The organism is Devosia sp. MC521 (assembly GCF_014127105.1).
GTDB lineage: Bacteria > Pseudomonadota > Alphaproteobacteria > Rhizobiales > Devosiaceae > Devosia.
Map to the genome: position 1 here is coordinate 325001 of NZ_CP059902.1, position 55967 is coordinate 380967.

Here is a 55967-nt window from a genome sequence, read left to right on the forward strand (position 1 = left end):
CTCCCCGGAGGGGCGAGGTGAAGGTAGGCTGCGATTTCTGATACCCCCTCACCCTCAATCCCTCCCCGCAAGGGGGAGGGAGGCAAAGCGGTGTTTGTTGGGGGAGAGGTGCCTATAAGGCCCGGCTTTGCAAGCGGACCATCTCGCCTGATCGAAGAGGTCAGAGCCCTGCGCCAACGGCGGAGGTGGGAAGCGGCTTGGGTACAGCGTGGGGCAACGGAAATGCTCCGCGCAAAGTGTGCGCGGAGCTGAATTTTAGGCCTTTAGGGGCAGGCCCAGGGTGATCAGTTCCGACCGCAATTGGCCAGGGTCCTTGAAATGGATACCCTTCATGCCAAACTTGCGTGCGGCAACGATGTTGGGTTCGCTATCGTCGATGAAAACGCAGCTGTCTGGGGCGAGAGCATAACGATCACAGAAGGTGCGGTAGATGCGTGGATCGGGTTTGACCAGTCTTTCGAGCCCTGAGACGACAACGCCATCGAACTTTTCGAGGAACGGCCATTCACCCAAGCAGGTCATCCACTTCTCCCAAGAGAAGTTGGTAATGGCAAAGGTTGGGACGTCCTGTTCAATCAGTTCGTTGTGGATGTCGATAGTACCCTGAATGAAGGGACCAAAGGTCTCTTTCCAGCGCGTGTCAAAGGCTTGAATTTCGCGCCAGTATTTTGGAAAGCGAGTAACGAGCTTGGCAACGCCTTCAGAATATTTTTCGCCGGCGTCGAACTCCAAGTTCCAATCGCTGGTGCAGATCGTCTCGTGGAACCACTGCGCGTCTTCTTCAGTCTCAAAGAGCTTGCGGAACAGGTACATAGGGTTCCAGTCGACGAATACGCCGCCCAGATCGAATACGGGAATAATGTGGTCGTCCATGATCGCTTAGCTTTAAGGAATGGTCCCTGCTTCTGCCATGCAGTGTTGCATTGGGCAAGCAAGGCTATGGGGAGACGATCACACCCGTGGTGGTGCGGGGGATGTGATAGCTGGTGCGGTGCAGTTGCACCGTCTGATCGACAACGACAGCAAAGCTCGGGCTGTATTCATAGCTGGTTTCAGCGACGATGACCACACGGCCAAGAGCGAGATCCGTCATCTCTTGCGGTAGTTCTATTGTAAAACCCTCTGCGGGCACGATTTGGCCGTCGGTATACTGCTTAGACCATTTGACCACAGCCTCTCCGGCCGCTGACACTTCAACGCCGGCAATTGTCTGAACGACAGTTGTGCTGTCGTAGGGATGCATAATGCCACTGGCCGCCTGGAAATAGTCTTCCAAAGTCCCCTGAGAGAGCGTGCCATTGGTACGCGCTACAAGATCACCGAGAGCACTGGCCGCAGTTTGGACTTTGCGGTCCAAGATGATGAGCGTGCTGCCCTCGACTGAGCCCAGATAGAGAACGAGCATGATCGGCATCGCGAGCGCAAACTCAACAGCGGCAACGCCGTTCTCGTTCGATAAGGTTTTGGCGACGAGAGAGCGGAGTTTGGAGCGCGCGCGCATCAGAAGGGCTCGTTCATAAAGACGAACGTCGAGCCAATGAGGCGCGTCCCATCCGCTAGGTTAGCGATGCTCAAAGGGCCAAGGGGGATCGGAACGGGATAGCGGAAGTAGGCTTGTACCATGACAACGCTGGACGCCCCTCCTGGGGCCCAAGTTTCTGGTGTGGTCCAATCGCACTCGGCTGGGCAGGTGATGTCGACGGGTATTGTTGGAGCGGTGCTTTTAAAGGTCTGGATCGTATCGACGCGCAGATGCATGTCCTGACAATCGCCGAAGAGCCCATAAAGGCGGTCACATATCTGCTTTTTGTATTCGGCTGTGCCCTGTTTTTGCGCCTCTCCAATGCGTACATAGCGCGATGCGTCGATGACCGCGCTTTCAAGGACTTGGCTGGATATGAAGACCAGGGAGGTTTGTAAGATGGCAGCGATAAGCCCAAAAAACGGGATGGCCAACAGAGCAAACTCCACGGCGGTCGCGCCACGCGTGTCGCGGAGTGCGGCATAGAGAAGTTTGCGCCGTGAGCTGGCTCGCACCATTGAAGGGATGTCCTGAATTTGTCCCTGAGCAGGGTAGACTGCAGAACGCTAACGAGCCTTTCTGCATATTTGCGCAAATTTGATGAAAACGAGACCGTTCAATTGGCCGCTGATTGGACCAATTGCGCGGAGGCCAGTGCCTGTCCGGAGAAATTGGCATCGTCGCCCATCATGACGACAGGTTGACACACCGGGGCGCAGGACAGGCTGGTCCGATTGAGCCCCTGATAAACTGTCATCACCCCAGCCTGCAATTGCGTGACCTCTACAAGCGTGTCCGCAATCGGTTCGCCCATGGCGTCTAGGATGATGAGATTGGTTTGGCCGTAGCTTTTACCGGTGAGAACCAAAGTTTGAGGATCTTGGATCGTCACGTCTGCAACGCCGGGGTTGCCAACGATGACCGTCGCGGCTGGTGCATTGATGCGCAGAACGCGCGCCATATTTGCTTGTACAGTAATGGGTGAGCCGTCTTGGGCCATAATGGGGAATGGAATGCTCACGGCAATGATAAGCAGAGTAGTTGCGAGTGTGCGGGGCATTCCACCAAATCCTGAAGTTACTGTGGTCAGAGTGAATCTGGGCGAGAATGGTAAATACAAGGCAAATTTATGGGAAAATTTATAGTGAGGAAGCGGGCTGTCGAATAGATCGCGTTCTTATTGGGAATTCTGTCCCGTAAAAATTGTTCTGATTTTATCGCCTTGTGTGCGGTGTTGGTGAAAAACACGGCGATTGTGTTAACCAGAAAAACACCAAGACTACATGAGTACATTCGTAAGTTGTTGCTACCTAATGAGGATTAACTCTCCTTCAACTTGGCATGGGTAGTTTGTAGTCATGTTCAACCTGTGCTCGTCCCGTTGTGGAGAGCACGCCATGATCGCCGATGAGGAGCTTGGGTATGAAGATTTTTGCACGTTTTGCTAAGGACGAGTCCGGCGCAACCGCTATTGAATACGGCCTGATTGCGGCGCTTGTGGCCGTAGGGATCATTGCCGGTGCTTCTTTGCTTGGAAACAACCTAGGTTCGCTGTTTAATAATATCGGCGGCCGTCTTGGAAACGTTCAGGTGCCAGGATAAGCGCTAGAACAGATATAGTTTAAGGGGGGGGTTCGCCTCCCTTTTTCTTTTTGTCGGGGCAAGTTCTAATTGTCTTACTTTGGAATTTTCTATTTTCCAGCCTTGATGTTTTTTGCCGCTATTTCGGATCTGTTCACGATGCGGATCCCGAATTGGCTGGTGTTGGCCGTAGGGCTTGCGTTCTTCCCCGCTGCGATCATTGCCCAAATGCCCTGGGAGGCGATTGGCATTCATGTGCTGTGCGCCTTTGCGGTCTTGGTCGTGGCCTTTGGTCTCTTTGCCCTCAACGTAATTGGTGGTGGTGATGCCAAGTTTGCAGCCGCAACTGTACTGTGGTTGGGCGCCGGGCAAGTGCTGCCATATCTCGTCTACGCTAGTGTATTTGGTGGCATCCTAACTATCCTCATTTTGTTCTTAAGATCACTCCCTCTCGAGGTGTGGATCACTCGGTATGAATGGCTGAGTCGATTGCATAACCGGAAGAACGGGGTGCCTTATGGCATTGCATTGGCAATTGCCGCAGTTTTTGTTTACCCCGAAACTTTGATCTACAATCTCCTGGTTCAAAGCTGAAATTGATCAATATCTTTCTGGACTTGGCATAGTTGAAGCGTGTTCGTTTGGGTGCGATATAGAGGTGCGATTTTGAAGTATCTCAGATTGTTAACCTTAGTAATCAAGGCCTGATTAACCAAGTTTTGACCCTTTTATTTCATGGTCTACAAAGGAAGCTGGCCTTAGCCCGCTGAGCCTTTGGGGGGGTCATGAGACCGGCGCGAATCATTCTCATTGCTGTCGCGTTGATTGCCGGTGGCCTCGCCGCCATCTTGGTTACCCGCGGCGGCAGCACACCTGAGCCGTCTGCGCCGCAGGCAGTTGCCACTCAAATTGTTCCTGAAGCGAAGGTGCAGGTGCTTGTCGCAAGCCGTGGGATCGGCGTGGGTGAACGCCTGCTCGCCGAGAGCACCCAATGGCAGGATTGGCCTGAACAGGCGCTGCGGCCCGAGTTTGTGACCGTGACAGCCATGCCAGAGGCACAGACGGAACTCATCGGTGCAATCGCGCGGTTTGAACTCTTCCCGGGTGAGCCAATTCGTGAAGCCAAACTGGTACGATCCGATAGCGGATATTTGTCGGCTGTGCTGGCACCAGGAAAGCGCGGCGTTTCGGTGGCGGTCTCTCCAGTGTCGAGCGCTGGCGGCTTTGTCGTACCGAATGATCATGTCGACGTTGTGCTCACCACCCCGACCGACCTTGGGCAACAGTCAGAACTGATCCTTTCCGATGTTCGCGTTTTGGCTATTGGCACGCGCCTCGGCGAGATGGGGCAGTCTGGGGGCAGTGAGGACCCCAATAACACCACCCCGCCCACGACCTTCGTGTCAGACACGATTGCCACCTTAGAGCTGGACCCGGGACAGGCGGAAACGCTGATTAATTCCTCGACCCGTGGCCAGTTAAGCCTGACGCTCAGATCGGTCGCTGACTTTAATCGGTCCGATGAGCAACGCTTTGGATCCAACCAGCCTGTTCGTCTGATCCGCTACGGGCGCGAACAGAACGTTGTAACCAGTGCGGGGCAAGTGTCGCCCGTCCCTGCTGAAACCGCTTATGACTCCGCCAGCCTGCCAGAGGTTCAAACTGGTCCCGCCGCTCCGCAAGTTTTGCCGCAGTGAGAGTTCGAGAGTGATGAAAACGGCCAACACAAATCGATCATTGTCCGGTAGAGCGGCGACACTGGCCTTCGGGCTGGGTGTCGCGATGTTGTCGGCAACGGGTCTGTCGCCTGTTCAAGCGCAATCACAGGCGCAAATCGCCATTCAACCCAGCGCCTATGGGGCCGTCCGCCCCTTGAGCATCGAACGTAACAAATCTCTGATCGTCGACTTGCCCGCGGGTGTCGCGGAGGTGGTGGTCTCGCAGCCCGAGATCGCTGCCGCGATTATGCGCACCAGAACCAGAGCCATCGTGCAGGGCATGTCTTCGGGCAAGACCAACATCTTCTTCCTTGATGACGCTGGACGGACCATCCAGGTGCTCGATATTGCGATCAACGAGGCGGAGTCGGCGGTTGGAGCTGCGCTTCAAACCGCGCTGGCGCGTGTCTTGCCAAACTCCAACATTCGCGTGGAATCCGTTCCGGGTCTCGATGGGTCCAGCCGGGTCGTCCTGACGGGCAACGTCCGCTCGGGTGAAGATCGTGAACGGGCCACCGCTGTTGCCACTCAATTCGCTGGATCTGCGGATAACGTCGCCAATATCTTGGACGTGGCGGGAGCCCAGCAGGTGATGCTGCAGGTCACCGTTTCCGAAGTGAAGCGCGATGTGGCCAAGCAATTCGGCATAAACTTTGGTGCTGCCTTCAATGTTGGAACGGCCAACCTCCTGCAATTCGCAACTACTCTGGTGGATAGTGAAAGCCCATATGGCTTGAATGCAAGGTTCTCTGACAATGGTAATTCGGTCTTAGGCGTTATCCGGGCGCTTGAGGATAAGGGGGCGCTCAGGGTTCTGGCGCAGCCGACACTGACAGCCATTTCAGGCGAAGAAGCCAAGTTCCTCGCTGGTGGCGAACTTCCGTATTACTCCTATGATCCCGCAGAGGGTGGCGACGGCGGCGAAGGCAACAGATTGCAGCGGACCGTCGTATTTAAGCCTTATGGTGTCGAGCTCTCGTTCGAGCCTGTGGTGAAATCGAATGGGGTGATCGGGCTCAAGGTCGATACTTCGGTGTCTGAACCGCAAGCGGATTTCTCGCTCACCAAGCGGCAAGCCTCCACCTCGGTTGAGCTGCCGAGCGGCATGACGCTCGCCATCGGCGGCCTTCTGCAAGAGAGCACCAGCCAGAACATCAAACAGTTCCCGCTCTTGGGTGATATTCCTATCCTCGGCGCGCTGTTCCGGTCCCGCGAGTTCCAGACGCAACAGACCGAATTGGTGATCTTGGTTACCCCTTACCTCGTCAACGCGGCTCCCGCAGGCACTCTTGCGGTGCCGACCGACAAGTTCGCCATGAGCGGCGATGCAGAGGCGATCTTCCTCGGGCGTATTGAACATCAATACGGGGTCGGATCGACGGGTGAGTTCCGAGGCGGTTTCAGCGGCAATGTTGGCTTCGTTCTCGATTGAGTTGGATTGAGGAGCAGTGCGTATGAGTTTCCTGACGCCGGATAAAGCAAAGACTGAAGAGGTGGCGGCAGAGATCGCAACTGGCGCTCGGCTCGTGCCGCGCATCACTGCCCAGGCATTTTGCGAGAACACGCAGACAGCACAGCTTGTCGAAGCCGTTCTACAAGATCGACGCATGTCTAAAGTCGCGCTGACCACGCACAACGGTGGCGTTGAAGGGGCGATAGAGACTTACAAGTCGAACCCGACGCCAAACTTGATCATTGTGGAATCGACACTCACACCTGGCGCGATCGTTGCGGCATTGGGGCGCCTGTCTGAGGTGTGTGACGCGGCAACACGAGTCATCGTACTCGGGCATGTCAATGACGTGCTCTTGTATCGTGAGCTGATCCGCAACGGCATTTCGGAATATGTGGTTCTGCCGGCTAGCCCTCAGGAACTGGTCGCGGCTATTACCGACATCTATGTCGCAGAGGGCGCGGCGCCTATCGGGCGAACGATTGGCTTTGTTTCCGCCAAGGGCGGGGCCGGGAGTTCAACTGTCGCGCATAACGTCGCTTGGGCAATCGCCTCCTCGCTCCGTCAGGATTGCCTCGTTATCGATATGGATTTGCCGTTTGGCACGGCAGGGCTGAACTTCAACCAAGATCCGCCCCATGGTTTGGGTGATGCAATGTTGGCCAGCCAAAAGGTCGATCAAACCATGCTTGATCGCCTGATGAGCAAGGCGGCTAACCACATCAGCCTGCTCGCTGCTCCGGCATCGCTTGATCAGACGTGGGATTTTGGCGAACGCGACTTCGAGCAGGTCATCGAGATCTGCCAGAAATCGGTACCCGTGATCATCTTGGATATTCCGCATGTGTGGAATAGCTGGACACGGCAGACATTGGCTTCGGTTGATGAAGTTGTGGTCGTGGCCGAGCCCGATCTGGCCAATTTGCGCAACGCTAAGAATTTGTCTGATGCGATCAAGATCATGCGCCCAACAGAGGCAGCACCCAAGTTGGTGATGAACAAAGTTGGCATACCGAAGCGTCCGGAGATCAATCCGAACGAGTTCGCGACGTCGGTGGAATGTTCGCTGATCGGGCAGATCGGCTTTGATGCACATCTGTTTGGTACAGCGGCGAACAATGGCCAGATGATCGCTGAAGTACAAGCATCCAACAAGATTAACGACATCTACCGTAGCATTGGCTTTCAGGTGACTGGTCGCGCAGTGGGGCAGGCAGGGGGGAAGGGCGGGTCACTGCTCAACCTATCCACCCTGTTCAAAAAGCGCGCCTAAGTCAGGCTTCGGCGTTAGGAAGTATGAGATATGTTTGGCAAGCGAACGACATTTGGCGGCAATACGCCCGGAGTTTCTGAGCTCCCGCGTCCAATCGCCAGCCCGCCACCGGGAGCGGTGTCGTCCCCTGCGCAACGCCGCCAGCCTGACGCAGACAGCTCTGCCAGTCGTGCGAAGAGTACGGACGACGTTCTCGACGTCAAAGCACAGGCTGAAAACCCGCGAGCCAAGGAATATTTCTCGACCAAGTCAGCGATCTTTAATGCGCTGATTGACTCGATTGACCTGAGCCAGTTGGCGACGATGGAGAGCCAGTCGGCGCGCGAGGAAATTCGCGACATCGTCTCCGAAATCATTGCGCTGAAATCCATCGCGATGTCGATTGCCGAGCAGGAAGATCTGCTTGAAGACATTTGCAACGACGTGCTGGGTTACGGCCCGCTCGAGCCGCTGCTCGCACGCGATGACATTGCCGATATCATGGTGAACGGCTCGCAGCGCTGTTACATCGAAGTCGGCGGCAAGGTCCGGCTGACAAACGTGCGCTTCCGCGATGATGCGCATTTGATGAATGTCTGCCAGCGTATCGTGTCGCAGGTCGGTCGCCGTGTCGATGAAGGCTCGCCAATTTGCGACGCGCGCTTGCCTGACGGGTCGCGTGTGAACGTTATCGCGCCGCCTCTTGCCATTGACGGCGCAGCGCTGACCATTCGTAAATTTAAAAAGGACAAGCTCACCCTTCAGCAGCTGGTCAAATACGGCTCTATTTCCTCTGAGGGCGCGGAAGTGCTGCGTATTCTGGGCCGCGTGCGTGCCAATATTTTGATCTCAGGCGGCACGGGTTCGGGCAAGACCACACTGCTCAACTGTTTGACAGCCTTCATCGAAAAAGATGAGCGGGTGATTACCTGCGAAGACTCGGCCGAATTGCAACTGCAGCAACCACACGTTGTCCGCCTTGAAACGCGTCCTCCGAACTTGGAGGGGGAAGGCGAGATCACCATGCGTGATCTTATCAAGAATTGTCTGCGTATGCGCCCTGAACGCATCATCGTGGGCGAAGTGCGTGGTCCGGAGTCCTTCGATCTCCTGCAGGCGATGAACACGGGCCACGATGGCTCTATGGGCACTCTGCACGCCAACTCGCCGAGAGAGGCGCTTTCGCGTTTGGAATCGATGATCACCATGGGCGGCTACTCGCTGCCGAGCCGCACCATTCGCGAAATGATCGTGTCTTCGATCGACGTGATCGTTCAGGCCGCGCGACTACGCGATGGTTCGCGCCGCATCACCCACATTACCGAAGTGCTGGGCATGGAAGGGGATGTGATCGTGACACAGGATATCTTCACCTATGACATCATGGGTGAAGACGCGAACGGCATGCTCCTCGGGCGTCACCATTCGACCGGTATTACCAAGCCTCAATTCACGGAACGCGCGCGCTACTTCAACGAAGAGGCCAACTTGGTGGAAGCCTTGGAGGCGTCCAACATTGAGCATCGCGAAATGGCGAGTAAGTAGAATATGACCACAAGCGTGCTGCTCATCATTTTGTTCGTTGTTGTTGCCGGTGCATTGGCCTTGGCGTTTGTCCCCGCGGCCGCGGGTGGCCAGCGCGCAAAGCAGCGCCTCAAGGTCTATCAAGGTGATGTCTCCATCAATCGGCGCGTTGCCGGGGAGAGCCGTGTCCGGGATAATCGGCGCAAAACGGTGCAGCAGGCGCTCAAGGCGCAGCAGGATGAGTTGAAAGCCAACCGCCGGTTGACCATCCCAGCCATGTTGTTTCAGGCGGGAATGACCACGACACCCGCTGCCTATATTCGCAACTCGATTATCTTCGGTGTTGTGCTTTTTGGGCTTTTGGTTGTGGCGCAGGTGCCGTTTTATTTTGCGGCCATCATTGCTGCCGCGGGTGGGTATCTAGGTCCACGCTTTTACGTCATGCGTAAGCGCCGCAAATATCAAGATCGGTTCTTGGACGAATTACCCAATGCCATTGAAGCGATTGTCCGTGGCGTTAAAACGGGTCTGCCGCTCAATGATACGGTGCGTGTTGTCGCCAAGGACACCAAGGAACCAGTTCGCTCTGAGTTCGGTCGCATCTTGGATCAGCAGGCTTTCGGCTTCTCGATGCAAGAGTCCATTCAGATCCTGTTGGAGCGCGTGCCTCTGCCTGAGGTGAATTTCTTCGTTGTGGTTATCACCGTGCAGCAACAGTCTGGCGGTAACCTCTCAGAAGCCCTGAGCAATTTGGCGCGAGTTCTGCGCAACCGCAAAAAGATGAAAGCCAAGGTCAAGGCAATGTCGTCTGAAGCCAAGGCATCGGCGGCGATTATCGGCGCGCTGCCAATTGTTGTGGCCGTTCTGATCTCCGTTGTGTCGCCGGCCTATCTGGCCCCACTTTTCACGACACCCGTTGGCAATGTGTGTTTGGCCATTGCTGTGTTCATGCTGAGTGCAGGCGTTTTTGTCATGCACCGCATGGTTCAGTTCGAGATCTAGGGGGGTAGCCGTGGACATCATCGCGCTTGTAACCCAACGCGAGTTTTTGATTGCGGCCCTTGCTGCCATCTCGGCGACGGCTGCGGTGTTTACCTTTGGGTCCAGTCTTCTGGTCAAGCAGGAGCTCAAAGGGCGCATTCAGCGCGTGGCACTGGAGCGCGAGAAAATGCGGGCCCAGGAGATGTCTCGGTTGCGTGGGAGCTCTGCGGCAGTAGCCGACCGAAGTTCGATCCGCCGCGATGACAATACAAAGGCCTATATGCGCAAGGCCGTCGACAGATTTGATCTGCGGAAAGCCTTCCAGGACGAAAATACGCTCGACCAGCTGTCCATGGCTGGACTGCGTGGTCCGGCCGAGTTGACCAAATATCTCTTCGTGCGGTTCACGACACCGGTTGCCGTATTGCTGTTTGCGATCTTCTACTTAGTCGTCGTAGCGCCTGGTGATCGACCCATGTATCTGAGCCTCGCCTACTCCGTTGCGATTGGGGTCGTCGGCGCCTACTTGCCAGTGCTATTGTTGAAAAACAAAATCCAGAAGCGCCAAGCCTCTATCCGTCGCGCATGGCCAGATGTGTTGGACTTGATGCTGTTGTGCGTTGAGGCTGGCATGTCCATGGAGCACGCCATAAAGCGCGTTGCCAAGGAAATCGGCGGTCAGTCACCGCAGCTTGCCGAAGAACTGACGCTGACCAATGCCGAGCTATCATTTCTGGAAGATCGCTCACGCGCCTATGAAAACCTCGGCCGACGCACAGGGCTCGACAACGTTAGGGCGGTCATGACCGCACTTATTCAGGCCGATCGCTATGGCACCTCTGTAGGTCAGGCTTTGCGTGTCATGGCTGAAGAAGGGCGTGAAGCGCGTATGATGGAAGCGGAGAAGAAGGCAGCCGCATTGCCGCCGAAACTAACCGTGCCGCTCATCCTCTTCCTGCTGCCCGTATTGTTTATCGTGGTCCTGTCGCCAGCAATGATCAAAGTCTTCACTGGCAGCGTCGCAAGCACGGTCGGCGGCGGCTAATCGAGGGCCTTAATCCTTGAGCAGGTCCCAACGGTTTTGCTGGGTCAGCAGCGCTCTGATGTAAGCCATGTTGGATTCCACTTGATCAGGCGGAAGCTCGGCGGCGTAGATTTTGCGCGCCTCATCAAAGCGTCCCTGTAGGCCGAAAACCAATGCCAGGTTTTGACGGGTCTGTGTCGATGCCCCTTGCATGCTGACGGCTTTGCGCAGGTGCTGCTCGGCCAGGCTCAGTTCATTGGTCATCGCATAGGATAGGCCAAGATTGGTTTCGATCGAGGCTTCGTTCGGTGCAAGAGCTGCGGCCTGCGTGTAAATGCGCCGTGCTTCGCTGTTCCGCCCCATCTGATCCAAGGTCGCGCCTTTGACCAACAGTGCGCTCCAATCTGGAGCGTCCGTGCGCAGAACATTGTCTATGACGTTGAGAGATTGCTCAAACCGGCCCGCAGCCGTCAGGGCCTTGGCATAGGCAATGGAAATCGGAACGTCCTTGGGGTGTGCGGCAAGGGTCGCCTCTAAGGCCGCCATGGCCTGTTCCGGCTGGCCTATTGCGCGCAGATGGGTGGCGTATTGAATTGTATTGTTGCGGTCGCGCGGGTTGGACTTATAGCGCGCAGTCAGTTGCTCAAGCGTCGGTTGTTTTTGACTGGCCGCAAATGGCCCTGTGCCCGAACCATTGTAATTTCTCGAACTGGTACAGCCCGATAGCGTCACAGCCGTCAAACCAACAGCCAGAACACAATGCATCCAAAATCTATCGTATTTTACCCGAGGCATGGTTTCCTCCGGGACATGACCCCTTGCTTGGCAATAGATCATTAACCCTAATATTGGGTTAAACCCATAATGTTGCTATCAATTGCAGGGGTGGTGGAGAGGTCTGTTTGCGTGCTTGATCATTCTGTTGGCGCGCAACGCGTTTGTTTTCCCTTTTAGTAGTCGCAATAGCCCTTTTTTGTTCGGGAATTAGGTAGTTCGCGCCGTTGCCAGAAAACTATTTCCGGAGTTGGATGGTGCCAGAACCCCGTTCGGGGCTAGAACACGCCAAAATAATCTGGAGAGTCTGATGGCCAAGACTTCGGCTACACCGGTCATTGCAATTGTTGACGGCGCTTTGGACGATGCCGCGCTTACCGATGTCCAGCGCAAATGGGCGCAGGCGCACGGTTTTTCCGGCCAGACCGGAAAGCTGCTGGCAGTTCCCGATGCGCAGGGCGATATCACCGCATGGCTTTTGGGCATGGGGCCGAGCGAAAGCCTGAATCCCTTTACGGTTGGTCTGGCTGGAAGCAATCTGCCCGAGGGCACTTATGCGCTGGAAGGGCAGTATGGCGACGCCACACAGGCGGCCACAGCGTTTAAGCTGGGTGCTTATCGCTTTGATCGGTACCGCGACGCCAAACCGAGCCCGCAGCTCGAAATGCCTGACGACGCAGATGCTGATGAGGTTGATTTCCTCTCCCAAGGTGCTTTCCTCGCTCGCGATCTTATCAATACGCCCGCCAATGATCTTGGCCCGGATGCCTTGGACCAAGCGATTAGGGACTTCGCGCGTCGCAATGGCATGAAGGTTACGGCCATTGTGGGTGATGACTTGCTGGGCGCAAATCTGCCACTGATCCATGCCGTGGGTCGGGCGAACGCTCAGGCCCCACGCTTGCTTGACCTCAGCTGGGGCGACGAAAGTCATCCTAAGGTGACGCTAGTTGGTAAGGGCGTCACCTTTGATACTGGCGGTTTGGATATCAAGCCCGCAGCAGGCATGCTGATGATGAAAAAGGATATGGGCGGCGCTGCCAATATTCTTGGCCTTGCCCATGCTGTGGTGAATGCGGAACTCCCAGTGCGCCTCCGCGTGTTGATCCCGATTGTCGAAAATTCAATCGCGGGCAATTCGTTTAGACCTGGAGACGTTATCCGCTCGCGGGCCGGGCTGACTGTCGAGATTGGCAATACCGACGCGGAAGGTCGTTTGATCTTGGCCGACGCACTGGCATTGGCGGATGAGGAAGCGCCTGATCTCCTCGTCGACATGGCAACGTTGACGGGGGCTGCGCGCATAGCGCTCGGACCAGAACTGCCGGCGACCTATAGCTCTGATCATAGCCTTGCTTATGCCATGGCGGATCTCGGCCCGAAGGTCGAGGACCCCGTGTGGCCGCTGCCGCTATGGGCGAACTATGGAAGCCAGCTCAACTCCAAAATTGCCGATATGAACAATACTGGAGCGGGAGGATTTGGCGGGTCGATTATCGCCGCGCTGTTCCTGCAGCGTTTCGTCAAAAACGCTAGCGCGTGGGTGCATATGGACATTTTTGCTTGGGCACCGGAATTGCGTCCGGGGCGCCCGGTCGGGGCAACCGACCAAGGCATACGCGTGCTCTATGTACTGCTGAAGCAGCGCTACGGGGCTTAACGCCCCGTAGTTTAGTTGGTGATCAGGTCGATACCTGTGGTTTCTTCGATGGCGGCATCGGCAATCTCGGTGCCCGCCTTCGGGAACAGGAGTGGCGCCATAGCAAAGCCCACCACGACCAAGGCAACCATGCCAATCCCTGCCCACTTCTTGTGTTTCTCGATGAACTCGCCAGCGATTGGGCCGAAGAAATAGAAGAGACCGCATGGCACGAAGTAGCGCAGTCCGCGACCAATGATGCCGTAGATCACAAAGGTCCAGAGATCGAGACCGGCCACGCCACTGGTGATGGTGATGACCTTATAAGGAATCGGAGACAGCGCTCCGATCAGGATCATCAGGGGGCCGTTGTCATTAAAGCTTTGACGCAGCGCGCCAAAGCCATCGGCGGCGCCGTAGAAATCGATAATGGCGCGACCAATGCTATCAAACAGGAAATAGCCAATCGCATAGCCTGCAAGGCCTCCAGCAACGGAAGCGACCGTGCAAATAGCTGCGAGACGCCAGGCGCGGAGACGATCTGCAATGATCATGGGGGCCAGCATAATCTCTGGGAATACTGGAATAATCATCGCTTCGAGGAAGCACAGTGCTGCCAGAATGGGTTCTGCAAATCGGTGTTTGGTCGCCGTTTTAAGGCGATCATAAAAACTCACTTTGGCTGCAGTTTCGGACATTGAGCCTCCAAGAAATTGTTGTGACCATGCTGACCGTTAATAGAAAAAAGCGCTAGTACAAAAATAGGATCAGTACCCACGTTTGCGGTCGACGACGTTACGGAGGGGCAGCCCGTTCCGATGGTCGTTTATCATCTGCGTAAAATAGCGAACGCCGCTCCGTTCATCTGAGATCGCAGCGATGTGAGGTGTGATGTAGCAGTTTGGCGCGTCCCACAGAGCGCTTTGCTCCGGCAAGGGTTCGACTTCAAAGACATCGAGGCTCGCTGCACCCAGAACTCCAGATTGTAACGCGTTCACAATATCGGCTTCGCGCTGATGCCCACCACGCGCCGCATTGACGATGGCAGGGCCTCCCTGCAGCGTGCCCTTGCGCAGCTTGTTAAAGGTCTCGGCGTTGAGAATTCCGGTTGTTTCAGGGGTGAGGGGCAGTAGATTGACCAGAATGTCGGTATTGGCCAGGAAGGCGTCAAACTGCTCAGCGCCGACATAGCTCTCGACGCCCTCGATGTGCTTTGCAGACCGGCTCCAGCTTGAAACCTTAAAGCCGAGCGGAAGCAGGCGCTTGGCGGCGTCTTGTCCGAGCACACCCATGCCCATGATGCCCACGTGTGTTTCGTGGGAGGCAGGCGGATAATATTGTGCCCAGCGACGCGCTTTTTGATCGGCGGCGAAACGGCTGAACTGCCGGTGATGCATGGTGACATGGGCAACGACATAATCGCTCATACGCTGGCTGAGGTCGTTGTCGACAAAGCGCACGATGGGGGCGTCAGGCAAATCAGGACGCTTAAGCAACGCGTCGACGCCGGCGCCGAGGGAGAGGATGGCGCGAAGTTCGGTCAGACCTTCGAAAGCGTCGGCCTTGGGCTTCCAAACGAAGATGTAGTGCACGTCCTTGGGGTTGAAATCATCCCCGCGGCGCACAACTGGATAATCGCCTAGCGCTGTTTGAAACGCCTTGGCCCAGCTTGCTTCATCAACGTCCGATAGGTGTAGCAGCAGCATTCCATGTCTCCCTCAAAACACAAAAAAGCCGCGCCTTGTTGAGGGCGCGGCTTCAAAGATTCTAGCTCAGTCGCAATCTTAGTTGCTGGTAGCAGGCGCCTGCTCAGCAGGAGTGCCTTCAACCTGAGTTTCTGTCTCAGTGGTAGTCGGGGTTTCGACAACCGGAGCAGCTTCAACAACTGGTGCGTCTTCAGCAGCAGGGGCAACAACTTCAGCAGGCGTTGCGGTGCCTTCAGTTGCTGGCGCAACTTCGGCAGCTGGAGCTTCTTCAGCCACTGGTGCGGCTTCTTCTGCGGCTGGCGCAGCTTCTGCAGCAGGAGCTGCTTCTTCAGCGCCGCCTTCAGCAACTGGGAATGGAGCTGGATTTGCAGACAGGGTCTGCAGGTATGCCATGATGTCAGCGCGTTCTTCAGCGGACTTTACGCCAGCGAATGCCATCTTGGTGCCTGGAGCGTAGCCCTTCGGATTCGCCAGGAATGCATCCATGTTCTCATAGGACCAGACCAGGCCATCGTTATGATGCTGGGTCATGATGTCCGAATAGGCGAAGCCGTCGGCATGTGCCTGTGGGCCACCCATGATGTCATAGAGATATGGGCCCTGCTTGTTTGGTTCGCCTTCAGCGAAGTTATGGCAAGACTGGCACTTGCGAACCGCGGTCGCGCCACGGTCAGCCGAAGCGCTGGCCAGCAGAACAGCGACTGGAACAGCCTGTTCAACTTCGCCGCCAGCCGCAGCATCGGCAACTTCTGGTTCGGGCAGGTTGTAGCCTGGCCCGTTGTTTTCGATCGGTGCATACACGGACTCGGCAAGGAAGCCGACTGCCATGATGAACAACAGGGTGCCGAGGACGGCGCCGAAAATCTTGTTTAGCTCAAACGAATTCATTTGGTCTCTCTGCCGGTCCATCCCCGGGGACAATTCCGGGCCAGCCCATTAGATACTCCATTTTGGAGAATCTGCCTCAACGGCCAGCCCAACGCGCGCGGAACATAGTATCAAGACCTGCTGCCGTGCAACAGGCCAATCCTTTGGTGCGACAATTCCCCCACGCAGAGGAAGGTTGCACGCATCTCTATACTGTCATTGACACACTCAAGCCTCCGCGTCAAAACCGCCCGGCCTGCCAATTAAACGGATATCCCATGACAAAGAAGATTGCCTTCCAAGGCGAAAATGGCGCCTTCAGCCACGCTGCGTCGGCTAATTTCTTTCCAGGAGAGGAATATCTGGGCTGTGTGACCTTCGAGGACACGCTCAATGCGGTCCAATCCGGTAAGGCAGATTATGCTGTCGTTCCGGTTGAAAACTCACTTTATGGCCGTATTACCGACATTCACCACCTGCTTCCGCTGAGTGGTCTGCACATTATTGGTGAGACCTATCTGCGCATTGAGATGAACCTGTTGGGCGTGCGCGGGTCCACCCTTGCTGACGTGAAAGCCGTTCAGTCGCTCTCCGTTGCGCTTGGTCAGTGCCGCAAATTTATTTCTGACCATGGCTTCCGCACGATTAATGCGGTCGATACGGCGGGCTCTGCACGCGAGATTGCGCAAAAGGGCGATAAGTCTGTGGCCGCGATTGCTTCGCGTTTTGCCGCCGAGACCTATGGTCTGGATGTGATCGCGAGCAATATCGAGGACGCGGAACATAACACGACGCGTTTTCTGGTGCTGTCGCCGACTGAAAAGCTGGCGCCGAACGAAGGCAAGGTGAAGACCACCTTTATCTTCCGTGTGCGCAACGTACCGGCGGCCCTCTATAAGGCCATGGGTGGATTTGCCACCAATGGCGTCAACATGACCAAGCTCGAGAGCTATATGGTCGGTGGGAATTTCCAGGCGACCCAGTTCTATGCCGACATCGAAGGCCATCCAGATGATCCTTCGGTTCAGCTCGCCCTTGAAGAACTCAACTTCTTTACCGACAAGTTCCGCATCTTGGGCGTCTATCCACAGGCTGAGCCGCGCTAAGTCGCGCTCTCCTGATTTGTCTTTGAAAATCCCCGCGTTTGCGGGGATTTTTGTTTCAATAAGGACGTCACGGGCTGGTATTGCCGTTGACACCTTCTTCCCCCCGGCTAATGGTCCCCATCAGAATTTCTTTAGGAGCCGCTATGTCGTTCGAAACGCTCGCCCAGACCATCGACGCCGCCTTTGAAAACCGCGCCGAAATCAATTCGTCCACTAAAGGCGACGTTCGTGACGCGGTTGAAACTGCGCTGAACCTGCTCGACAGCGGTCAGGCCCGCGTTGCTGAGAAGGTCAACGGCGAGTGGGTCGTCAATCAGTGGCTGAAGCGCGCTGTGCTGCTTTCCTTCCGTCTCAACGACAACGCCCCAATCTCCGGTGGCGCCAATGGCTCGACCTATTGGGACAAGGTTCCGACCAAGTTTGAAGGCTGGGACGAAAGCATGTGGCGCGCGTCGGGCTTCCGCGCTGTGCCGGGTGCCGTTGTTCGTCGTTCCGCACACATCGCGAAGAACGTCATTCTGATGCCGTCCTTCGTTAACCTCGGCGCTTTCGTGGATGGAGGCACCATGGTTGATACATGGGCAACCGTTGGCTCCTGCGCTCAGATCGGTAAGAATGTTCACCTTTCCGGTGGCGTTGGTATCGGTGGCGTGCTTGAGCCGCTGCAGGCTGGCCCGACCATCATCGAAGACAATTGCTTTATCGGCGCACGCTCGGAAGTCGTTGAAGGCGTGATCGTTGGCGAAGGCTCGGTCATTTCGATGGGCGTCTTCATCGGTCAGTCGACCAAGATCGTTAATCGCGCCACCGGCGAAATCCACATCGGTAAGGTTCCTCCTTACTCCGTCGTGGTTTCCGGCTCCATGCCAGGCAAGCCATTCCCAGATGGCACGCCAGGCCCGAACCTTTACTGCGCCGTTATCGTCAAGACCGTGGACGCTCAGACCCGTTCCAAGACCGGCATCAACGAGCTGCTGCGCGACTAATCCGCTATCAAATTTGGGGCGCTGGCGGAGTTTTCGTCGGCGTCCTATCCTCACCTGTCGGATCGATTCCGATGTGGAGGGGAAATATGGACAGTTTGAAGTCCTTGCTGTTGACCACAGACGGGCGCATTTCGCGCAAACAGTGGTGGATCGGCGTATTGTGCCTGTTCGTTGTCTCGATTGTCGCATCATTAGTTTTGGGAATTTTGGCTGGAGGCAACACCACTGCCGTGGCCTGGTTCGCTGTGCTGATCAATCTTGCCTTGCTCTACCCGACTTATTGCATTGGCCTAAAACGCCGTCACGATCGCAATAACGACGGGAAAGATGTTCTCATTCTTCTCGGGGGCAGCGTCGTCATCAATCTTTTGCAAGCCAGCGCCATTGGAGCGACCGCCATCACAGAAAATGGGCTGACCTATATGGTCCCCCCAATGTGGATGAGTGTCCTCGTTCTCGTCTTTGCGGTTTTTGCGATCTACATGTTCATCCAGCTCGGTTTTCTAAAGGGCTCCCACGGCACCAATAATTATGGCGCTGATCCGGTGAATGCTGCAGCGTGAAATAGCGTCTGGCATTGTCAAATCTCGAAGTGGTCGATACCCATTGGGTATGACCACTTCTTACGCCCAATCGCTTCTTCATGCCCTCGTGTCCTGCCCTTCGGTAACGCCGACAGAAGCAGGCGTTCTTGATTTGCTGGACGCTGAGCTGACCAAGCTCGGCTTCACGGTAACGCGCCTTAAATTTGAGGGCGACGGCTCCTATCTCGTCGACAATATTTTTGCGACGCGCGGTGCGGCGGGCCGGACATTGCTTTTTGGTGGCCACACCGATGTTGTGCCGCCGGGCGATTTAGCTTTCTGGACCTCTGATCCGTTTGTGCCGCGAATTGCTGACGGCAAAATGTTTGGCCGTGGCACTGCGGATATGAAGTCGGGTGTTGCAGCCTTTGTTGCTGCTTGCGCGACAATCCCGGCGGATGCGGGGATCATCCAGCTCGCCATTACCAATGACGAAGAAGCCGACAGCATAAACGGCACCGAGAAGATTTGCCGCTGGATGGCGGATAACGGTCACCGCTTCGATTTCGCCATTGTCGGTGAGCCGAGCTCCACCGAAACCTTGGGCGATAGCATCAAGATCGGTCGTCGCGGCTCGTTCTCGGGCAAGATCACCGTCACCGGCACGCAGGGCCACGTTGCCTATCCGCATAAGGCCAACAATCCGCTGCCGGTGCTGGCCGCTGTGACGACTGCCATTTCAACAACCAAGCTCGATGAGGCGACGGAGCACTTCCCGGCTTCGAACCTCGAAGTAACGACAATCGACGTCGGCAACCCGACATCCAATGTCATTCCGATGAGCGGCTCGCTCCGCTTTAATATCCGCTACAACGATCTCTGGACGCCGGAAAAGCTCGCTCTTTGGATCAAGGAGCGCATTGCATCCGTCGACGCCAAGGGCACCAGAATCGACTTTGACATTGTCGGCACTCCGTCGCGGTCGTTCCTTTCGCCTTTGAGTGATGACGTCCAGACGCTGACATCCGTCCTGTCCGAGCGGTCCGGCAAGGTGACTGAGCTGTCCACTGGCGGTGGCACGTCTGATGCACGCTTTATCGCCGACTATGGTCCGGTGGTGGAATGTGGTCTGGTTGGCCCTTCAATGCACAAGGCAGATGAGCATATGGCGCTGGCCGACCTCGAAGGGCTGACGGAAATTTACGCCGAGTTCATGACCCGTTTCTTCGCGAGCTCCTCACGATGAGAACTATTGCGGCACTGCGCTACGCTTTTGCAGGCTGGAAGCTGATCCTGCGCAACAAACGCGAAGGGCTGGAGCAGTTCCAACTCTCTGCCGCAGGGCTGTTCACAGCGATCGTGCTGTTTTACGCGGTTGTGTTTCTCGTCGTTATGCTGGCCTCGATGCAAATGGGTGTGCCGACGCCAGAGAGTTTTATCGAGATATTCTTTATCCAGACCATATGGTTGGCGGCCTTGCTGATCGGAGTGTGGAGCACGCGCTTTGCCGTTTCCGGGCCAATCTGGCGCCCGGATATTTATGTCCCGGGCGTTTATGCGCTGATCTTCTACCTCTTCGTGGGCACGGTTGTGACCATGATTAGCCCGGCTCTCATGCCCATTCTTTGGCTTGGGCTGGCCTATATGCTCTACGCTTTGGGGCGTGTCGGGGCAGGATTTCAGCGCGGCGTTTCAGCCGCATTTGCAATCCTAACAGTTGTGCTCCTTGTCGGGGTGCCTCAGACACTCTACATGCTTGCTGCGTCCACCCTTTCTGCTGTCTGACGAGTTGAACCGCATTGGCCCAGTCGTTCCCGAGTTTTTTCGCCGAAGCCGCTAGTGCCGCAAAAGGGACATGGGCCCTTGTTCTGGGTAGGCGCGACGCTGCGCAATACTATGACTTCTCGACCAAAGGTCTCGTCGGCAGCCTGATTGCCGTGCTGCTGGCCATGATTCTGGCTGGGTTTGGCCCGATGCTGCTGGGCTTTAGCACTCCGGCAGGCGCACCGACGCAAACCGTGGTGATGAACCTAGCGCTGTTTGGCGCACAGGCGCTAACAGCCTCGATGGTCCTGCGTCAGATCAAGCGCCAAGACGCATTTATTCCGTACCTTGTTGCCAGCAATTGGATCACGCTGGTCTCGGGGGCGCTGCTATTGGTTTCGGTCTTGTTCAACGAGGCCGGACTAATTGTCCTGCTCGCGGTGGCCATCGCGGCGATTGTGACGTTCGTCAACATTGGCCGACACATCATGACCCTGCGCGGCTGGCAGATTGCTTTGCTGTTTATTTCGCAGGCGGTGGGTGTGTTTCTGGCAATGGGCGTCATCGCCCTTGTACTACCCGTCCCAACCGCCGGCTAATCAGTAGTCAACGCCGACAAAGTAGAGACCCGTTGATGGCGCCATGGCGCCGCAGCGGGTGCGGTCGGCTGCGTCAAGCGCCGCACGGAAATCCGCTGGCGTCCACTTGCCTTCGCCCACCATTTTGAGCGAACCCACCATCGAGCGGACCTGATGGTGCAGGAAGCTGCGGGCGCTCGCCGTAACCGAGATATACTCGTCATCGCCCGTGACGTTGAGCTCATCGAGGGAGCGCATGGGCGATTTTGCCTGACACTCGGACGAGCGGAAGGTGGTGAAATCGTGAAGGCCCAAAATGAGTTGGGCCGCTTCGTGCATCGTGGTGACATCAAGCGGCTTGGGCACATGCCAGACCTGATTGAGCTCCAGCGCGGGAGGAGCGCGGCGCGTGAGGATGCGATATTCGTAGTGGCGGGCTTTGGCCGAAAACCGTGCCTCGAACGTGTCCGGAACAGCTTCACACTCAACGATCACCACACGATGCTTGCGCATGTGATAATTCATCGCCTCGCGAATACGGAACGGGTCCCATTCCTTCGACAGATTGATATGGGCGACCTGACCAAGGGCGTGCACACCGGCATCGGTGCGCCCAGCGGCTTGGCTGTTGACCGTTTCGCCTGAGAATTTCAGGACAGCTTCTTCCAACACTTGCTGAACGCTGATCTGGTTCTTCTGACGCTGCCAGCCGTAAAAGGCGGTGCCGTCATATTCGATGGTGAACTTATAGCGTGGCATTAGCCGACCATCTCAGGGAGTGTGCCTGCGCCGCGTAGGAAAGTGGCGGCGTCCATAGCGCCCTTGCCTTCGCGCTGAACTTGCGTGAGGCGCACAGAGCCCTCGCCACAGGCAATAACGAGTTCTCCGCCAAGGAAGGCGCCCGGCGCCCCAGAACCGGTCTCCAGCTGCGAGCGGAGGGCTTTAACGCGATAGGTTTTACCGCTGAGGGTCATCTCAAACCAAGCGCCGGGGAAGGGCGAAAGACCACGAATGGTGTTGTGGACCGCTTCCGCCGATTGGGTGAAATCGAGTTTGGCTTCAGCCTTGTCGATCTTGGCGGCGTAGGTGACGCCTTCCGCTGGCTGAGGCGTAAAATCGAGGCTGCCGCGTTCAAGCGCAGCCAGTGCGCGACCCATAAGGTCAGCGCCGACACGCATCATATTGTCGTGCAGCTCGCCCGCCGTCATGGTCGGGGTGATGGGGACGATCTCGGTGGGGCCCATGTCACCAGTATCGAGGCCTTCGTCCATCTGCATGACAACAATGCCAGTTTGCTTGTCGCCCGACATGATAGCGCGCTGCATCGGCGCGGCACCGCGCCAGCGTGGCAGGAGGGAGCCGTGAAGGTTCAAGCAGCCGTATTCCGGCGCTTCCAGAACCGCCTTGGGCAGCAGCAGACCATAGGCCACAACAATTGCGACCTCCGCCTCTAGGGATGCGAAAGTGGCTTGTTCTTCTTCGCTTTTCAGCGACTTCGGTGTGAAGACAGGAATGCCAAAGGCTTCAGCGGCCTTGTGAACCGGGCTTTTGCGTTCGGCCTGGCCACGGCCCGCGGGCTTTGGCGCGCGCGTGTAAACAGCGACAACCTCATGCCCTGCCGAAACAATTTCGGTCAGCGTTGGGACAGAAAATTCGGGCGTGCCCATGAAAACGATACGCATGGCCAAGTGCCTCTTTTAATATTGTCCCAACGGAAAAGGAGAGGGGCCGGAGCCCCTCAATCCAAATTGGCTTAGCGCGCAGACAGGCGGGCTTGCTTGTCGAACTTCTTGATGACGCGATCGCGCTTCAAGCGGCTCAGATAGTCGATGTAAAGAACGCCATCGAGGTGGTCGAGTTCGTGCTGAATGCAGACGGCCAACTTGCCATCGGCATCGACAGTGATCTCTTCGCCTTCAAGATTGGTGTACTTTACGGTCACCGTGCTGGGGCGTTCTACTTCGTAATAGAGTTCAGGGATCGAGAGGCAACCCTCTTCAGTCACCTGAATTTCCTCACCAAATTGGGTGATCTCTGGGTTGATCATGACATGGGGCGCAGGCTCATCGCCTTCGTTGGCCACGTCGATCACAACGATACGCTTCATGACGCCGATCTGTGGCGCGGCCAAGCCAATGCCTGGCGCGGCATACATGGTTTCCAGCATGTCTGCTGCCAGCGTTTTGATCTCGTCATCGATCTCAACGATCGGGTCGCAAACAGCGCGCAGGCGCGCATCGGGAATGATCAAAATGGGGCGGATAGCCATGGCAGAAGGTCCGGCAATGGAAGGATTGTCATGGATATGGCGATTTCCGGGCTCTTGGTCAACCTTAGTGGTGTCACACGAGAACATTTTGCGAACGAAAGAATCGGATTAGGATTGGTCCATGAGCGATCTCGACCAAATTCTTTTTACTCTCGGCAGCTTGCCGATTTCCATTGGCGTCACCCTCGTGGGCGTGTTGGCATTGGCGCTGCTGATCGCGCTTATTGCTGTGATGTCCAGCAATCGTGGCACCCTAGAGCGCGCCGAAATGCAGGCGGCGCAGAATTTAGAGAGCGTACGCTCGGGGCTTAACGATCAGATTTTGCAGCGTGATTCCCGCTTGCGCGAGATCGAGGGGCAGCTTCAGCACGAGCGCGAGCGCGCGACCGAGCAGATGTTTTCCGAGCGGGATCGTGCGGCCGACATGCAGGCGGAACTGGCGGCAATGCGCACGCGGCTTGATGAACAGGCCCGTAATCACGCCACGGAGCTGAAGCGCTTCACCGAAGCCCGCCAGCAGATGACGGATGAGTTCAAGGCCATCGCGGGTGACGTGATGCGCACCCATAGCGAGACCTTTACCAAGCAGAATCGCGAACAGGTCGATGTCCTCCTGAAACCCCTTCAGGAGAAAATAACTGAATTCCATCAAGGGCTTATCAGGGATCGATCGGCAATGTCCGAGCAGATTCGGGCTCTGTCGGAGAGCAATCTCCAGATCACCACCGAAGCGCAGAACCTGACGCGTGCGCTTAAGGGTAGTTCGCAGACGCAAGGCGCGTGGGGAGAAATGATCCTCTCCACAATTCTTGAACAGTCCGGCCTGCGTGAGGGTGAGCAGTATTTCACCCAGCAGAGCCACACGATTGAGGATAATCAGCGCCTGCGCACAGACGTCGAAATCCGCATGCCCAATGGCGATGTGCTGGTGATCGATAGCAAGGTGTCCCTCACTGCTTTTGAATCCTTCGTCAATTCGCCCGAAGACGAGCGAGAAACATACCTCCGAGCGCATATCCATTCGGTCCGGACGCACATTACCACGCTGGGCGCCAAGGGGTATAACCGGGCCGCAAAGTCTAGTCTGGACTACGTAATGATGTTTGTGCCGATTGAATCGGCGCTGGCGACGGCCATTCAGCACGACGCCAAATTGGTCGAATTTGGCATGTCCAAGGGCGTCATGCTGACGACCCCGACAACGCTGATGACCGTGTTGCGCACGGTGCGCAATGTTTGGGACATCGAAAAGCGCCACCAGAACGCCGAGGAAATCGCTGAACGCGCTGGCAAACTCTATGAAAAGGTTGCCGGATTCCTCTCGAGCATGGATCAGGTCGAAAAGGGCCTCAACACCGCACAAGCCAACTTCGCCAAGGCCAAGGACCAGCTGTCGTCCGGTCGCGGCAATGTCGTTCGGCAGATAGAGCAGTTGCGGGATTTGGGAGCAAAGACCAGCAAATCGCTTCCCCCTGGGTGGGAAGGACGGGACGATGATGCTCCCGTGCTGAAGTTGGTCAACGACGAACCTCTTGATTTGAATTAAGGTTTGGGCCCCGTCGAAAGCGGGGCCTTTACTTATCACATTTGAGAATAGCGACGAACCACGGACCGCTATGATCCGTTCCTAGCCGACAGCACACGCTGAATGGGAGAAGGAAATGGTACGTCAGCACGATAACCCTGGTCACCTCCTGCCGCAGGACGTGATGGAAGATGGCACCGATCAGCCGGGAATTGCCCACCCTTATAGCCAGAATGAAATCGACGATTTGCTTTATGGATCAGATCGTTCGGTCGAAGAGCGGGTCGAGCGGCTGCGCGAAATTCGCGATGAAATGGCTATGCGCGAAAGCGGCGATTTTGGTGGCGGTGATCCTCAATCGCTGGTTGATGAACTCGATAGCGCTATTTCGGCGCTGACCGGCGATTTGGAAGATGCGGAGGACTATCCCGATATCACTGGCGCTGTCTCATCAGACCCGGCCGATCATCTCGATGCCCTATCGCCCGACGATGTCGATGCGCGAGACGCCTTGATCGGCGAAGAAGAGCTTTATGGCGACGACGATGGGCCGGTCGATGACGAGCACAGTTGGAATGGGTCGGACGAATTCCGTCCCCATATCTGATTGAAATCGCTCAGATTTCGGTGCGAGCGCGCAGCGCTTGGCTGAGCGTGCCTTCGTCGAGATAGTCCAACTCGCCACCGATGGGCACGCCGTGGGCGAGGCGGGTGATGCGAATGCCTGTGTTGAGCAGGTGATCGGTGATGTAGTGGGCTGTGGTTTGGCCTTCGACGGTCGCGTTCATGGCCAGCACCATCTCGGAATATTCCGGTGCGCGGGCGATCAGGGCGTCGAGATTGAGGTCTTCCGGGCCAACGCCATCCAGCGCCGAGAGCACACCACCGAGGACGTGATAGCGAACCTGCCCAACGCCTGCGCGCTCCAGCGCCCAGAGGTCGCCAACATCTTGAACGACAATTAAAATCCCGCTTTGACCGCGTTTTGGGTCAGAACAGATCGTGCATGGGGCTTTGGTATCGACATTGCCGCAGACCTCGCAGGTGCAGACGGCTGCGACGGCGCGATCAAGCGCGGCTGACAGCGGGATCATCAGCTGTTCTTTTTTCTTGATCATCTGCAAAACGGCGCGGCGGGCCGAACGCGGTCCCAACCCCGGCAGACGTGCCAAGAGCAGAATTAGTTGCTCAATTTCCGGTCCGCCGGTGGTTGCCATTTATGGGCCTTTTTGGGGCATCTGGCTGGCACTTATGGGCCCCACGAGGGGCACAAGGCTGGCGCAGTGGGGCCAATGATGGCCCGAGAATAATTGAGACCTAGAACGGCAGCTTCATGCCTGGAGGCAGGGGCAGGCCAGCGGTGACTTCAGCCATTTTGCGCTGTGTTTCCGCTTCGCTCTTGCCGCGCGCATCGTTGAACGCCGCCAACACGAGGTCTTCGAGAACTTCCACTTCCGCAGGATTGGCCAGCGATGGGTCGATCTTGATCGACTTCATCTCGCCCTTGCCCGAAAGAGCAACGGTGACCATGCCGCCGCCGGCGCGACCTTCGACAACCAGTTCAGCGAGCTCGTTCTGCATGGTTTCCATCTTGGCCTTCATTTCACTGGCGGCCTTCATCATTCCCATGATGTCTTTCATTCGTCGTCCTCTTCGAGTGGGGCTTGCGCTACTTCTTCTTCTGCAACAACGGCGTCTTCACGCACGGTCACGTTCACAAGTTTTGCGCCCGGAAATGCTTCAAAGATCGCTTTGACCACCGGGTCGTCATGCGCCTCGGCGGTTGCGGCATCTTTTTTCTTCTGAACTTCTTGCCGGATGGTCAGACCTTCCGGCGCCTTGGTCGAAACCATGACCAGCCAACGCTGGCCGGTCCATGTCTGCAAGCGGGCAGACAATGTACCGATAATCGCTGGGTCTGCGCCCGGTTCCAAAGCGACCTCGATGCGGCCTTGTTCAAAGGACACGGGACGCATCTGGCTTTCGAGCGCGAGCTTGGTCAGCACATCGCGCTTTGCCGAGGCCAAGGAGATAATATCACGATAGCTCGAGATGGTAGCAAAGGCCGGTGCGACTTCAGCACGCGGTTGCGTGGAAACTTGCGCCATAGGTTGCTGCGCGACCAGTTGCGGAGCATTGACGCGCATGGCGGTTGCGCCGCCGCCGCCAGAACCAGACGGGCCGCTTGGAATGCGCGGAGGCATGGACTGGCCGCCACCACCGTTACCGTTGCCAGCTGGGAAACCGCCCTGCGTGATCTTGGCGATCACCTCATCTGGGCTTGGCAGGTCTGCGGCGTAAGCGAGGCGAATGAGGGTCATCTCAGCCGCTTGCAAAGCATTGCCCGCGCGGCCGGTTTCTTCATTACCCTTAAAGAGGATCTGCCAAGCGCGGGTGAGGGCGCGCATGGTGAGACGGGAGGCAAGGTCTTGGCCGCGATTGCGCTCGTCCGGCGTCAGCGAGGCGTCTTCGCCTGCGGCGGGGACGACTTTGATGCGGGTGACGAGATGGGTGAACTCCGCCAAGTCCGAGAGCATGGTCTGCGGATCGGCACCGAGATCATAAAGCTCGCGCAAAGTGGTGAGGGCTTCGCCAATCCGACCGCCCATCAAATCTTCGAAGAGATCAATGATGCGGGCGCGGTCGCCAAGGCCAAGCATGGCTTTGACGGTCGAGGAGGTGACGGTGCCATTGCCGTGGGCGATCGCCTGATCGAGCAGGGAAAGACTATCACGAGCCGAGCCTTCGCCGGCGCGCACGATCATAGCCAAAGCGTCAGTTTCGAAACTGATGCCTTCCTTATCGAGAATAGTCTCGAGATACTCGGACATGATCTCCGCCGGAATGCGGCGCAGATCGAAACGCTGGCAGCGCGACAGAATGGTGATCGGAACCTTGCGGATTTCCGTCGTCGCGAAAATGAATTTGACGTATGGCGGCGGCTCTTCGAGCGTTTTCAGCAGCCCGTTAAAGGCCGCTGTCGAGAGCATGTGCACTTCGTCGATGACGTAGACTTTGTAGGGAGCCGAGCTCGGGCCGTATTTGACCGAGTCGATAATCTCACGAATGTCGCCAATGCCGGTATTAGAGGCCGCGTCCATTTCGATCACGTCGACATGGCGGCCTTCAATAATCGCGCGGCAGTGCACGCCCTCTTTGCTGAGGTCCAGCTGGGGGTGGCGACCGTTCTCGTCTTCATAATTGAAGGCGCGGGCCAGAATACGCGCGGTTGTGGTTTTGCCCACGCCGCGCACACCCGTCATGATGAAGGCGTGGTGGATACGGTTTTGCGCAAAGGCATTGCCCAGCGTCTGCACCATCGCGTCTTGACCCACGAGGGTCGAGAAATCGGTGGGGCGATATTTGCGGGCGAGGACGAGGTAGGGCGAGGTCTTGGTTTCAGCCATTGAGCCCGTCCAATCGCATATCGGGGAATCTGCCTTGGTTCATTCTCTGAACATAGGACATGGAAAGCCATCCCGCAAAAGCCTCTTGGCCAATTGGGGACGAAAAAGCTCGATACGAACAGAGAAGTGAGTAGGAGGTTGGACATCGACCCGTGAGGATCTCACCTGGGCTGCTTCCTTCCGGACCTGACCCGATCGACGAGGAACACGTCCGCGCCAACCTCCCGAAGCGCTATATGCGGAGTAATCGCGGAAGATGCAAGGGGTTGATCAACTTCGTCCCAAGCGGAAACCAATCGGCCGCAGCAGGGTTTAGATCAAACGAGGTTTGACAAGGCAGATGAATGCCCCCGCATATTGCGATTATTGGTACGGGCCCGACCGGGATTTATACATTCAAGCATTTGGTCGACGCAGGCGGTGTGGGAGCCATCACGCTTTTTGAAAAGGGGCGGGAGGCCGGTGTTGGCATGCCCTATTCGCCACAGACGGCCGATCGCACCATGCTGGCCAATATCGCCAGTATCGAAATTCCTGCCATTGAGATGACCTATCTCGACTTTCTGAGGTCGCTGCCACACGAGGTTTTGCGCGATTATGGCGTTGATCCGGTTGCGCTTGATGATCGGGCGTTTACGCCACGCGTGTTGCTGGGGCGGTTCTTTCGTCACCAATTTCTGAAGCTCGTCGAAACGGCCGAGGACCGGGGCATTCTGGTGAGTGTTTCGGAAAACACGGAAATTATCGATGTCGAACGGGACGAGGGGCTGTTTTATCTCGTCGCGGGAGAGGGCCAAAGATTTGGGCCTTTTGAGCGGGTCGTGGTTGCGACAGGGCATGAGTTTGAGCCCGACGATGATCTTTCGGATGGTTATTTTCCGAACCCTTGGTCGGGTTTGTTGAGTGCTGACATTCCCGCCGTCCGCGTCGGCATTATGGGGACCTCACTGTCGTCCATTGATGCGGCCATGGCGGTGGTGACCCAGCACGGGCGTTTTATCCGGGATGAGGACGTGTTGCGCTTTGAGCTCAATGAGGGCTCGCCCCTGCGCATCACGCTGATGTCGCGCCATGGGATTTTGCCGGAGGCGGATTTTTATTGCCCCATTCCCTATGAGGATTTGCGGTTTTTGACCCCAGCTGCGCTGGAAGAATGTGCGCATAGCGAGCACGTGCTCGACGACGCCTTTGCCTTGTTTGCGCAGGAGCTGGGGGAGGCAGACCCGGGCTATGCAAGTGCGATTGGGCTGGTTGACCTGACGGCCGACAGTTTCGCTGACGCTTATTTTGCCCAACGTCTCGCGGCGGACCCGTTTCGCTGGGCGCGCGAAAACCTGGCTGAAGTGGAACGCAATAAGCAGAACCGCGTCACGGTGGCGTGGCGCTATGCGCTTTTACGGATGCACGAGAAAGTTGAGACGCTGGTGCCTGAGTTTTCGGAAGCTGAAGCCGAGCGGTTTGCCCAAGGGCTCAAGCGGGTCTTTATCGATAACTATGCGGCAGTCCCCTCGGAATCCATACGACGCCTTCTGGCCCTGCGGGACGCAGGGGTGTTGGAGGTGGTCGCTTTGGGCGAGGACTACCAGCTCGACCACGGCGAACACGGGACGACGATTGTAACCGACAGCGAGACGCTGGAGTTTGCGGTTTTCATCGATGCGCGCGGGCAAAAGGCGCTGGAAACCGGGCATCTGAAATTCCCGACGCTGCGCAAGGAATTGCTCGCGGTTGGGCAGGATGTTCCGCAGGTGGCGGAGGATTATTCGCTTCTGAGCCCGGTCAAGGATCATCGTCGGCTCTATCTCGCCGCGATCCCCTACTTGATGCACGAGCGGCCTTTTGCGCAGGGCATTGTGGTGTCCGACGACATTGGCGAGACTATTGCCAAGGCTATCGCGCAAAGCGCAGAGGCTGGCTTGGACAGTCAGAAACGCCGTCGGCCAGCCTATGCTGCACGTTAAGGCGCGGTGACGGGGAAATCGAAATAGGTGTCGGGGAAAGGTTCGTTCGCGAGCGTGTAGTGCCACCATTCTTCGGCATAGGGTTTGAAACCGTGGCGTTCGAGCAAGGTTTTGAGTTTGTCACGATTGGCGGTGGCAAGCTCTGAAATGCCCGATGCGCCGTGGTGGGACATCTCGTCAAAGCAATCATAGCCGGAACCGAAGTCCAAAACGCCATCGTCAAAGCGCTCTGGGAGGATGCAATCGACAAGGGGCTGCTCGGGCGTATAGGGCATGGATGGAGCGCCATCGAGCGACTGGATGGTGAGATCGACCGTGCTGCCGCGACTGTGGCCGGATTTTTCGGCGATATAGCCGAGGTCAAACAGCGTGGACTTAGCAACGCGCACGTAAAATTCGCCTTGCATGGCCAGATCATCAATGTCGCGGGCCCAAGAGGCGAAATCGGCAACGGCCTGCGCCGGGCGATAGCAATCATAAACCCGGATGGCGAGGTTTTCGGTGGCCAGCTCGGCGGCGGCGGCCTTCAGCGCAGCGGCAGCCTGTTGGGTGAGAATGCACTCGGGCGCTTGATAGCCGGTGATTGGGCGGCCGGCAAAGTTATGCGCGCCAGCATAACGCATGTCTTGAGCTATTTCGGGGGCATATTGGGAGAGGTAGACGAAGTCTTTTGGCAGTGCTTCGTTGGCAAAGGAAGACGTAGAGACAATGCTTGAGAGGAGGAAAAGAGAAATAGATTTTCGGTGCATTTGTATAATAATTCTCAGATATTATGTGCTTTGAATACCTTGCATGAACTCGGTTGAGCCTTCGGTAATAACGGGGTCTCTTTTGGCTTCAAATCGCCTTGCTCATGCTGATTGACGCGTCTATCCACTCAGATTGTAGTCTGACGAACCCAAAGAGGAAATCTCTCTTGGCCAAACGCCGCCATCCGACGCCTTTACGCACCTCCAGCGAGGATATTGCAGCCTCGCGCAAGGCCCCCGATACCGCTCAAACGCGTAGTCCGACCTATCGTCTGGCCTTTGCCGACGACGAATTCATGACGTCTGAAGACACGCGGGGCATTCGCTTCCAACTGGAATACCTCAAGCCAGAATGGCGACTGCGCGAACAGGGGATCAACTCCACCGTGGTCTTGTTCGGCGGGGCGCGTATTCCTGAGCCGGGCAAGCCGGCATGGGCCGCTAAGAACGAGGTGCAGAAGAAGAACCTTGAGGCCGCCTCGCGCTATTACGAGGAAGCGCGCCATTTTGCTCAGCTCGCGTCCAAGACCGCAGCAACGCTCGACTACAAGGAATTTGTGGTGACGACGGGCGGTGGTCCGGGCGTCATGGAGGCGGGCAATCGCGGCGCTGACGATGTTGGCGCACCCTCAATCGGGCTCAATATCGTTTTGCCGCATGAGCAAGCGCCGAACACCTATGTGACGCCAGAACTGGCGTTCAACTTCCACTATTTCGCCACGCGCAAAATTCACTTCCTGCTGCGCGCCAAGGCGGTGGCCGTGTTTCCCGGTGGGTTCGGGACGCTAGATGAGTTCTTTGAAACCCTGACGCTCATCCAGACCGGACGGATGGACAAAGTGCCCGTGCTGCTGTTCGGGCGCGAGTTTTGGACCAAGGTGATCAACCTTGAGGCCCTGGCCGAAGCCGGGACGATTTCGCCATCCGACCCAGACTTATTCACGGTGGTTGATACTGCCGAGGAGGGCTGGGCCGTCGTCTGCCAACACTACAATCTGCCTCAACCGACTTAAATCTCCTCCCCATCAGCACAGGACGCGCCGTGGAAAAGTTTGATCTTGTCGTCATTGGTTCCGGTCCCGCAGGGCGTCGCGCTGCGATCCAAGCTGCAAAGCTAGGGCGCTCTGTGCTGGTGGTGGAAAATCGGCTGAGGTTGGGGGGCGTGTCCGTGCATACGGGCACTATTCCCTCCAAGACGCTGCGCGAGACGGTACTCAATCTCTCCGGTTGGCGTGAGCGCGGCTTTTACGGCATGTCTTACCGCGTCAAGAAAGAGATCGACGGCAAAGATTTGACGGCGCGTCTGCGCAAAACGCTCGATTATGAAATCGAAGTGCTCGAGCATCAGTTTGCCCGCAATGGCGTACGCACGTTCGGTGGTATCGCCCGGTTTGCCGATGAGCACACCATTGTGGTCACTGATCACGACGGCGAAGATCATCGTTATGGGTTTGATTTTGCGGTGATTGCGGTGGGCACGGCCCCCTATCGTCCGGCCAATATCGAATTTGATCACCACACCATTGTCGATAGTGACGCAATGGTCAGCGAAATTCGCGTGCCGCGCAGTCTCACTGTTGTCGGGGCCGGGGTGATCGGCATTGAATATGCCACGATTTTCTCGGCGCTCGACGTACCTGTGACCATTGTCGAGCCGCGCGAAAACTTCTTGGACTTTATTGATCGCGAGATCATCGAAGAGTTTACCCATGACCTGCGCCAGCGCGGCGTCGCTATGCGTCTCGGTTCGCCTGTGACCAAGGTGGAAAAGGACAATATGGGGCAGGCGGTGGCAACGCTGGGCGATGGGCGACAAGTGCGCTCGGACATGTTGCTTTATGCAGCCGGGCGGGTCGGGGCGACGGCGGATCTGGGGCTCGAAAGCTGTGGTGTCGTGCCGGATAGCCGCGGGCGGCTGGCGGTTAATCCCGATACGCTGCAAACTCAGGTGCCCCATATTTATGCCGCGGGCGATGTCATTGGCTTTCCCGCGCTCGCTTCAACTTCGATGGAGCAGGGGCGGCTCGCGGCCTTGCACGCCTTTAAAGCGCAAGTGCCCAAGAAGCAGGAGAGCTTTCCCTATGGCATTTATGCCGTGCCAGAAATCTCAACGGTTGGCCTAACCGAAGCGCAGGTGCGCGAGCAAAAGATCCCCTATGAATGCGGCATAGCTCGTTTCCGCGAAACCTCGCGCGGGCACATCATGGGGCTGCAATCGGGCATGATGAAGCTCATTGTTTCGCTCGAAAACCGCAAGCTTCTGGGCGTTCATATTGTGGGCGAAGGGGCGACCGAGCTGATCCACATCGGGCAGGCGGTGATCAATCTGGGGGCGCCGCTCGATTATCTGGTCGAGGCCACCTTCAATTATCCGACGCTGGCGGAGGCCTATAAGATCGCCGCGCTCGATGCGTGGAACCGCATGCCACAAGTGGTGCCAGTGGCACCCGTGGCCGACAAGGCGACGCCCACACCTGAGGCCAATCCGGACAATGCCAATTAAGCGCCTCTAACGGCTAAACGAGGTGCAGGAGGGTGGCTTCAATCCAGCCGTCAATGTGACGGATTGGGCACATGTATACTTGTCCCTGCGACATTGTTGCCTAGGACACAATTTTTCGATACTCCATTGCGACTAGGCATGGGGCGACCCATGGCTCTGGGAGGGTAATTTCACGAAAACACGGCAAGCGTTGGTGTGCAATTGCGTGCACATTCGTGCCTCCCAGAAAGCCAAGCCTACGGCAAAAGACCAAGCGCCAAGACCGTGGACGCAAGGCTTATGGGAGTGAACTTCAATGGTTGATCAGGGTGCGGAGCACAAGCCGCACATCGTTGCGAAGTGCCTGATGTGGCTCTTCGCTGTTGTGCTGGGCGTCATCGGGCTGATCTATGTCGGCGCTGGTGCTTACCTCGCGAGCCTGGGTGGCTCGATTTATTACGTGGTCGCAGGCGCATTGTTCGTCGTCGCGGCCCATTTTCTGTTCCACGGAAAGCGTCTCGGCGCGTGGATTTTCGGCGGTGCCCTGGCCCTTTCGGTTATTTGGGCCTTGTGGGAAGTGGGCTTTGATTGGTGGGCACTGATGCCACGCCTGCTGATCCCAGTTGCCTTCGGGATTTGGCTGCTGATGCCTTGGGCGCAGACCGCGCTTAAGGGCAAGCTGGGCTTTGCCGCCCGCGTTCCAGCTGGGGCCGCAGGCCTGATTGCTGCTGGTACTGTGGTTTCGGTTGGTCTTGGCGCAGGGCTCTTTGCGGTGAATGCGCCGAACCTGCCGCAGGACCCAAGGTTCCAGACCGGCATGGGGGCATTCCCTGTTGCAGCCAATGGTGGCGCAGCCTCCGGGCAGACTGGCGAAGACTGGCCATATTTTGGTGGCGATCAGGGCCAGCAGAAATACTCGCCGCTTGACCAGATCAACCTCTCGAACGTCTCCAAGCTGCAAGTGGCTTGGGAAATGCCGGTTGGCAAGCGTCCGGCCAACAACGCTATGCCGATCAAGATCGATGACACGATCTATATCTGTAACGGCAATAGCGAACTGTTCAGCCTCGATGCGCGCACTGGCGCTGAAAACTGGACTTTTGACGCCTCTGAAGGTCATGGCAGCACCTGCCGTGGCGTGACCTATTACAAGGCCCCGGGCCTGAGCGGCGAATGCGCTGAGCGTATTATCGCCGGCACCGGTTCTGCCAAGCTTGTGGCGCTTGACGCCAAGACCGGCGAGGCCTGTTCGGACTTCGGTAATGCCGGTTTTGTCGACCTGCTCGTTGGCATGGAAGACCATGAAGGCAAGATCATCGGCGGTTACTACAAGGTCACCTCCGCTCCGACCTTTGTGCGTGGCAAGGTGGTTGTTGGCGGTTGGGTGACTGACGGTCAGTACTGGGGCGAAGCCTCTGGTGTTATCCGCGCCTTTGACGCGGTAACGGGTGATATGTCCTGGGCTTGGGACATGGGTCGTCCGGATGAGCCGGGCCAGCCACCAAATGGCGAAAGCTTTACCGTTGCAACTCCGAACAGCTGGGCTCCGGCCGCAGCGGACGAAAAACTCGGTCTTGTCTACCTGCCGACCGGCAATGCGACCCCAGACTTCTACGGCGCGCAGCGTCGTGAGTTTGACGACAAGTACAGCTCTTCGGTTGTGGCGCTCGACGCGACCACTGGCCGTGTTCAGTGGTCCTTCCAGACCAAGCATCACGACATTTGGGACCATGACATTGCGTCCCCACCGACACTGATCGATCTGCCAGATTCCAACGGCGCTCTGCGTCAGGCTCTGATTCAGGCGACCAAGGCTGGTGAAGTTTTCGTTCTCGATCGTAGGACCGGCGAGCCGATCTTTGACGTGACCGAAACCCCAATGCCGCAGACCGGCGGTGTGCCGGAAGAACGTATCTCCCCAACCCAGCCCTATTCCAACTCTCTGCCGTCCTTCCGTGGCGCAGATCTGACGGAAGCGGATATGTGGGGCGTATCGCCTTTCGATCAGCTCTACTGCCGCATCATGTTCAAGCAGGCGCGCTACGAAGGCAATAATACCCCTCCGGGTCTGACCCCTTCGATCCAGTCGCCGAGCACCTTTGGCTCGATCAACTGGGGCGGCGTTTCGGTCGATCCGATCAATGGCGTGATGCTGGTCAACAACAACCGTTTTGCCAGCTACATCAAGCTGCTCGACCGCGAAACGGCTGACGGGATGGGCATTGAGCCACAGGGCGAATGGGGTGACCCGCGCGAAGTGGGTGGCGTCGTGGCGCAGAAGTTCGTGCCTTACGCAGCCTTCCCACAGTTCTGGCTGACCGCGCTTGGCGTGCCGTGCATTGATCCGCCATATGGCTATATCAGTGCTGTTGACCTCAATACCGGTAAGCTGTTGTGGAGCAACACCTTTGGTTCGTCCAAGGGCCAGGGCGCATTGGGCATCAAGGTGCCGTTTGAACTGCCAATGGGCACTCCAACACACGGCGGCTCGATGATTACTGCTGGTGGTCTGGGCTTCATCTCGGCGGCTTCGGACAATATCTTCCGCGCCTATGATCTCAAGACCGGTGAAGTTGTTTGGCAGTATGAACTGCCAGCCGCTGGTGGCGCGCCGATCAGCTACACGCTGGATGGCGAACAATACATCACCATTATGGCCGGTGGTCAGGGTGCGATCCAATCGCGCTACTCGACCAAGATGGTCTCGTTCAAGCTGCCAAGCTAAGAACGCCAACCCATGACATGAGAAGGCCGGGTGCTTGCGCCCGGCCTTTTCGTTTTAGTGGCTGCGTTGATTGCCGAGATTGGAAATCGTCGCGCGCAGCGCTGCGGGTTTGACCGGCTTTGTCACCACGGCAATGCCGCGCTCTTCGGCAATGGCGCGGACCTGCGGGCTGCGGTCGGCGGTGACGAGGGCGGCGGGCAAGTGGCCGCCGAGGTTGTGGCGGAGCCATTCGATCGCGTCGAGCCCGGAGGTTTGATCGAGGTGATAATCCATCAACACCAGATCAGGGTACCAGCCCTCCAAGAGCCCCTCTTTGTCGATCTGCTTGAGCGACAAGGCGGAGCGGACTTGACAACCCCAATTGGTAAGAAGGCCTTCCATGGCTTCGATGATGTCGCGTTCATTGTCGACGCAGAGAACTTTTAGGTTCAGCACACCGATGGTGGCTTCTGGGGTCTCGCGCTTGAGACTGATGGTGCCGCGCAGTGGGCGCGCAACAGGCAGATAGATGGAAAAGCGCGAGCCGCGACCTTCCTTGCTGTCGAGTTCCAGAGTGAGATCGGCGGCGGTGACGAGGCGCTGGACGATGGAGAGGCCGAGACCCAAGCCCTGGGCCATGCGCGCGCCCTTTTCTAGGCGTGAGAACTCGGCGAACACGAGCTTGAACTGGTCCTTATTAAATCCGATGCCGGTGTCGATGACATCAATGCGCCAGCGATTGCCGCGACGGCGCAGGCCGACCAGAACCTTGCCTCCGACCGGGGTGTATTTGATGGCATTGGACACCAGATTTTGCACGATGCGGCCAACGATGGAGCGGTCGGCCAAAACCGTGGCTTTGGTTTTGACAATGCGCAGCGAGATCGAGCGTTCGCGCGCCATGGGGGCGAACTCGACCTCGATCTTTTTCAAAATGTCCTGCGCGGCCAATTGGGTCGGCGCGAGGTGAAGCGCCCCGCTATCAATGCGGGAGATATCGAGGAGCGCCGACATAATGTCTTCAACGGCAGTGAGCGAGGCTTCAATGGAATTCGCCAGCTCAGCGAAATCAGTTGTTTTGGCGCGCTCGATCAGGGTCGATGTGTAGAGGCGGGCGGCGTTGAGCGGCTGCAGCAGATCGTGACTGGCGGCTGCGAGAAAGCGCGTCTTGTCGTGGTTAGCAGCATCGGCCTTGTGGCGGGCCTTTTCGAGCTCAAGATTGACCTGTTTGAGCGCGGCAGTGCGATCTTCAACGCGCTTTTCGAGGGTCTGGTTGATCTGCTCATATTGCTGCTCAGCGCTGATGCGAGCGGTCACGTCAGAGAAACTGATGACCATCCCGCCCTCAGGCAGTCGGGCCGTATAAAACTCCATGGTCTGACCAAAACTGGTCATGCGCTGGGTGACGGTCTGCGGCTGCGAGGTGAGCAGCGCGATACGGTCTTGCGCGCGGGTTTTGGCGTCGCCGGGCCCGAAGTCGCCACGCTTGGCCAAGAACAGCACAATGTCCTCCAACGGCACGCCAGCCTCGGTCAGTGCCGGAGGCAGCGACAGCATGGAATTGTAGCGGTGGTTGGAGAAGGTCAGCTTGAGCGCGCTATCAAACACAGCAACGCCTTGCGGGATGTGATCCATGGCAAGGTGCAGGGCAGTATCGAGGTTGGTAGAGCGAGCAGTCATGGGAGCCAATGGTCTTGGAACAGCGATCAGTGTGGCTTCCTTATCAGCTGCGCACACCAAGTTCACAAGTCGCCATTCTGCCCATTGCAATAGCGACAAAACCTCGGCAATGCTGGCGGAATAGGCCAGAACAACCGCCATTAGCGGTCATTTCAGAGGGTTTGCCATGAGCGTATTCAAGGAATTCCGCGACTTTGCCATTAAGGGCAACATGATCGATCTCGCCATCGGTGTGATTATCGGTGCTGCCTTCGGCGCCATCGTCTCATCGATCGTCGACGACGTGTTTATGCCTCTGATCGGTCTGATCATCGGCGGTATCGACTTTTCGAACCTGTTTATCGTCTTGTCGAACCCCAATAATATCGCGGTGCCATCGATCACTGCTGCCAAGGAAGCGGGCATTGCCACGCTCAACATCGGCCTGTTTATCAATGCGGTGGTGAAGTTCACCATCATCGCCTTTGTGCTGTTCATGGTTGTGAAGGGCATCAATGCGCTCAAGCGCGACGCGGCCAAGGAGCCAGTTGAATCCACTCCAGCGCCAAGCGCTGAACAGGTATTGCTCACCGAAATTCGCGACGCATTGCGCGCCAAAAACTAAGTTCGGTCGATTACATTTTAATCGGAAAGGTCGGCGTTTCGCCGGCCTTTTTTGTTGGGCGGGTTGGGCAAGGCGCGGAACCGGCATTGGCACCAAGCATTGAAGGGCCTCAGCACCAACTGAGGAGACAATGATGGTCGACCCCCGCAAACCAGAACCAGCCGATGCTCGGGTGGACTATGTGCTCGACGAAAATGCCTCGCGGATCGAGTTGGAGCCAGCAACGCCGATCAAGGCGGCTGATGGTATTGAAGCCAGTGTCGGTGCGACCGGACCAACCAACTGGGCGCTTTATGGCTTGATTGCTCTCGCGGTGATCATTGGCATTTTGGCCGTGTTGCAGGTTTTCTCAGGCGCGCCGGGCACGGATATGCAACCGGGCAGCCCAACATCGGCGCCTGTGGTTGAGACACCGGCAACGGCACCCGCTCCGCAATAAAAAACGCGGCCCGAAAGCCGCGTTTCAAATCGTCTATCGCTAAAGCAGTGCTTAGCCGCGAATTGGCGAAAGCTGAATTTCGACGCGGCGGTTCTGCGCGCGACCGCTTTCGGTTGCGTTCGAGGCGATTGGCGATGCCGAACCCTTGCCCTCGATATAGAAGCGACCCTGATTGACGCCCTGGCTCGACAGAATGGTGGCGACGGAAACCGCGCGACGCTGGCTGAGCGAGAGATTGTGCTCGTTCGAGCCGGTGGAGTCGGTGTGGCCGTATACGTCGACGATGGTCTTTTCGAACTTGCGCAGCACAAGACCAACCGAGACCAACGTCTGGTTGAACTGCGGCTGAACCGTCGACTGATCGGTCGCGAAAGTGATGTTGGCAGGCATGTTGAGGATGATCTGGTCGCCAACGCGGGTGACCGAAACGCCGGTGCCCTGCAGCTGCGCACGCAGTTCAGCTTCTTGCTGATCCATGTAATTGCCGATTGCTGCGCCGGTCAGGCCGCCAACGCCAGCACCGATCAACGCGCCAACGCGAGGATCGCCACCAACGGCAACGCCAACAAGCGCGCCAGCAATAGCACCGCCACCCGCGCCCAAAAGGCCGCCGCCAGCAGTGTTCGAAAGCTTACCCTGTCCGGTGAACGGATCAGTCGTCGTGCAGGCTGTCAGAGCAAGCGTTGCCGCGAGCACGACGAGGACCTTGGACTTCATGGTGATTCCCCCAAAAGGATTCCGGAGTGGACTTTTGTTCTGTGAATAAGGCAGGAGCGTGAAAGATGAGTGAAGGCGGCTGAACCCGTGATGAACGGGCTCTTGCGCCTAGGTGTGGGCCCAACCGCCATCGACGAGAAACTGCTGACCCGAAATCATGCGACTGTCCTCAGCGGCGAGGAATAGCGCCATGCGCGCGCAGTCGTCTGGCATGACCCGGCCGTTGAGTGCTTGTTGGGCTTGGATCGACGCAAGATCCTCTGGCGTCAGCCAAAGTTCGAGCTGGCGTTGGGTGACGACAGCACCGGGAACCAGCGAATTAACGCGAATGGCATCGCGGCCCAACTCGCGGGCCATGGCGCGTGTCAGGCCATGAATGGCTGCCTTGGCCGTTTCATAAACGGGAATGCCGGGGGTCAGGATCATCCAGCTGATCGAGCCGAAATTGATGATCGAGCCGCCGCCCGCCCGCTTCATGCCGGGGGCGACGGCCTGAATGGCGAAGAAGAAATGCTTGAGGTTTACCGCCATGCGGTCGTCCCAATACTCCGGCGTCACCTCACGCCAGTCGTGGCGCTGGTCATGACCGGCATTGTTGACTAGCACGCGCGCATCGCCATGAAGCTGGGCCAGATCGGCAATAGCGGCTTGGTAGGCGGTGGTGTCGGTGATGTCACACGCGATGAATTTAACCGTGTGACCTTCGGCGGTTAGCGCCGTCGCGAGCGCCTCTCCCTGCGCTTGGGCGATGTCGACAAATCCAACCTTTGCCCCTTGGCGTGCGAAATTGCGCACCAGCGCTTCGCCAATCCCAGACGCGCCTCCCGAAATAACAACAGCTTGGTCCCGTAAACTGGGATAATGCGCCTGCTCCATAAATGTCCTCCGCAGCGGCTGAGTGCTTTTCTCCTGCCTGAAAAGCTGAGAGCTCTTGTGACATTGTGCAGGCCAAGTCGGCAACTGTGATGGATTATAAGGGAACCACGCAACGGCGGGCAGCGCCTGCGCGTTACACTATTTCCGGTTCACAGAAGCGCTATAGATGTTGATTTTGGAGCAGCCCACTTTAGAATGAGTATAGCTTTTATGGCGCGGTTGGTGTCAGGAGGGCCCACTGCGAGCGCGTCGAATTGACCCATATCAATGCGGCGGAGCGAAGAATAACTACATCTTACGGTGCCTGGCGAGGCGTTGCCCCGACCCAGCGCATGCGCAAAGGAACGGCCCCAATGGACTATCGCGGTATTTTTGAAGATGCAGTGGACACGCTGCGGGCAGAGAAACGCTATCGTGTGTTTGCTGACCTTGAGCGCATTGCTGGGCAATTCCCGCGCGCCATCTACCGTGACGACAGCGACAACGCCCGCGAAATCACCATCTGGTGCTCCAACGATTACCTCGGCATGGGTCAGCACGAAAAAGTCGTGACTGCGATGCAGGAAACTGCCGGCAAGATGGGCGTTGGTGCTGGTGGCACGCGCAATATTTCGGGCACCAATCGCCCGCTGGTTGAGCTTGAGCGTTCGCTCGCCGACCTGCACCGCAAGGAAAGCGCCCTCGTCTTCACTTCCGGCTTTGTCTCGAACGAAGCCTCGATCTCGACCATTGCGCGGCTTTTGCCCGATTGCGTGATCTTCTCCGATCAGCTCAACCACGCCTCGATGATCCAGGGCGTGCGTCAGTCGGGCATGGAAAAGAAGATTTTCCGCCACAATGACGTAGCGCATTTGCGCGAACTGCTCAGCCAAGTGGACCGCAAGCGTCCCAAGCTGATCGTGTTTGAATCTGTCTATTCGATGGATGGTGACATTGCCCCGATCGCCGAGATCTGCGATCTCGCGGACGAATTTGGCGCGCTGACCTATATCGACGAAGTCCACGCCGTTGGCATGTATGGCCCGCGCGGCGGTGGCATTGCCGACCGCGACAATCTGATGGAACGCATCGACGTTATCGAAGGCACGCTGGCTAAGGGCTATGGCGTCATGGGCGGCTATATTGCGGCCAATAAGGCGATCATCGACGCGGTTCGCTCCTATGCGGCTGAGTTCATTTTCACCACCTCGCTCCCACCAGCGCTGTGCGCTGCGGCTCGCGCCTCAATTGAGCACCTCAAGGGCAATGGTGAAGAACGCGCGGCCCATCAGCGTCAGGCAGCCATGACCAAGCGCATTCTGGCGGAAGCCGGTCTGCCGGTCATGGAAACGCCGACCCATATCGTGCCGGTCATCGTCGGCGATGCGCGCGCTGTGAAGGCGGCAAGCGACATGATGCTGGAAAAGCACAATATCTATATTCAGCCGATCAACTACCCGACTGTTCCCAAGGGTACTGAGCGTCTGCGCATCACCCCAACGCCGCTGCACTCGGAGGAAATGATCCTTGAGCTGCGCGATGCATTGGTGTCGGTGTGGAAGGCGCTTGAGCTGCCGCTGGGCAAGCCAGAGACGGCAATCACGGCCAATAAACTGACCTCGGGCGATCTGACGCTGCCTAACCTTGGCGGCTAAGGATTAGGTCCAGGAATGATGAAGGGGACGCAGCGATGCGTACCTTTTTATTTGGGCCACGCGTCTTTACCGCAAGATCTGGTTTGTGTTGGGTTTTGTCCCGGTCGGTTCAATTGTAAGAAATTTTGGGCGATCAAACAGCGGTCATCGGCCTTGCCAGGCCGGTCAGACTGTCGTTTATGACGGCCAGGGAATTCTTGTCCTCGGGCACAGAATTTCGCCGCAGGGGGCACCTGCTGGCACTTCGGTGCCGCTCTAAAAGCGCGTCGACTTCGGTCGCGCGCTTTTTGTTTGGCGCTAGCGCAGCGCCGGGATGGGTTCCCACAGCTCGATCGGATTGCCTTCGGGGTCAACGATACGCGCGAAGCGACCCGTGTCCGGGCTGTCCCATTCTTCACGGCGCTCGACTACAATATCATTGCTCTCAAGGGCGGCGATGACGCCATCAAGATCATCGACCCGGAAATTGAGCATGAACGGTTTGTTCTGGTCGAAATAGGTGCTGGTCAGCTCGTAAGGCGCGAAGACGGTGGGGCCACCCTCTTGTTGCCAGAACTGGGAGATGCCCAAATTGGTTTCGTACCAGTCCGATAGGGCATCGGGATCTTTTGCGCGAAAAAAGACGCCGCCAATTCCTGTGACCCGAGCCATGAGCAGTCCTCCTGTGATGAAGCCATACCATCACGCAGTCCGGCTTCTGTCATCAGGCATTGTTCAGCTGGTTAATACGATGCGCATGAGGTCGGCGGTGTTGCGCGCGCCGAGCTTTTCCATGACGCGGGCGCGATGCACTTCAACCGTGCGTGGGGAAATGCCTAGCTCGCGCCCGGCTTCCTTGTTGGATTGACCATCGGTGATGAGCTGCAACACCTCACGCTCACGCGGGGTAAGCTGAGAGAACCCGCGCACCTCAACGCTGCGTCCGCCCGCCTGCATGGCCCCGACGTGAATGTCTTTGCGCAAGGCCTCACGGACGACGGAGAGCAGGTGCTCGGTATCGATGGGCTTGGTGATGACGTCGGTCGCGCCCATTTTCATGGCCGTAACGGCGAGATCAACATGCGGTCGGTCGGCCAGCATGATGACGGTGGCGCCCATGTGCTGCATCTTCACGCGGCGGAGGACGGAAAGACCATTATCCGCGCCAAGCTCGAGATTGACGACCATCACATCGACGCGTCGCCGTTCGAGCACCTGTTGGAAACTGCTTATGTCGAGCGAGAAGACGGTTTGGAAGCCCTCCAAACGAAAGAGCACGCTCAGCGCTTCACAGGTGCCGGGATCGCTGTCCACGATATGCACGAGCCGGTCGCGGTTGAGATAGGCGTGGTAGTACGGTTGCGTCGTCATCCAAACCCTCATCATCTGAGTACGTCGTGGACATGACGAGGAAGATCGTGCGCTGCCCAGAGGTCTCTGGCCAACGTGCCTCATCACTCATCCGTGAACTGTAGTTTGCACTAAGCAGTCGCGCCGTCCGATAGGGGTAGTACCTAAGTGCGACTGCGATTATGCTATTTTATTCTTTAGGATTTGCAAGTAAAAAGACATCATTCCTAGGAATGAAATCTTAAGTTCTTCTGTGTGCTGCGCGAGTAACAGCTCCGTTATCTGAGGAAACCCCTCGGGTGTTGAGCCGTTAGACCTTCATCGCAACACAAGAAGGAGCATCGAAAATGGCCTATGATGACGCCCGCGTCGCTACCGTCGACGTTAAGGAAACCCATGACCTCATCGCCTCCGACAAGGTTGAAGGCACCAAGGTTTACGACCTTGCTGGAGAACATATCGGCGCGGTCAACCGTCTCTTGATCGAAAAGCGCAGCGGTAAGGTTTCCTATGCCGTGCTGAGTTTTGGCGGTTTTTTGGGCCTCGGTGAGGACCACTACCCGCTGCCATGGGACAAGCTGAAATACGATGAAAGCCTTGGCGGCTATCGCGTTGATATAAGCAAGGACCAGCTGGAAGGCGCGCCGCGCTACAGCGACGATGAAGAAGCGTTCTGGCAGGAAAACAACGGTCGTCGTATCTACGACTACTATGGTGTGACGCCGTACTGGATCTAACCAGCCGCAGAAGTTTGTAAGGAAAGCCTCCTCTTCACTGAGGGGGCTTTCTCTTTGTGTAGCTACACACAAGTGCTGGCGAAGGTGACGGGCAAGAACACCAAGACGCCGGAGAACAGCGCTGCCCAATTGGCCCAAATGGCGGATTGGGACAGTGTTGGCATTGATGGGTCTGTGAGTTTGGGCGTGAGCAGAGCCATTGCCGTTAAGGCCAGAACAGAAATGGCATAGGCGGCAATGAGCATGGCGCGATGCGCGCCACCCCAATTGTATACGCAGCCCAACGCCTGAATGGCGTAAAGCGCGATGAAGGCCAGCGCCCAAACGGTGAAGCCTGCGATGAGCAGAAACAGCGGCCTCTGGTTGCGGATCATCACGGCCCTCCAAAGAGAGAGAGGCCATAGGTCATGGCGAGGGCGAGAATGAGTGCGCCGAAGGCATAGGCGGTCCAAAGCCAGGCAAGCGTGACATCGGTGGCGCGAGCGGCGGAGACATAGCCTCGGGCGGCGCGCCAGAGCGCATGGCCCGTGATGAGGGCAGCGACGCCCGCGTGAATGGCAGCGTAGCCCAAAGTGACCAACATGGTGGCATTGCGGGCGTGCTCTGTTGGGTTCGGCACCGCGAGCATTAGGGCAAGCAAGGCAATGATCGTGGCAAGTTGGAGGAACAGCGCGCCGATCAGGGGCAGGGCTATGGAGGTGTTTTGTGCGTTCGAGCGGCGGCTCCAGAACACGCATAGGATTGCAAGGCCAGAGGCGAGGGCCGCCGCGACAAGCGCGACAGAGGGCAGGGCGATAGGCGTCAACCGATCCCACGCGGGGGCGATGGTGAGAAGGAAAAGCCCGCCGAACAGCAGCGAGGCATAGAGCGTGCTATCGACCGCGAGTGCTGTGCGGTTGGCGAGCACCGTGAGGTTCCAAGGGCTTTCCCCATCGCGGACAACAGAGACGCCGCGGCCGATATCGACGGGGCCGGTATCGTGCTGTCGACCCAGGCGATGGGTCCAGCAGAAGAAGAGGGCGATGGTGAGCAGTGCGCCAAATGGGGCGAACCAATAGAGCCCAAAGAGGAAGGACACAAAGAATGTGCCGGTGGCGAGGGCGGTCCACAGGGGGAGGGAGGAATTTTGCGGCAGGATGACGAGATGCTCGACCGCGCCCGTCACCATGTCAACGGCGAGGGTCTCCTGCTCATTGTTGCGGGCAAAGCCGAGATAGCCTTCGCCTGCGGCAAGGCGTGGCCCGATGAGCGCGGGTAGTACTTGGTCAGCTCGGCTCTCGATATGGGGGAGAGAGGCGAAATTATAGCTCGGTGGCGGGGTGGGGGTTGCCCATTCCAGCGTTGCCGCCCGCCACGGATCGCGGCCGAAGCGGCGGCCAAGTTTCATCTGCAAGATGAGGTCGGCAAGGACGAGGGCAAAGCCCATGGTGAGAATGAAACCACCGACCGAACTCAAGAGATTGAGCCAATCCCAGCCCCAGTTTGAGGGATAGGTGGAGATGCGACGCGGCATGCCCATGAGGCCGGTGAGGTGCATCAGAAAGAAGGTGAGGTTGAAGCCGATAAAGATCAGCCAGAAGGCCGGGATCGAGAGCTTATAAAGGCTCTGTCGACCGCTGATGTGAGGAAGCCAATAGTAGAGCGCGGCGAGCATGGGGAAGACGAAGCCACCCACCAGCACATAATGGAGATGGGCGACGACGAAATAGGTGTCATGCGCCTGCGTGTTGAAGGGGACCATGGCCAGCATGACGCCGGTGAGCCCGCCACACACAAAGACGAAAAAGAAGCCGAAGATGTAAAGCATCGGCACGTCCCAGCGTGGCTTTCCTGATGCCAATGTGCCAAGCCACGCAAAGATTTGCACCGCGGTGGGAATGGCGACGAGCGCGCTGGCTGCCGAGAAGAAGGCAAGGGCCAAATGCGGAATGCCCACGGTGAACATGTGGTGCACCCACAGACCAAATGACAAAAAACCCATGGCGACAATCGCAGCGATAATGGCGCGATAGCCCAGGATTGGTTGCTGGGCAAAGACCGGGATCATGGTCGAGATGGCCCCGGCTGCGGGCAGGAAGATGATGTAAACCTCGGGGTGGCCGAAGAGCCAGAAGAGGTGCTGCCAGAGAAGCGGATCGCCGCCGCGTGTGGGGTCAAAGAAGGGCAGACCGAACGCGCGTTCGAGCTCCAAAAGTATGGAGCCGAGGATCAATGGCGGAAAGCCGATGATCATCATGCCGGCCGTGACCAGCATATACCAAGCAAAGAGCGGCATGCGGGTGAGGGACATCCCTGGCGCGCGCATTTTGAGAATGGTGACGAAAATCTCGACAGCGGCGGTGACGGCGGAAATTTCGACAAAGGTGATGCCCAAGAGCCAGACATCGGCATTGATGCCGGGGGTAAAGGGCTTGGAGGAGAGCGGGGTATACATGAACCAGCCGCTGTCGGGAGCCGCGCCGACGAGGAGCGCGATGATCAAAATGCTGCCGCCGAACAGATAGCACCAGTAGCCATAGGCGGTCATGCGCGGGAAGGCGAGATCGCGGGCACCCAAGAGCTTGGGCAGCATGTAGATGGCGAAGCCCTCAAACATGGGAATGGCGAAGAGGAACATCATCACCACGCCATGCATGGTGAAAATCTGATTGTAGATTTCGGGGCCGATAAAAGCGCTATTGGGCGTCGCCAACTGCGCGCGAATGAGCATGGAGAGCAGGCCACCGATGGCGAAAAACACCAGCGCCAAAACCATGAAGCGCTTGCCCAAAATGGTGTGATTGACGCTGGACAGGCGCCCCCAGCCGGGTGGCGTGCGCCAGATGCGATCAAGTGCTTTGTGTAGGGCAATGGGCGATAGGGGCTGATCGCTCATGGCGCAGTCTCCATCAGTTCGGCGAAGTCTTCGGGCGTGTGGGCCTCGACGCGCATTTGCATGGTGTCATGACCGATGCCGCAATATTCGGCGCAGGTGCCCCAATAGACGCCGGGCTTGCTGGCCTCGATGCGGAAGCGATTGGTCTTGCCGGGAATAGCGTCGATCTTGCCGCCGAGGCGGGGGATCCAGAAACTGTGGATCACGTCCCTTGAGGTGATCTCCAAATCAACGGGCACGCCGGAAGGAATGTGGAGGGTCGAGCTCTCGGGCATATTGGGGGCTGCGGGATAGGATATTGTCCAAGCCCATTGCTGCGCCTCGACGCCAATGACGAGGGGCGCATCGCCTTTTGGCAGCAATTGCTCGCCGAGAAAAAGCGCCGTGCCGGTGAGGACTGTCAGGACCGGAATAGGCAGAATGAGACCGCCACCGATGATCCATTGGCGTGGGCTAATCTTTTGCGCCCAATGGGGCCGCAGATAGACCAGCGCAAAGAGCGCTAAAACCAAAACAAAGAGTATGGCTGCGCCATAGAACATCACCCACCACAGCGCTGCCAGATTTTCGGCGCGCGGACCTGCAGGGTCGAGGGTAGAGAGCTCGCCTGTGCAACCGGCTAGCACCAGCGACGTTGCTCCAAGAGCAACGAGTTTGGAGGGGACGTGATGGGCGAGAACACGCGGCAGGCGGAAGAGCGGGAAATCGAGCGCGAAGAAGCGCCCCCCGAGGCCCATTCGGATCATCCCAATCCGCAAATTCGCCAAGTGGCTGACAAGGACATTAGTTCGGCCATTGCGGTGGCGGGACACCCCATCCACGCCATGCTGGTGCATTTCCCTATCGCCTTCGTCATGGCAACGCTGGGCGTCGATATTTTCTACTGGTGGTCGGCCAATCCGTTTTGGCTGGAAGTTGGCATGTGGGCGGCGGGTGCGGCCTTTGTTTTCGGTGTGCTCGCGGCAATCGTTGGCACGCTCGAATTGCTGGCCGTGCCGGGCATTCGGGTGCGTGTTGCCAGCTGGAACCACGCCATCGCCGCCATGGTCATGCTGGCCATTGTCGCCGCCAATGCCGGGCTGCGCATCACCAACCCCGAGACGGTTTTGCCCGGCGGACTGATGCTGTCGCTGCTCAGCGCCATGGCTGCGGGTTTTGCCGGGTGGCACGGGGGCAAGCTGGTGTTTGATCATGGCATCGGCACCGTCATTTCCACCCGCCAGTGAGGTCTGAGGCGATTTCACGAAGCTTGCCGGGGCTGAAGTGGGTGATGAAAAATTCGGGCCACTCAAGGCGCGGCTTGCCCAGAACAAGGGTGAGAATGGCGAGGATGACGATCACCGTCAGGGTGATGACGAAAACCATGCGCCAAAGAGGATAGGATTTATTCGGCTCGAAAAGCTTGAGAATGGTGAGACCGGTGAAAATGTGGATGCCGGTCATGATGGAAACGGCAAAAAGTTTGGCCGAGAACCAATTTTCATAGGTCCCCTGAAGGATGATCAGCGCCGTGCCCGAACCTATGGCGACGAAGGCGGCTGGCGAAACCAGCGCGATATAGAAAAGGCGCGTGAAGTTGTGGAGGCGGTGGAGCGGCTCGTCGACGAGGGCTTTGCGTTGCGCATAAAGCACGGGCAGGCAGATGAGCCCGGCGGACCATAGGGCAATGGAGCCGACATGGGCGAACTTGAGCCAGATGAGCAGGAGATCACTGCCCATCGGCGCGCCCGTGCTGGGTGGCGGGGGCGAGGAGTGCCACAAGCCGCCAAACGGCAACGCCTAGGAGCGGTAGATTGGCTGGAACCCACATGATGAGCCCCGCTAGTTGCTGATCCTCGAGCGGCGTTAAGCCGAAGGCAAAGCTCGTTGCCAAATGCGGTGCGTAGAGTGGGGTTGGCGCGAAGACCAAAAGAGCACCCAAAAACCCCATTTGAATGGCGGCGGCCAAGGCGGTGAGGCCTGCGGCGAAAATGTTTGGGCTGCGTAAAAGCACGAGCCAGAGCGCAGTATAACTGCCCAGAAAGGTCGCCTGCATGGCCCAGTAGACGGCCGGGTGGGCGAATGCCGCAGTGTAAAGATCAGGCCAATGCCAGAACCAGAGTGTGATGGTGGCGAGGATGAGTGTTGCGAGAGCTGGTATGGCCTGCCCCAGCCGTATTGGCAGAGCTAAGGCCAGCATGGGCGCAACGAGCATGGTGAGGAGGATGTGGTGGCTAACACGGGCCGAGACGAGGGCCACGGTGAGTGCACACAGCGGGGAGATAAAGAGTAGAGCCGCGACCGACCACGCACCCCAGAAGGCCCTCATTTGCGCGCGAGGCTGATGCTTAAGAAAATGCCAGCCCGCGAGGGCGACAAGGGCGAGGGCGGTGAGAAGTAACGGCTCAAAGTCCCAGCGGGTCGCCAGATCGGCGAGTGTGGGCGCGGGGCCGCAATAGGACAGGTCGTAGTCTGTCGGCTGGGGCATGGACCTCGAGGGAACAGAGCTGCGGTACCGATAGGCAAGCGCATGCCGGGTCGCCCCATGCTCAGCCCATCACGAAATCAACGCAGCACTCCAAGGTCCGTTCCAGAAACCGCTGGAAACTCACTATGGGTTAGCGGGCAGCAAGATCCCGCGGATGTTTTTCTCTTTAATCCGTGTCGCGTTGAGGACTTTGCATACCCGGGCGATGATGCCGTAGCCAAAGCCTGCGGTTCCGGGAGGATGGGCGTATTCGACAGCGATTTCATCGGCGACGATGAAGGCGTGCTGTCCGTCGCGCATCTCGTGTCGCAGCGAGACCGTGCTGTTCGGCGCACTGAGGCGAATGGCATTATCGAGATCGTTCGAGAGGGCCTGGCGCAGAAGCACCTCATCACTTTGAAACTCCGCATCGGCGCGTTGCACATGCAGCCTGACCCCGCGCTTTTCAGCGATGGGGAGATAGATGGTTTCGAGCGCAGCAAGGACCGCGCAGGCCCGAAGGGCTGTGTTGCGGGGCTTTACGGTTCCCGGGTCCGTGAGGGCGTAGTTGAGGACACCATCAAGAAAATTGCTCATGGTTGCGCTGATTTGACGAAGCGCATTGAGGACAGGTTCGTCTTCAGATTTGCGCATCGCCATGCCTTCGACCAGCATGGTTATGGTCTGTAGCGGTTGGCGCAAATCGTGCCCGAGCGACCGGACCAAGTGGCGTTCAAACTCGTAGGCCTCAGCGAGTTCAGAAGTGCGCGCGAGAACACTTTCCTCAAGCTTTTGGTTTTGCGCGTCCAATTGCTCGAGTGTTTGGCGCTGCATGGAGACAGCTGTCCCGACCAGTAATGAGGCCGTGGCCGTTATCGCCAGCAGCACGGAAAGCGCCAAAGGCTCGCTGCTGAAATAGGACAGCTTGGCAACGATCGGCGTCAACGAGGCGATGAGAAAGGCGCTGATCGCAGCTTGCATAATGCCCTTGCGCACACCGGCGAAAATCGGGGGCAGCAGGGTGATGTACCAAAGACTGCCCAAGGCGGGGTCAATCACCATAGCCCCAAACGCAACGCCCATCGCTAGGGCAATAATGCCGAGTTCCCTAAGCCAATCGGATAGTGAAGGCCAATGGGGCGGGAGCGGTTTGACGCCTAATACGGCGCTGAGAACGGGGACGAGCAGGGGCGGCAGCACAAGGGTCGCGACAGCATCACCAATGGCCCAGTGCGCAATGATGTCCAGTGCAATGTCCCATGAGATATTGTCCAAGAGGGCGTGCAGCGAAACGCCACTAAATGCCGAGAGGGCAGCAGCAATGGTGATCACCACAATATATGTGGTGGTGGCGCGCATATTCGGCACAGCCATATTGGGGCCGAGGAGCTTTTTGAGCACGACAGCGGCAGTAAAATAGATGCCGCAGTGACGTATGGCGTGCAGTATTTGGTCGCGAGCCGCATTGTCGCCGACGTTGAAAAAACTATCCAACCCTGGAACGGCGAGTGCAAGGTTGGCGATTAGTGGCGAAAGTTTGAGCCAGCCGGGCGCGGCCAAGAATATGGAAAGGCTGACGCCCGCAGGTAAAAACCACAAGCTGGAGAAGGGCTTAAAGACCTCGGCCATCGCGGCGAGCTTATAAGCGGCCAGCCACGCCACAACTAAAATGGCGAGTTGACCGATTTGCCCTACATATTTTTTAGCTATCATTCTGGTGCGGAACGTAAAAATTCATATATAGCTTTATAATTAGCATTGAGTGAACAAAATAATGCGCATTCTGATTGCAGACGACCACGCCATGTTTGGTTCAGCGCTTCATTATCTCTTGCAGGCAAGTGATCCTGATTGCGTGGTGAAGGCGGTGACGAGCGTCGCGCAGTTGCTGGGATTGCTCAAGACTGAAGCCCTGCCGGATCTGGTTCTGCTGGACTATTCCATGCCTGATACGGATGGGATTAGAGCCGTCGCGCAATTGCGCGAACTCTATCCAGATTTGCCCGTAGCGATTTTGTCGGGGCACACGGACAACGTTCTGGTCAAATCAGCGCTCGATAAGGGCGCGCGCGGCTGGATCCCGAAAAACCTGACGCCCAAAACACTGATTCATGCGCTGCGGCTGATTTTGGATGGCGAACGCTTTGTCCCGCCAGAACTGTTGGTGGCGCCTGCGGAACAGGTTTTGTCTGAGCGGGAAGGGGAAGTGGCGCTGCTGCTCGCTGAAGGCAAGTCGGACAAGATTATTGCCGACCGTTTGGGCATCGAACCATCGACGGTGAAAGTGCACGTGCGCCGTATTCTGCAAAAATCTGGAGCGACCAATCGCGCGCATTTTGCGGCGCTGAACCGTTAGTCGGGCGAGCCGCAACTTTTTCCCAAAGACTGTAAGCCGACGTCAAACGACTGATCGGTCTAAAAAGATCGTGTCTTATTGGGAGGAGAAATGGTGCTGCCGGCGAGGATTGAACTCGCGGCCTCTCCCTTACCAAGGGAGTGCTCTACCACTGAGCTACGGCAGCATGGTTTGCGCTCGCAAAGGAGGACTATACAGAACCTCTTCTGGGGAATGGTGCTGCCGGCGAGGATTGAACTCGCGGCCTCTCCCTTACCAAGGGAGTGCTCTACCACTGAGCTACGGCAGCATTTCCGCTAAGGCTTGGTGTTCCTTGCGGCGACGAGGGCTCATTTGCCATAGCGATTTGGTCGACGCAAGCGCAAAAAGCCTCTATTAACACCACCGTTGGAATCGAAGGCCTGAACTGTGGGAAAAACCGAGCAAGCACTGATGCGTGAGCAAAGATTAGCCGCAAAGCTGCGTGAGAATCTCAAGCGCCGCAAAGAGCAGGCTCGCGCTCGTGTCTCTGGACGCGAGGCGGGGCCAGAATTTGAGGTGTCGAAAACGGTGCCGGACAAGACTCCGTAAACCATTTTCGGGCGATTTTAACACGTCACCCTTTCCAGAGTGCGGCTGGTCTAGCCTACGCGGCAACGAAGACCTCGCCTACCTCCCTTTCAGGTAGCAGGCCCTTAAGGCCATTTCTGAGGACTTCTCTTTATGGATCGTATTCGTTTGGTCGGCGGCAATGAGCTTCGGGGCGAAATCCCGATCTCGGGCGCGAAGAACGCTGCACTGCCACTGATGATTGCGTCGTTGCTGAGCGATGAACCTTTGGTTCTCCACAACGTCCCGCGCCTTGCGGACGTTAAGCAGCTTGAACGCATCCTAGAAAATCACGGCGTTGATATCGCCGTTCACGGTCGTCGTCGCGGCGAAGAAGAAGGCGTGGGTCAGCGTATGACCTTCCATGCCGCTGATATCGTCGACACAACCGCTCCCTATGATCTTGTCTCCAAGATGCGCGCCAGCTTCTGGGTTATTGGCCCGCTGCTGGCCCGTTGCCACGAAGCGCGTGTTTCCCTGCCGGGCGGTTGCGCTATCGGTACCCGTCCTGTCGATCTGTTCCTGACAGGTCTGCGCGCGCTGGGTGCCTCGATCGAGATTGACGAGGGTTATGTTGTTGCCCGCGCACCAGCCGGTGGCTTGGTCGGCGCAACTGTCAATTTCCCCAAGGTGTCGGTCGGTGCGACGCACACGATTCTGATGGCGGCGACCCTGGCAAAGGGCACGACTGTTATTGAGAACGCGGCGCAAGAACCGGAAATCACCAATGTCGCCGAATGCTTGGTTGCCATGGGCGCTAAGATTTCGGGCATTGGCACACGCACGCTGACCATTGAAGGCGTTGAGCGTCTGCATGGTGCAACCGTGGAAGTGATTCCGGACCGTATCGAAACCGGCACTTTTGCCATGGCGGCCGCAATGACCGGTGGCGATGTGCTGCTGCGTGGCGCACGCGCCGATCATTTGCAGTCGGCACTGACCATTCTGGGTCAGACCGGGGTTGAGCTGATTACTGAAAGCAATGGCATTCGTGTGCGCCGCAATGGCTCGCCGATCTTGCCAGTGCATGTCGAAACGGAGCCATTCCCAGGCTTCCCCACCGATTTGCAGGCGCAGTTCATGGCGCTCATGACCATGAGCAATGGCGTCAGCGAAATCCGCGAAACCATTTTCGAGAACCGCTACATGCATGTGGCAGAACTCGTGCGCTTTGGCGCTGATATCTCGGTCAATGGTCAGGTCGCAACGATCACCGGCAAGCCCCAGCTTAAGGGCGCACAGGTGATGGCAACTGATCTGCGCGCTTCGGTGTCGCTGGTCATCGCTGGTCTGGCGGCGAAGGGTGAAACGGTTGTGAACCGTATTTACCACCTCGACCGTGGGTTTGAGCGTCTTGAAGACAAGCTCAGCCGTTGCGGCGCAGAGATCGAGCGTCTGGCTGGCTAAGGCGCGACGCGCTTCGCTCATTATTGAAAAGCCCCGGACCTTCGTTCGGGGCTTTTTGTTTGGGCCTATCTCTCCGCTACCGCATGATGGGGCTTTTCCCGGTGATCGAGGAGGGGATGGGTATAGCGTTGGGTATGCCTACAGCGACTGCTCGAAGCGGAAGAGTTTTTCGGGATCAGTCGCGGTTTTGATGGCTTCAAGGCGTGGCAGGTTTTCGCCGTAATAGCGGGTCCGCCAATCGGATAGGCTTGGGTCAGGAAAATTCTGGAACGCGCCCTTGGTGTCAGCGCTTGTGACCACGCTATAGAGGTCGTCCTGCCAAGCGCAGGCGGCATCGACAATCGCAGGCTTTGTGGCGTCATCTTCCGACCAGCTCAGATTTGCTGTGCTGAGCCAGTGGCTGGTTCGATGAACAAAGGCCGTCGCGTCGCTGCGAACAGTGTTCACTTGGCCGCCCGTCTGGAAAAAGACCAGATTGCCCGAGGAACCGGTGCCGGGCCAGTTGGCCATTTTCTCAATGGCGCTCGCCAGAAACGCCCGGTCGGGTGAGCTCTGGTGGAAGGTCGAGCGCTCGCGGTAGTAGGCGGGTTCACCTTCTTCGGCGAGAAAATCTTGGGCCGCCCAATAGGCGTTTTCCTCGACAGCCTCGAAATCGGGTGTGCCGATCTCAAGCACGGGCTGCATCAGCTCCAGGAAGGCCTCCTTAGGCCCTGCAAACTGCCCGAGGAGCGTCAAAGGCACTTGTCGGCCACGGTTAGCCATAGTTTGGTTCAACGCGCCCAGCGAGACGCGCGTGCCGATGGTTGTTGGGGCCGCATCGAGCGTCTCGAAGAGCTTGGTGGCGACGTCCAGAACATTGTCGCGCCAGACCATGCGGAAGACCGTCAAGCTTTCATCGGCGGGGTGGGTCTGTAGCTGCCACTTGGTCATCACGCCAAAATTGCCGCCTGCGCCGCCGCGCACAGCCCAGAACAAATCGGCGTTCTCGGTTTGAGAGAGTTGTAGAACTTTGCCGTCGGAGGTGACGATTTCAGCGCCCACAACATGATCACACCCGATGCCGAAGCGGCGCATGTTGAAACCAATGCCGCCGCCGAGCAGGAAACCGGAAACACCGACAGTGGGGCAGCGGCCGTGGGTGATGGTGCGCCCCGCTTCATCCAACGCAGCGTAAATGGCAGAATTGATCGCGCCCGCACCAATGGTGGCGACCCCGCTTGGTGGGTCAAAAGCAATATCGCCCATATCGGCCATGTCGATAATGAGGCCGGCACTGGTGGAGTAGCCAGCGTAGGAATGGCCGCCCCCTCGGATTGCGAAGGGCACCGCATTGTCGCGACACCACAGAACGACCTCCGCCACCATTTGAGCCGTTCGGCAATAGGCGACGGCTTGGGGCCTGACCGCTTCGAAACGAAGATTATTGGGCAGGGCCGCATTGGCAAAGGCTGAGTCGGTTGGGGAAACCAGCTGATCGCCGAGAAGCTTTTTCAATACCGCCCATTGATCTGCAGAAACCGCGCTGGGCTCAACGAAAAACACTTCCGCTTTGGCGGGGAGCAGGCCGAAGGCGGTGAGCGACGCCAAGCTGGTGGTGAGAAAAAGACGACGGGTCAGCATGTTCGGTCCAAATTTAGCAAATCAAAAGCTGTGCGCTTTTTTGCTCCAAAAATGCGCATTTGCACAGCGCCCATGCATTTCAACTGGCGTGCATGCGATTGCTCTTGGCCCGCCAACCTTGTAGATCGGTCCTGTCACGACCAAATGGGCTTTACCGACAAAGAACAAGGCCGCCCCATGACCGACCTCAAGCTGCTCGCGCTCGATAGCGAAGACCTCGAAGTTGTTTCCGCACATGTGCAGGACGCCGTTATTCGCGTTTCTGACATGGGCTATGCCAAGGGCGATAAGCGTTTCGCCCTGCTGATGAACCGTTTTGATTGGACCGCCGATCAACCGCGGAGCAAAGGCCTGCGCAAGCGCACGGGGATGCATTTCGAGCACGTGACCAACACTGCATTTGCGGGCTTTGATCCGGCCTCGCCTGAAGGCGTGGTGTCCTTGCTGGCCGTTACCTTCGAAGAGCAAAATGCGCCTGCGGGCATCGTTGAGCTGCGCTTTGCCGGTGGTGGCACTGTGCGCCTGACGGTCGATTGCCTTGAAGCGCGCTTGGCCGATCTTGG

56 protein-coding genes, 2 tRNA genes and 1 other RNA gene (1 of these 59 cut by a window edge) are annotated in these 55967 nt (G+C 57.5%); 29 read left to right on the plus strand and 30 right to left on the minus strand.

Going from position 1 to position 55967, the window contains the following annotated elements; translation table 11 throughout:
* Positions 1–255: 255 nt before the first annotated feature.
* From H4N61_RS01510 to H4N61_RS01525, 4 genes are all read right to left on the minus strand, one after another.
* On the minus strand, positions 256–873 hold the full coding sequence (locus H4N61_RS01510) for an HAD family phosphatase (protein WP_169196594.1): 618 nt from the start codon (positions 871–873) through the stop codon (positions 256–258).
* A gap of 64 nt (positions 874–937) precedes the next feature.
* Complete coding sequence (locus H4N61_RS01515) at positions 938–1501, minus strand: TadE/TadG family type IV pilus assembly protein (protein ID WP_169196595.1); 564 nt, start codon at positions 1499–1501, stop codon at positions 938–940.
* Entirely contained in the window at positions 1501–2040 is a 540-nt protein-coding gene (locus tag H4N61_RS01520; protein ID WP_169196596.1) for a TadE/TadG family type IV pilus assembly protein, read from the minus strand. The genes H4N61_RS01515 and H4N61_RS01520 overlap by 1 nt, the downstream gene beginning before the upstream one ends.
* A gap of 98 nt (positions 2041–2138) precedes the next feature.
* Positions 2139–2582, minus strand: a complete 444-nt coding sequence (locus H4N61_RS01525) for a pilus assembly protein N-terminal domain-containing protein (RefSeq protein WP_169196597.1) — start codon at positions 2580–2582, stop codon at positions 2139–2141.
* 362 nt (positions 2583–2944) lie between these two features.
* Here H4N61_RS01525 and H4N61_RS01530 point away from each other — a divergent pair, with 362 nt between their 5' ends.
* From H4N61_RS01530 to H4N61_RS01565, 8 genes are all read left to right on the plus strand, one after another.
* Positions 2945–3124, plus strand: coding sequence for a Flp family type IVb pilin (locus H4N61_RS01530; RefSeq protein WP_169196598.1), 180 nt, complete (start codon positions 2945–2947; stop codon positions 3122–3124).
* A 69-nt stretch (positions 3125–3193) separates the two neighbouring features.
* Positions 3194–3697 (plus strand): prepilin peptidase, encoded by a 504-nt coding sequence (locus tag H4N61_RS01535; RefSeq protein ID WP_248306090.1) that lies wholly within the window; start codon positions 3194–3196, stop codon positions 3695–3697.
* Positions 3698–3888: 191 nt separating this feature from the next.
* Positions 3889–4800 (plus strand): Flp pilus assembly protein CpaB, encoded by a 912-nt coding sequence (gene cpaB / locus H4N61_RS01540; protein WP_169196599.1) that lies wholly within the window; start codon positions 3889–3891, stop codon positions 4798–4800.
* Between the two features lie 13 nt (positions 4801–4813).
* Positions 4814–6253, plus strand: a complete 1440-nt coding sequence (locus H4N61_RS01545; protein WP_169196600.1) for a type II and III secretion system protein family protein — start codon at positions 4814–4816, stop codon at positions 6251–6253.
* Positions 6254–6275: 22 nt separating this feature from the next.
* Positions 6276–7547: an AAA family ATPase gene (locus H4N61_RS01550; RefSeq protein ID WP_182394797.1), complete on the plus strand. Its 1272-nt coding sequence runs from the start codon at positions 6276–6278 to the stop codon at positions 7545–7547.
* Between the two features lie 30 nt (positions 7548–7577).
* The gene (locus tag H4N61_RS01555) at positions 7578–9071 is read left to right on the plus strand and encodes a CpaF family protein (RefSeq protein ID WP_169196602.1); all 1494 of its coding nucleotides are present in this window, start codon (positions 7578–7580) and stop codon (positions 9069–9071) included.
* A 3-nt stretch (positions 9072–9074) separates the two neighbouring features.
* A complete protein-coding gene (locus H4N61_RS01560; protein WP_169196603.1) occupies positions 9075–10052 on the plus strand; it encodes a type II secretion system F family protein in 978 nt (325 codons plus the stop codon).
* A gap of 10 nt (positions 10053–10062) precedes the next feature.
* Positions 10063–11076: a type II secretion system F family protein gene (locus tag H4N61_RS01565; protein ID WP_169196604.1), complete on the plus strand. Its 1014-nt coding sequence runs from the start codon at positions 10063–10065 to the stop codon at positions 11074–11076.
* Positions 11077–11085: 9 nt separating this feature from the next.
* Here the strand turns inward: H4N61_RS01565 and H4N61_RS01570 are convergent, their stop codons facing one another.
* Complete coding sequence (locus H4N61_RS01570) at positions 11086–11850, minus strand: tetratricopeptide repeat protein (RefSeq protein WP_169196605.1); 765 nt, start codon at positions 11848–11850, stop codon at positions 11086–11088.
* A 289-nt stretch (positions 11851–12139) separates the two neighbouring features.
* Between H4N61_RS01570 and H4N61_RS01575 the strand changes: the two genes are divergently transcribed.
* On the plus strand, positions 12140–13489 hold the full coding sequence (locus H4N61_RS01575) for a leucyl aminopeptidase family protein (RefSeq protein ID WP_169196606.1): 1350 nt from the start codon (positions 12140–12142) through the stop codon (positions 13487–13489).
* An 11-nt stretch (positions 13490–13500) separates the two neighbouring features.
* Here the strand turns inward: H4N61_RS01575 and H4N61_RS01580 are convergent, their stop codons facing one another.
* From H4N61_RS01580 to H4N61_RS01590, 3 genes are all read right to left on the minus strand, one after another.
* On the minus strand, positions 13501–14166 hold the full coding sequence (locus H4N61_RS01580; RefSeq protein WP_169196607.1) for a YqaA family protein: 666 nt from the start codon (positions 14164–14166) through the stop codon (positions 13501–13503).
* A 69-nt stretch (positions 14167–14235) separates the two neighbouring features.
* The gene (locus H4N61_RS01585) at positions 14236–15174 is read right to left on the minus strand and encodes a glyoxylate/hydroxypyruvate reductase A (RefSeq protein WP_169196608.1); all 939 of its coding nucleotides are present in this window, start codon (positions 15172–15174) and stop codon (positions 14236–14238) included.
* 78 nt (positions 15175–15252) lie between these two features.
* On the minus strand, positions 15253–16062 hold the full coding sequence (locus H4N61_RS01590; RefSeq protein ID WP_169196609.1) for a cytochrome c family protein: 810 nt from the start codon (positions 16060–16062) through the stop codon (positions 15253–15255).
* 257 nt (positions 16063–16319) lie between these two features.
* Here H4N61_RS01590 and H4N61_RS01595 point away from each other — a divergent pair, with 257 nt between their 5' ends.
* From H4N61_RS01595 to H4N61_RS01620, 6 genes are all read left to right on the plus strand, one after another.
* On the plus strand, positions 16320–17147 hold the full coding sequence (locus tag H4N61_RS01595; protein ID WP_169196610.1) for a prephenate dehydratase: 828 nt from the start codon (positions 16320–16322) through the stop codon (positions 17145–17147).
* A gap of 143 nt (positions 17148–17290) precedes the next feature.
* Entirely contained in the window at positions 17291–18133 is an 843-nt protein-coding gene (gene dapD / locus H4N61_RS01600) for a 2,3,4,5-tetrahydropyridine-2,6-dicarboxylate N-succinyltransferase (RefSeq protein ID WP_182394798.1), read from the plus strand.
* Positions 18134–18219: 86 nt separating this feature from the next.
* Positions 18220–18696, plus strand: coding sequence for a DUF805 domain-containing protein (locus tag H4N61_RS01605; protein ID WP_169196612.1), 477 nt, complete (start codon positions 18220–18222; stop codon positions 18694–18696).
* A 49-nt stretch (positions 18697–18745) separates the two neighbouring features.
* Positions 18746–19903 carry a succinyl-diaminopimelate desuccinylase gene (gene dapE, locus H4N61_RS01610; RefSeq protein ID WP_169196613.1) on the plus strand — a complete coding sequence of 386 codons (1158 nt, stop codon included), beginning with the start codon at positions 18746–18748 and terminating at the stop codon, positions 19901–19903.
* Complete coding sequence (locus tag H4N61_RS01615; RefSeq protein WP_169196614.1) at positions 19900–20442, plus strand: hypothetical protein; 543 nt, start codon at positions 19900–19902, stop codon at positions 20440–20442. The genes dapE and H4N61_RS01615 overlap by 4 nt, the downstream gene beginning before the upstream one ends.
* Before the next feature lie 14 nt (positions 20443–20456).
* Positions 20457–21020, plus strand: coding sequence for a hypothetical protein (locus H4N61_RS01620; protein ID WP_169196615.1), 564 nt, complete (start codon positions 20457–20459; stop codon positions 21018–21020).
* On the opposite strand, the gene truA is transcribed toward H4N61_RS01620, so the two are convergent.
* The 3 genes from truA to def form a co-directional block, all read right to left on the minus strand.
* Complete coding sequence (truA, locus tag H4N61_RS01625) at positions 21021–21758, minus strand: tRNA pseudouridine(38-40) synthase TruA (protein ID WP_169196616.1); 738 nt, start codon at positions 21756–21758, stop codon at positions 21021–21023.
* Positions 21758–22681 (minus strand): methionyl-tRNA formyltransferase, encoded by a 924-nt coding sequence (fmt, locus tag H4N61_RS01630; protein ID WP_182394799.1) that lies wholly within the window; start codon positions 22679–22681, stop codon positions 21758–21760. Before fmt ends, truA begins: the two co-directional genes overlap by 1 nt.
* 71 nt (positions 22682–22752) lie before the next feature.
* A complete protein-coding gene (gene def, locus H4N61_RS01635; RefSeq protein WP_182394800.1) occupies positions 22753–23268 on the minus strand; it encodes a peptide deformylase in 516 nt (171 codons plus the stop codon).
* Between the two features lie 121 nt (positions 23269–23389).
* On the opposite strand from def, the gene rmuC reads away from it, so the two are divergent.
* Both rmuC and H4N61_RS01645 read left to right on the plus strand, forming a co-directional pair.
* A complete protein-coding gene (gene rmuC, locus H4N61_RS01640) occupies positions 23390–24814 on the plus strand; it encodes a DNA recombination protein RmuC (protein ID WP_182394801.1) in 1425 nt (474 codons plus the stop codon).
* A gap of 115 nt (positions 24815–24929) precedes the next feature.
* Positions 24930–25400 (plus strand): hypothetical protein, encoded by a 471-nt coding sequence (locus tag H4N61_RS01645; protein WP_169196619.1) that lies wholly within the window; start codon positions 24930–24932, stop codon positions 25398–25400.
* 10 nt (positions 25401–25410) lie between these two features.
* Here the strand turns inward: H4N61_RS01645 and recR are convergent, their stop codons facing one another.
* The 4 genes from recR to ffs form a co-directional block, all read right to left on the minus strand.
* Positions 25411–26010, minus strand: a complete 600-nt coding sequence (gene recR, locus H4N61_RS01650; RefSeq protein ID WP_169196620.1) for a recombination mediator RecR — start codon at positions 26008–26010, stop codon at positions 25411–25413.
* 100 nt (positions 26011–26110) lie between these two features.
* Positions 26111–26434 carry a YbaB/EbfC family nucleoid-associated protein gene (locus H4N61_RS01655; RefSeq protein ID WP_169196621.1) on the minus strand — a complete coding sequence of 108 codons (324 nt, stop codon included), beginning with the start codon at positions 26432–26434 and terminating at the stop codon, positions 26111–26113.
* A complete protein-coding gene (locus H4N61_RS01660) occupies positions 26431–28200 on the minus strand; it encodes a DNA polymerase III subunit gamma/tau (RefSeq protein ID WP_169196622.1) in 1770 nt (589 codons plus the stop codon). The genes H4N61_RS01655 and H4N61_RS01660 overlap by 4 nt, the downstream gene beginning before the upstream one ends.
* Positions 28201–28328: 128 nt before the next feature.
* Positions 28329–28427, minus strand: an RNA gene (gene ffs, locus H4N61_RS01665) — signal recognition particle sRNA small type.
* A 117-nt stretch (positions 28428–28544) separates the two neighbouring features.
* On the opposite strand from ffs, the gene H4N61_RS01670 reads away from it, so the two are divergent.
* Positions 28545–30161, plus strand: coding sequence for an FAD/NAD(P)-binding protein (locus H4N61_RS01670; RefSeq protein WP_169196623.1), 1617 nt, complete (start codon positions 28545–28547; stop codon positions 30159–30161).
* Here the strand turns inward: H4N61_RS01670 and H4N61_RS01675 are convergent.
* On the minus strand, positions 30158–30910 hold the full coding sequence (locus tag H4N61_RS01675) for a M15 family metallopeptidase (protein ID WP_169196624.1): 753 nt from the start codon (positions 30908–30910) through the stop codon (positions 30158–30160). The genes H4N61_RS01670 and H4N61_RS01675 overlap by 4 nt on opposite strands.
* Before the next feature lie 167 nt (positions 30911–31077).
* Here H4N61_RS01675 and H4N61_RS01680 point away from each other — a divergent pair, with 167 nt between their 5' ends.
* The 3 genes from H4N61_RS01680 to H4N61_RS01690 all read left to right on the plus strand — a co-directional run bounded on the left by H4N61_RS01680 (position 31078) and on the right by H4N61_RS01690 (position 36117).
* Positions 31078–31923, plus strand: a complete 846-nt coding sequence (locus H4N61_RS01680; RefSeq protein WP_248306091.1) for an LOG family protein — start codon at positions 31078–31080, stop codon at positions 31921–31923.
* 29 nt (positions 31924–31952) lie between these two features.
* On the plus strand, positions 31953–33413 hold the full coding sequence (sthA, locus tag H4N61_RS01685; RefSeq protein ID WP_169196626.1) for a Si-specific NAD(P)(+) transhydrogenase: 1461 nt from the start codon (positions 31953–31955) through the stop codon (positions 33411–33413).
* A 295-nt stretch (positions 33414–33708) separates the two neighbouring features.
* Positions 33709–36117: a membrane-bound PQQ-dependent dehydrogenase, glucose/quinate/shikimate family gene (locus H4N61_RS01690; protein WP_182394802.1), complete on the plus strand. Its 2409-nt coding sequence runs from the start codon at positions 33709–33711 to the stop codon at positions 36115–36117.
* Between the two features lie 54 nt (positions 36118–36171).
* On the opposite strand, the gene H4N61_RS01695 is transcribed toward H4N61_RS01690, so the two are convergent.
* A complete protein-coding gene (locus H4N61_RS01695; RefSeq protein ID WP_182394803.1) occupies positions 36172–37917 on the minus strand; it encodes a PAS-domain containing protein in 1746 nt (581 codons plus the stop codon).
* A 25-nt stretch (positions 37918–37942) separates the two neighbouring features.
* Between H4N61_RS01695 and mscL the strand changes: the two genes are divergently transcribed.
* A complete protein-coding gene (gene mscL, locus H4N61_RS01700) occupies positions 37943–38380 on the plus strand; it encodes a large conductance mechanosensitive channel protein MscL (protein ID WP_169196629.1) in 438 nt (145 codons plus the stop codon).
* Positions 38381–38510: 130 nt separating this feature from the next.
* Positions 38511–38819: a hypothetical protein gene (locus H4N61_RS01705; protein ID WP_182394804.1), complete on the plus strand. Its 309-nt coding sequence runs from the start codon at positions 38511–38513 to the stop codon at positions 38817–38819.
* 51 nt (positions 38820–38870) lie between these two features.
* Here H4N61_RS01705 and H4N61_RS01710 read toward each other — a convergent pair whose 3' ends face one another.
* Complete coding sequence (locus H4N61_RS01710; protein WP_169196631.1) at positions 38871–39536, minus strand: OmpA family protein; 666 nt, start codon at positions 39534–39536, stop codon at positions 38871–38873.
* Positions 39537–39644: 108 nt separating this feature from the next.
* Positions 39645–40412 carry an SDR family oxidoreductase gene (locus H4N61_RS01715; protein ID WP_169196632.1) on the minus strand — a complete coding sequence of 256 codons (768 nt, stop codon included), beginning with the start codon at positions 40410–40412 and terminating at the stop codon, positions 39645–39647.
* A gap of 353 nt (positions 40413–40765) precedes the next feature.
* Between H4N61_RS01715 and hemA the strand changes: the two genes are divergently transcribed.
* Entirely contained in the window at positions 40766–42046 is a 1281-nt protein-coding gene (gene hemA / locus H4N61_RS01720; RefSeq protein ID WP_169196633.1) for a 5-aminolevulinate synthase, read from the plus strand.
* Positions 42047–42343: 297 nt separating this feature from the next.
* Here hemA and H4N61_RS01725 read toward each other — a convergent pair whose 3' ends face one another.
* Entirely contained in the window at positions 42344–42697 is a 354-nt protein-coding gene (locus H4N61_RS01725; protein ID WP_169196634.1) for a VOC family protein, read from the minus strand.
* Between the two features lie 63 nt (positions 42698–42760).
* Complete coding sequence (locus H4N61_RS01730; RefSeq protein WP_169196635.1) at positions 42761–43396, minus strand: LuxR C-terminal-related transcriptional regulator; 636 nt, start codon at positions 43394–43396, stop codon at positions 42761–42763.
* Between the two features lie 326 nt (positions 43397–43722).
* On the opposite strand from H4N61_RS01730, the gene H4N61_RS01735 reads away from it, so the two are divergent.
* Complete coding sequence (locus H4N61_RS01735) at positions 43723–44112, plus strand: PRC-barrel domain-containing protein (protein WP_169196636.1); 390 nt, start codon at positions 43723–43725, stop codon at positions 44110–44112.
* A 62-nt stretch (positions 44113–44174) separates the two neighbouring features.
* Here H4N61_RS01735 and H4N61_RS01740 read toward each other — a convergent pair whose 3' ends face one another.
* From H4N61_RS01740 to coxB, 3 genes are read right to left on the minus strand one after another with little or no spacing between them, the layout of a single operon-like run.
* A complete protein-coding gene (locus H4N61_RS01740) occupies positions 44175–44486 on the minus strand; it encodes a hypothetical protein (protein WP_169196637.1) in 312 nt (103 codons plus the stop codon).
* On the minus strand, positions 44486–46987 hold the full coding sequence (gene ctaD, locus H4N61_RS01745) for a cytochrome c oxidase subunit I (RefSeq protein ID WP_182394805.1): 2502 nt from the start codon (positions 46985–46987) through the stop codon (positions 44486–44488). Before ctaD ends, H4N61_RS01740 begins: the two co-directional genes overlap by 1 nt.
* Complete coding sequence (gene coxB, locus H4N61_RS01750; protein ID WP_248306551.1) at positions 46984–47613, minus strand: cytochrome c oxidase subunit II; 630 nt, start codon at positions 47611–47613, stop codon at positions 46984–46986. The genes ctaD and coxB overlap by 4 nt, the downstream gene beginning before the upstream one ends.
* Positions 47614–47655: 42 nt before the next feature.
* Between coxB and H4N61_RS01755 the strand changes: the two genes are divergently transcribed.
* Entirely contained in the window at positions 47656–48213 is a 558-nt protein-coding gene (locus tag H4N61_RS01755; RefSeq protein ID WP_169196640.1) for a DUF2231 domain-containing protein, read from the plus strand.
* On the opposite strand, the gene H4N61_RS01760 is transcribed toward H4N61_RS01755, so the two are convergent.
* The 3 genes from H4N61_RS01760 to H4N61_RS01770 form a co-directional block, all read right to left on the minus strand.
* Positions 48194–48706, minus strand: a complete 513-nt coding sequence (locus tag H4N61_RS01760; protein ID WP_248306092.1) for a CopD family protein — start codon at positions 48704–48706, stop codon at positions 48194–48196. The genes H4N61_RS01755 and H4N61_RS01760 overlap by 20 nt on opposite strands.
* Positions 48696–49454 (minus strand): cytochrome c oxidase assembly protein, encoded by a 759-nt coding sequence (locus H4N61_RS01765; RefSeq protein WP_169196641.1) that lies wholly within the window; start codon positions 49452–49454, stop codon positions 48696–48698. The genes H4N61_RS01760 and H4N61_RS01765 overlap by 11 nt, the downstream gene beginning before the upstream one ends.
* Before the next feature lie 123 nt (positions 49455–49577).
* On the minus strand, positions 49578–51146 hold the full coding sequence (locus H4N61_RS01770; RefSeq protein WP_182394806.1) for a hypothetical protein: 1569 nt from the start codon (positions 51144–51146) through the stop codon (positions 49578–49580).
* A 61-nt stretch (positions 51147–51207) separates the two neighbouring features.
* On the opposite strand from H4N61_RS01770, the gene H4N61_RS01775 reads away from it, so the two are divergent.
* A complete protein-coding gene (locus H4N61_RS01775) occupies positions 51208–51789 on the plus strand; it encodes a response regulator transcription factor (RefSeq protein WP_169196643.1) in 582 nt (193 codons plus the stop codon).
* Between the two features lie 91 nt (positions 51790–51880).
* Here the strand turns inward: H4N61_RS01775 and H4N61_RS01780 are convergent.
* Both H4N61_RS01780 and H4N61_RS01785 read right to left on the minus strand, forming a co-directional pair.
* Positions 51881–51955, minus strand: a tRNA-Thr gene (locus H4N61_RS01780).
* 48 nt (positions 51956–52003) lie between these two features.
* Positions 52004–52078, minus strand: a tRNA-Thr gene (locus H4N61_RS01785).
* Between the two features lie 413 nt (positions 52079–52491).
* Here H4N61_RS01785 and murA point away from each other — a divergent pair.
* Positions 52492–53784, plus strand: coding sequence for a UDP-N-acetylglucosamine 1-carboxyvinyltransferase (murA, locus tag H4N61_RS01790; protein ID WP_169196644.1), 1293 nt, complete (start codon positions 52492–52494; stop codon positions 53782–53784).
* 138 nt (positions 53785–53922) lie between these two features.
* Here murA and H4N61_RS01795 read toward each other — a convergent pair whose 3' ends face one another.
* Positions 53923–55404: an FAD-binding oxidoreductase gene (locus H4N61_RS01795; RefSeq protein ID WP_169196645.1), complete on the minus strand. Its 1482-nt coding sequence runs from the start codon at positions 55402–55404 to the stop codon at positions 53923–53925.
* Positions 55405–55581: 177 nt separating this feature from the next.
* On the opposite strand from H4N61_RS01795, the gene H4N61_RS01800 reads away from it, so the two are divergent.
* On the plus strand, positions 55582–55967 hold the 5' portion of the coding sequence (locus H4N61_RS01800) for a DUF2948 family protein (protein WP_169196646.1). 46 nt of this gene lie beyond the right edge of the window; only the first 386 of its 432 coding nucleotides appear in the window; it begins with the start codon at positions 55582–55584; its stop codon lies beyond the right edge, outside the window.

Excerpts from the sequence above, each read along its gene's own strand:
- H4N61_RS01510 (WP_169196594.1), bottom strand. The coding sequence starts at position 873 with ATGGACGACCACATTATTCCCGTATTCGATCTGGGCGGCGTATTCGTC.
- H4N61_RS01515 (WP_169196595.1), bottom strand. The coding sequence starts at position 1,501 with ATGCGCGCGCGCTCCAAACTCCGCTCTCTCGTCGCCAAAACCTTATCG.
- H4N61_RS01520 (WP_169196596.1), bottom strand. The coding sequence starts at position 2,040 with ATGGTGCGAGCCAGCTCACGGCGCAAACTTCTCTATGCCGCACTCCGC.
- H4N61_RS01525 (WP_169196597.1), bottom strand. The coding sequence starts at position 2,582 with ATGCCCCGCACACTCGCAACTACTCTGCTTATCATTGCCGTGAGCATT.
- H4N61_RS01530 (WP_169196598.1), top strand. The coding sequence starts at position 2,945 with ATGAAGATTTTTGCACGTTTTGCTAAGGACGAGTCCGGCGCAACCGCT.
- cpaB (WP_169196599.1), top strand. The coding sequence starts at position 3,889 with ATGAGACCGGCGCGAATCATTCTCATTGCTGTCGCGTTGATTGCCGGT.
- H4N61_RS01545 (WP_169196600.1), top strand. The coding sequence starts at position 4,814 with ATGAAAACGGCCAACACAAATCGATCATTGTCCGGTAGAGCGGCGACA.
- H4N61_RS01550 (WP_182394797.1), top strand. The coding sequence starts at position 6,276 with ATGAGTTTCCTGACGCCGGATAAAGCAAAGACTGAAGAGGTGGCGGCA.
- H4N61_RS01555 (WP_169196602.1), top strand. The coding sequence starts at position 7,578 with ATGTTTGGCAAGCGAACGACATTTGGCGGCAATACGCCCGGAGTTTCT.
- H4N61_RS01560 (WP_169196603.1), top strand. The coding sequence starts at position 9,075 with ATGACCACAAGCGTGCTGCTCATCATTTTGTTCGTTGTTGTTGCCGGT.
- H4N61_RS01570 (WP_169196605.1), bottom strand. The coding sequence starts at position 11,850 with ATGCCTCGGGTAAAATACGATAGATTTTGGATGCATTGTGTTCTGGCT.
- H4N61_RS01575 (WP_169196606.1), top strand. The coding sequence starts at position 12,140 with ATGGCCAAGACTTCGGCTACACCGGTCATTGCAATTGTTGACGGCGCT.
- H4N61_RS01580 (WP_169196607.1), bottom strand. The coding sequence starts at position 14,166 with ATGTCCGAAACTGCAGCCAAAGTGAGTTTTTATGATCGCCTTAAAACG.
- H4N61_RS01585 (WP_169196608.1), bottom strand. The coding sequence starts at position 15,174 with ATGCTGCTGCTACACCTATCGGACGTTGATGAAGCAAGCTGGGCCAAG.
- H4N61_RS01590 (WP_169196609.1), bottom strand. The coding sequence starts at position 16,062 with ATGAATTCGTTTGAGCTAAACAAGATTTTCGGCGCCGTCCTCGGCACC.
- H4N61_RS01595 (WP_169196610.1), top strand. The coding sequence starts at position 16,320 with ATGACAAAGAAGATTGCCTTCCAAGGCGAAAATGGCGCCTTCAGCCAC.
- dapD (WP_182394798.1), top strand. The coding sequence starts at position 17,291 with ATGTCGTTCGAAACGCTCGCCCAGACCATCGACGCCGCCTTTGAAAAC.
- H4N61_RS01605 (WP_169196612.1), top strand. The coding sequence starts at position 18,220 with ATGGACAGTTTGAAGTCCTTGCTGTTGACCACAGACGGGCGCATTTCG.
- dapE (WP_169196613.1), top strand. The coding sequence starts at position 18,746 with ATGACCACTTCTTACGCCCAATCGCTTCTTCATGCCCTCGTGTCCTGC.
- H4N61_RS01615 (WP_169196614.1), top strand. The coding sequence starts at position 19,900 with ATGAGAACTATTGCGGCACTGCGCTACGCTTTTGCAGGCTGGAAGCTG.
- truA (WP_169196616.1), bottom strand. The coding sequence starts at position 21,758 with ATGCCACGCTATAAGTTCACCATCGAATATGACGGCACCGCCTTTTAC.
- fmt (WP_182394799.1), bottom strand. The coding sequence starts at position 22,681 with ATGCGTATCGTTTTCATGGGCACGCCCGAATTTTCTGTCCCAACGCTG.
- def (WP_182394800.1), bottom strand. The coding sequence starts at position 23,268 with ATGGCTATCCGCCCCATTTTGATCATTCCCGATGCGCGCCTGCGCGCT.
- rmuC (WP_182394801.1), top strand. The coding sequence starts at position 23,390 with ATGAGCGATCTCGACCAAATTCTTTTTACTCTCGGCAGCTTGCCGATT.
- H4N61_RS01645 (WP_169196619.1), top strand. The coding sequence starts at position 24,930 with ATGGTACGTCAGCACGATAACCCTGGTCACCTCCTGCCGCAGGACGTG.
- recR (WP_169196620.1), bottom strand. The coding sequence starts at position 26,010 with ATGGCAACCACCGGCGGACCGGAAATTGAGCAACTAATTCTGCTCTTG.
- H4N61_RS01655 (WP_169196621.1), bottom strand. The coding sequence starts at position 26,434 with ATGAAAGACATCATGGGAATGATGAAGGCCGCCAGTGAAATGAAGGCC.
- H4N61_RS01660 (WP_169196622.1), bottom strand. The coding sequence starts at position 28,200 with ATGGCTGAAACCAAGACCTCGCCCTACCTCGTCCTCGCCCGCAAATAT.
- H4N61_RS01670 (WP_169196623.1), top strand. The coding sequence starts at position 28,545 with ATGCCCCCGCATATTGCGATTATTGGTACGGGCCCGACCGGGATTTAT.
- H4N61_RS01675 (WP_169196624.1), bottom strand. The coding sequence starts at position 30,910 with ATGCACCGAAAATCTATTTCTCTTTTCCTCCTCTCAAGCATTGTCTCT.
- H4N61_RS01690 (WP_182394802.1), top strand. The coding sequence starts at position 33,709 with ATGGTTGATCAGGGTGCGGAGCACAAGCCGCACATCGTTGCGAAGTGC.
- H4N61_RS01695 (WP_182394803.1), bottom strand. The coding sequence starts at position 37,917 with ATGGCGGTTGTTCTGGCCTATTCCGCCAGCATTGCCGAGGTTTTGTCG.
- mscL (WP_169196629.1), top strand. The coding sequence starts at position 37,943 with ATGAGCGTATTCAAGGAATTCCGCGACTTTGCCATTAAGGGCAACATG.
- H4N61_RS01705 (WP_182394804.1), top strand. The coding sequence starts at position 38,511 with ATGATGGTCGACCCCCGCAAACCAGAACCAGCCGATGCTCGGGTGGAC.
- H4N61_RS01710 (WP_169196631.1), bottom strand. The coding sequence starts at position 39,536 with ATGAAGTCCAAGGTCCTCGTCGTGCTCGCGGCAACGCTTGCTCTGACA.
- H4N61_RS01715 (WP_169196632.1), bottom strand. The coding sequence starts at position 40,412 with ATGGAGCAGGCGCATTATCCCAGTTTACGGGACCAAGCTGTTGTTATT.
- hemA (WP_169196633.1), top strand. The coding sequence starts at position 40,766 with ATGGACTATCGCGGTATTTTTGAAGATGCAGTGGACACGCTGCGGGCA.
- H4N61_RS01725 (WP_169196634.1), bottom strand. The coding sequence starts at position 42,697 with ATGGCTCGGGTCACAGGAATTGGCGGCGTCTTTTTTCGCGCAAAAGAT.
- H4N61_RS01730 (WP_169196635.1), bottom strand. The coding sequence starts at position 43,396 with ATGACGACGCAACCGTACTACCACGCCTATCTCAACCGCGACCGGCTC.
- H4N61_RS01735 (WP_169196636.1), top strand. The coding sequence starts at position 43,723 with ATGGCCTATGATGACGCCCGCGTCGCTACCGTCGACGTTAAGGAAACC.
- H4N61_RS01740 (WP_169196637.1), bottom strand. The coding sequence starts at position 44,486 with ATGATCCGCAACCAGAGGCCGCTGTTTCTGCTCATCGCAGGCTTCACC.
- ctaD (WP_182394805.1), bottom strand. The coding sequence starts at position 46,987 with ATGAGCGATCAGCCCCTATCGCCCATTGCCCTACACAAAGCACTTGAT.
- H4N61_RS01755 (WP_169196640.1), top strand. The coding sequence starts at position 47,656 with ATGGGCGAGAACACGCGGCAGGCGGAAGAGCGGGAAATCGAGCGCGAA.
- H4N61_RS01760 (WP_248306092.1), bottom strand. The coding sequence starts at position 48,706 with ATGGGCAGTGATCTCCTGCTCATCTGGCTCAAGTTCGCCCATGTCGGC.
- H4N61_RS01765 (WP_169196641.1), bottom strand. The coding sequence starts at position 49,454 with ATGCCCCAGCCGACAGACTACGACCTGTCCTATTGCGGCCCCGCGCCC.
- H4N61_RS01770 (WP_182394806.1), bottom strand. The coding sequence starts at position 51,146 with ATGATAGCTAAAAAATATGTAGGGCAAATCGGTCAACTCGCCATTTTA.
- H4N61_RS01775 (WP_169196643.1), top strand. The coding sequence starts at position 51,208 with ATGCGCATTCTGATTGCAGACGACCACGCCATGTTTGGTTCAGCGCTT.
- murA (WP_169196644.1), top strand. The coding sequence starts at position 52,492 with ATGGATCGTATTCGTTTGGTCGGCGGCAATGAGCTTCGGGGCGAAATC.
- H4N61_RS01795 (WP_169196645.1), bottom strand. The coding sequence starts at position 55,404 with ATGCTGACCCGTCGTCTTTTTCTCACCACCAGCTTGGCGTCGCTCACC.